Annotated in this window: 54 protein-coding genes and 1 tRNA gene (2 of these 55 only partly in view); 21 read left to right on the top strand and 34 right to left on the bottom strand. The window is 55.5% G+C overall.

Going from position 1 to position 56,666, the window contains the following annotated elements; all coding sequences use genetic code 11:
* A protein-coding gene (pepN, locus tag BMY44_RS07865; RefSeq protein ID WP_089992449.1) for an aminopeptidase N crosses the window boundary here: on the bottom strand, nt 1-1,193 show its 5' end (the start). 1,375 nt of this gene lie to the left of the window's left edge; 1,193 of the gene's 2,568 nt are visible here — the first part of the coding sequence; the start codon lies at nt 1,191-1,193; its stop codon lies beyond the left edge, outside the window.
* A gap of 68 nt (nt 1,194-1,261) precedes the next feature.
* Here pepN and BMY44_RS07860 point away from each other — a divergent pair, with 68 nt between their 5' ends.
* From BMY44_RS07860 to BMY44_RS07845, 4 genes are all read left to right on the top strand, one after another.
* A complete protein-coding gene (locus BMY44_RS07860) occupies nt 1,262-1,417 on the top strand; it encodes a DUF2256 domain-containing protein (protein WP_207510497.1) in 156 nt (51 codons plus the stop codon).
* Nucleotides 1,418-1,523: 106 nt separating this feature from the next.
* Nucleotides 1,524-3,671: a malate synthase G gene (locus tag BMY44_RS07855; RefSeq protein ID WP_089992447.1), complete on the top strand. Its 2,148-nt coding sequence runs from the start codon at nt 1,524-1,526 to the stop codon at nt 3,669-3,671.
* A 36-nt stretch (nt 3,672-3,707) separates the two neighbouring features.
* Nucleotides 3,708-4,136: a GlcG/HbpS family heme-binding protein gene (locus BMY44_RS07850; RefSeq protein ID WP_089992445.1), complete on the top strand. Its 429-nt coding sequence runs from the start codon at nt 3,708-3,710 to the stop codon at nt 4,134-4,136.
* A gap of 69 nt (nt 4,137-4,205) precedes the next feature.
* The gene (locus BMY44_RS07845) at nt 4,206-4,988 is read left to right on the top strand and encodes a gamma-glutamyl-gamma-aminobutyrate hydrolase family protein (protein ID WP_089992442.1); all 783 of its coding nucleotides are present in this window, start codon (nt 4,206-4,208) and stop codon (nt 4,986-4,988) included.
* Nucleotides 4,989-5,021: 33 nt separating this feature from the next.
* Here the strand turns inward: BMY44_RS07845 and BMY44_RS07840 are convergent, their stop codons facing one another.
* The 5 genes from BMY44_RS07840 to BMY44_RS07815 form a co-directional block, all read right to left on the bottom strand.
* Nucleotides 5,022-10,931 carry a Hint domain-containing protein gene (locus BMY44_RS07840; protein ID WP_110521942.1) on the bottom strand — a complete coding sequence of 1,970 codons (5,910 nt, stop codon included), beginning with the start codon at nt 10,929-10,931 and terminating at the stop codon, nt 5,022-5,024.
* A 65-nt stretch (nt 10,932-10,996) separates the two neighbouring features.
* A complete protein-coding gene (locus BMY44_RS07830; protein WP_089992435.1) occupies nt 10,997-14,992 on the bottom strand; it encodes a Hint domain-containing protein in 3,996 nt (1,331 codons plus the stop codon).
* A gap of 216 nt (nt 14,993-15,208) precedes the next feature.
* Nucleotides 15,209-16,384: an FAD-binding domain-containing protein gene (locus tag BMY44_RS07825; protein ID WP_089992432.1), complete on the bottom strand. Its 1,176-nt coding sequence runs from the start codon at nt 16,382-16,384 to the stop codon at nt 15,209-15,211.
* Between the two features lie 31 nt (nt 16,385-16,415).
* Nucleotides 16,416-16,829, bottom strand: coding sequence for an SRPBCC domain-containing protein (locus BMY44_RS07820; protein WP_089992430.1), 414 nt, complete (start codon nt 16,827-16,829; stop codon nt 16,416-16,418).
* Nucleotides 16,826-17,149, bottom strand: coding sequence for an ArsR/SmtB family transcription factor (locus BMY44_RS07815; protein ID WP_089992428.1), 324 nt, complete (start codon nt 17,147-17,149; stop codon nt 16,826-16,828). The genes BMY44_RS07820 and BMY44_RS07815 overlap by 4 nt, the downstream gene beginning before the upstream one ends.
* A 176-nt stretch (nt 17,150-17,325) precedes the next feature.
* On the opposite strand from BMY44_RS07815, the gene BMY44_RS07810 reads away from it, so the two are divergent.
* From BMY44_RS07810 to BMY44_RS07800, 3 genes are all read left to right on the top strand, one after another.
* On the top strand, nt 17,326-17,946 hold the full coding sequence (locus BMY44_RS07810; RefSeq protein ID WP_089994677.1) for an ATP-dependent Clp protease proteolytic subunit: 621 nt from the start codon (nt 17,326-17,328) through the stop codon (nt 17,944-17,946).
* Between the two features lie 104 nt (nt 17,947-18,050).
* The gene (gene clpX, locus BMY44_RS07805) at nt 18,051-19,316 is read left to right on the top strand and encodes an ATP-dependent Clp protease ATP-binding subunit ClpX (protein WP_089992427.1); all 1,266 of its coding nucleotides are present in this window, start codon (nt 18,051-18,053) and stop codon (nt 19,314-19,316) included.
* On the top strand, nt 19,317-19,676 hold the full coding sequence (locus tag BMY44_RS07800) for a RidA family protein (RefSeq protein WP_089992423.1): 360 nt from the start codon (nt 19,317-19,319) through the stop codon (nt 19,674-19,676).
* Here the strand turns inward: BMY44_RS07800 and BMY44_RS07795 are convergent.
* Entirely contained in the window at nt 19,673-20,050 is a 378-nt protein-coding gene (locus tag BMY44_RS07795) for a hypothetical protein (RefSeq protein WP_131801588.1), read from the bottom strand. The genes BMY44_RS07800 and BMY44_RS07795 overlap by 4 nt on opposite strands.
* Before the next feature lie 135 nt (nt 20,051-20,185).
* Between BMY44_RS07795 and BMY44_RS07790 the strand changes: the two genes are divergently transcribed.
* Genes BMY44_RS07790 through BMY44_RS07780 form a run of 3 tightly spaced genes read left to right on the top strand, consistent with a single transcriptional unit; the run spans nt 20,186 to nt 21,373 of the window.
* Entirely contained in the window at nt 20,186-20,569 is a 384-nt protein-coding gene (locus BMY44_RS07790) for an NADH:ubiquinone oxidoreductase subunit NDUFA12 (RefSeq protein ID WP_089992418.1), read from the top strand.
* Entirely contained in the window at nt 20,569-21,024 is a 456-nt protein-coding gene (gene mlaD / locus BMY44_RS07785; RefSeq protein ID WP_089992415.1) for an outer membrane lipid asymmetry maintenance protein MlaD, read from the top strand. Before BMY44_RS07790 ends, mlaD begins: the two co-directional genes overlap by 1 nt.
* Nucleotides 21,017-21,373: a DUF2155 domain-containing protein gene (locus BMY44_RS07780; protein WP_165611834.1), complete on the top strand. Its 357-nt coding sequence runs from the start codon at nt 21,017-21,019 to the stop codon at nt 21,371-21,373. The genes mlaD and BMY44_RS07780 overlap by 8 nt, the downstream gene beginning before the upstream one ends.
* Here BMY44_RS07780 and aat read toward each other — a convergent pair.
* From aat to BMY44_RS07735, 9 genes are all read right to left on the bottom strand, one after another.
* A complete protein-coding gene (gene aat, locus BMY44_RS07775; RefSeq protein ID WP_089992408.1) occupies nt 21,337-21,987 on the bottom strand; it encodes a leucyl/phenylalanyl-tRNA--protein transferase in 651 nt (216 codons plus the stop codon). The two genes, BMY44_RS07780 and aat, sit on opposite strands and share 37 nt — an antisense overlap.
* A complete protein-coding gene (gene accC / locus BMY44_RS07770) occupies nt 21,987-23,333 on the bottom strand; it encodes an acetyl-CoA carboxylase biotin carboxylase subunit (protein WP_089992404.1) in 1,347 nt (448 codons plus the stop codon). Before accC ends, aat begins: the two co-directional genes overlap by 1 nt.
* Before the next feature lie 10 nt (nt 23,334-23,343).
* Entirely contained in the window at nt 23,344-23,850 is a 507-nt protein-coding gene (gene accB / locus BMY44_RS07765; RefSeq protein WP_089992401.1) for an acetyl-CoA carboxylase biotin carboxyl carrier protein, read from the bottom strand.
* A 114-nt stretch (nt 23,851-23,964) separates the two neighbouring features.
* On the bottom strand, nt 23,965-24,285 hold the full coding sequence (locus BMY44_RS07760; RefSeq protein WP_089992398.1) for a hypothetical protein: 321 nt from the start codon (nt 24,283-24,285) through the stop codon (nt 23,965-23,967).
* Between the two features lie 110 nt (nt 24,286-24,395).
* Nucleotides 24,396-25,154, bottom strand: coding sequence for an ABC transporter ATP-binding protein (locus BMY44_RS07755; protein WP_089992396.1), 759 nt, complete (start codon nt 25,152-25,154; stop codon nt 24,396-24,398).
* 18 nt (nt 25,155-25,172) lie between these two features.
* Nucleotides 25,173-25,931 carry an ABC transporter ATP-binding protein gene (locus BMY44_RS07750; protein ID WP_089992393.1) on the bottom strand — a complete coding sequence of 253 codons (759 nt, stop codon included), beginning with the start codon at nt 25,929-25,931 and terminating at the stop codon, nt 25,173-25,175.
* Between the two features lie 12 nt (nt 25,932-25,943).
* Nucleotides 25,944-27,128: a branched-chain amino acid ABC transporter permease gene (locus tag BMY44_RS07745; RefSeq protein WP_089992390.1), complete on the bottom strand. Its 1,185-nt coding sequence runs from the start codon at nt 27,126-27,128 to the stop codon at nt 25,944-25,946.
* 3 nt (nt 27,129-27,131) lie between these two features.
* Nucleotides 27,132-28,163 (bottom strand): branched-chain amino acid ABC transporter permease, encoded by a 1,032-nt coding sequence (locus tag BMY44_RS07740; RefSeq protein ID WP_089994674.1) that lies wholly within the window; start codon nt 28,161-28,163, stop codon nt 27,132-27,134.
* A gap of 222 nt (nt 28,164-28,385) precedes the next feature.
* Complete coding sequence (locus tag BMY44_RS07735) at nt 28,386-29,735, bottom strand: substrate-binding protein (RefSeq protein ID WP_089992387.1); 1,350 nt, start codon at nt 29,733-29,735, stop codon at nt 28,386-28,388.
* 170 nt (nt 29,736-29,905) lie between these two features.
* Here BMY44_RS07735 and BMY44_RS07730 point away from each other — a divergent pair, with 170 nt between their 5' ends.
* From BMY44_RS07730 to BMY44_RS07710, 5 genes are all read left to right on the top strand, one after another.
* Nucleotides 29,906-31,234: an XRE family transcriptional regulator gene (locus BMY44_RS07730; RefSeq protein ID WP_089992384.1), complete on the top strand. Its 1,329-nt coding sequence runs from the start codon at nt 29,906-29,908 to the stop codon at nt 31,232-31,234.
* A gap of 66 nt (nt 31,235-31,300) precedes the next feature.
* On the top strand, nt 31,301-31,669 hold the full coding sequence (locus BMY44_RS07725; RefSeq protein ID WP_089992381.1) for a response regulator transcription factor: 369 nt from the start codon (nt 31,301-31,303) through the stop codon (nt 31,667-31,669).
* Nucleotides 31,666-31,920, top strand: coding sequence for a hypothetical protein (locus BMY44_RS07720; RefSeq protein WP_089992378.1), 255 nt, complete (start codon nt 31,666-31,668; stop codon nt 31,918-31,920). Before BMY44_RS07725 ends, BMY44_RS07720 begins: the two co-directional genes overlap by 4 nt.
* A complete protein-coding gene (locus tag BMY44_RS07715) occupies nt 31,917-34,607 on the top strand; it encodes an ATP-binding protein (protein ID WP_089992376.1) in 2,691 nt (896 codons plus the stop codon). The genes BMY44_RS07720 and BMY44_RS07715 overlap by 4 nt, the downstream gene beginning before the upstream one ends.
* 64 nt (nt 34,608-34,671) lie before the next feature.
* Entirely contained in the window at nt 34,672-35,643 is a 972-nt protein-coding gene (locus tag BMY44_RS07710) for a FliM/FliN family flagellar motor switch protein (protein ID WP_165611803.1), read from the top strand.
* 62 nt (nt 35,644-35,705) lie between these two features.
* Here the strand turns inward: BMY44_RS07710 and BMY44_RS07705 are convergent, their stop codons facing one another.
* From BMY44_RS07705 to BMY44_RS07690, 4 genes are read right to left on the bottom strand one after another with little or no spacing between them, the layout of a single operon-like run.
* Complete coding sequence (locus BMY44_RS07705; protein WP_089992369.1) at nt 35,706-36,137, bottom strand: protein tyrosine phosphatase family protein; 432 nt, start codon at nt 36,135-36,137, stop codon at nt 35,706-35,708.
* Between the two features lie 10 nt (nt 36,138-36,147).
* Nucleotides 36,148-36,579 (bottom strand): DUF6691 family protein, encoded by a 432-nt coding sequence (locus BMY44_RS07700; protein WP_089992366.1) that lies wholly within the window; start codon nt 36,577-36,579, stop codon nt 36,148-36,150.
* Nucleotides 36,579-37,004 carry a YeeE/YedE family protein gene (locus BMY44_RS07695; protein ID WP_242650502.1) on the bottom strand — a complete coding sequence of 142 codons (426 nt, stop codon included), beginning with the start codon at nt 37,002-37,004 and terminating at the stop codon, nt 36,579-36,581. The genes BMY44_RS07700 and BMY44_RS07695 overlap by 1 nt, the downstream gene beginning before the upstream one ends.
* A 10-nt stretch (nt 37,005-37,014) precedes the next feature.
* Nucleotides 37,015-37,878, bottom strand: coding sequence for an MBL fold metallo-hydrolase (locus BMY44_RS07690; RefSeq protein WP_089992361.1), 864 nt, complete (start codon nt 37,876-37,878; stop codon nt 37,015-37,017).
* Between the two features lie 85 nt (nt 37,879-37,963).
* On the opposite strand from BMY44_RS07690, the gene BMY44_RS07685 reads away from it, so the two are divergent.
* Nucleotides 37,964-38,275 (top strand): ArsR/SmtB family transcription factor, encoded by a 312-nt coding sequence (locus BMY44_RS07685; protein ID WP_242650501.1) that lies wholly within the window; start codon nt 37,964-37,966, stop codon nt 38,273-38,275.
* On the opposite strand, the gene BMY44_RS07680 is transcribed toward BMY44_RS07685, so the two are convergent.
* A complete protein-coding gene (locus tag BMY44_RS07680; protein WP_089992356.1) occupies nt 38,272-38,487 on the bottom strand; it encodes a hypothetical protein in 216 nt (71 codons plus the stop codon). The genes BMY44_RS07685 and BMY44_RS07680 overlap by 4 nt on opposite strands.
* 106 nt (nt 38,488-38,593) lie before the next feature.
* Here BMY44_RS07680 and BMY44_RS07675 point away from each other — a divergent pair, with 106 nt between their 5' ends.
* Nucleotides 38,594-38,863: a DUF2312 domain-containing protein gene (locus BMY44_RS07675; protein ID WP_089992354.1), complete on the top strand. Its 270-nt coding sequence runs from the start codon at nt 38,594-38,596 to the stop codon at nt 38,861-38,863.
* Nucleotide 38,864: 1 nt separating this feature from the next.
* Here BMY44_RS07675 and BMY44_RS07670 read toward each other — a convergent pair whose 3' ends face one another.
* On the bottom strand, nt 38,865-39,755 hold the full coding sequence (locus BMY44_RS07670; protein ID WP_242650500.1) for a hypothetical protein: 891 nt from the start codon (nt 39,753-39,755) through the stop codon (nt 38,865-38,867).
* A 71-nt stretch (nt 39,756-39,826) separates the two neighbouring features.
* On the opposite strand from BMY44_RS07670, the gene BMY44_RS07665 reads away from it, so the two are divergent.
* Both BMY44_RS07665 and BMY44_RS07660 read left to right on the top strand, forming a co-directional pair.
* Nucleotides 39,827-41,473: an ABC transporter permease gene (locus BMY44_RS07665; RefSeq protein WP_089992348.1), complete on the top strand. Its 1,647-nt coding sequence runs from the start codon at nt 39,827-39,829 to the stop codon at nt 41,471-41,473.
* A gap of 42 nt (nt 41,474-41,515) precedes the next feature.
* Nucleotides 41,516-41,591 (top strand) — tRNA-Thr (locus tag BMY44_RS07660).
* A gap of 188 nt (nt 41,592-41,779) precedes the next feature.
* Here the strand turns inward: BMY44_RS07660 and BMY44_RS07655 are convergent.
* From BMY44_RS07655 to BMY44_RS07625, 7 genes are all read right to left on the bottom strand, one after another.
* Nucleotides 41,780-42,343, bottom strand: coding sequence for a thermonuclease family protein (locus tag BMY44_RS07655; protein WP_089992346.1), 564 nt, complete (start codon nt 42,341-42,343; stop codon nt 41,780-41,782).
* 189 nt (nt 42,344-42,532) lie between these two features.
* Nucleotides 42,533-45,403, bottom strand: coding sequence for a cold shock domain-containing protein (locus BMY44_RS07650; RefSeq protein WP_089992343.1), 2,871 nt, complete (start codon nt 45,401-45,403; stop codon nt 42,533-42,535).
* Between the two features lie 254 nt (nt 45,404-45,657).
* Complete coding sequence (locus BMY44_RS07645) at nt 45,658-46,878, bottom strand: hypothetical protein (protein ID WP_089992341.1); 1,221 nt, start codon at nt 46,876-46,878, stop codon at nt 45,658-45,660.
* Nucleotides 46,879-47,026: 148 nt separating this feature from the next.
* Nucleotides 47,027-47,248 (bottom strand): hypothetical protein, encoded by a 222-nt coding sequence (locus BMY44_RS07640; protein ID WP_089992338.1) that lies wholly within the window; start codon nt 47,246-47,248, stop codon nt 47,027-47,029.
* A 139-nt stretch (nt 47,249-47,387) separates the two neighbouring features.
* Complete coding sequence (locus BMY44_RS07635; protein ID WP_089992335.1) at nt 47,388-47,612, bottom strand: helix-turn-helix transcriptional regulator; 225 nt, start codon at nt 47,610-47,612, stop codon at nt 47,388-47,390.
* A 127-nt stretch (nt 47,613-47,739) separates the two neighbouring features.
* Nucleotides 47,740-48,468 (bottom strand): hypothetical protein, encoded by a 729-nt coding sequence (locus BMY44_RS07630; RefSeq protein WP_131801587.1) that lies wholly within the window; start codon nt 48,466-48,468, stop codon nt 47,740-47,742.
* 38 nt (nt 48,469-48,506) lie between these two features.
* On the bottom strand, nt 48,507-49,664 hold the full coding sequence (locus BMY44_RS07625; protein ID WP_089992330.1) for a site-specific integrase: 1,158 nt from the start codon (nt 49,662-49,664) through the stop codon (nt 48,507-48,509).
* Between the two features lie 904 nt (nt 49,665-50,568).
* Between BMY44_RS07625 and BMY44_RS07620 the strand changes: the two genes are divergently transcribed.
* Together BMY44_RS07620 and BMY44_RS07615 are read left to right on the top strand one after the other, a co-directional pair.
* Entirely contained in the window at nt 50,569-51,489 is a 921-nt protein-coding gene (locus tag BMY44_RS07620) for an MBL fold metallo-hydrolase (protein WP_089994673.1), read from the top strand.
* Entirely contained in the window at nt 51,486-52,430 is a 945-nt protein-coding gene (locus BMY44_RS07615; protein ID WP_089992327.1) for an MBL fold metallo-hydrolase, read from the top strand. Before BMY44_RS07620 ends, BMY44_RS07615 begins: the two co-directional genes overlap by 4 nt.
* A gap of 2 nt (nt 52,431-52,432) precedes the next feature.
* On the opposite strand, the gene BMY44_RS07610 is transcribed toward BMY44_RS07615, so the two are convergent.
* The 5 genes from BMY44_RS07610 to BMY44_RS07590 all read right to left on the bottom strand — a co-directional run.
* Nucleotides 52,433-53,494 carry a YeeE/YedE family protein gene (locus BMY44_RS07610; protein ID WP_089992324.1) on the bottom strand — a complete coding sequence of 354 codons (1,062 nt, stop codon included), beginning with the start codon at nt 53,492-53,494 and terminating at the stop codon, nt 52,433-52,435.
* Between the two features lie 51 nt (nt 53,495-53,545).
* Entirely contained in the window at nt 53,546-54,766 is a 1,221-nt protein-coding gene (gene hemA / locus BMY44_RS07605) for a 5-aminolevulinate synthase (RefSeq protein WP_089992321.1), read from the bottom strand.
* Between the two features lie 7 nt (nt 54,767-54,773).
* A complete protein-coding gene (locus tag BMY44_RS07600) occupies nt 54,774-55,205 on the bottom strand; it encodes a DUF302 domain-containing protein (protein ID WP_089992317.1) in 432 nt (143 codons plus the stop codon).
* Nucleotides 55,206-55,281: 76 nt separating this feature from the next.
* Nucleotides 55,282-56,544, bottom strand: coding sequence for an NAD(P)/FAD-dependent oxidoreductase (locus BMY44_RS07595; RefSeq protein WP_089992314.1), 1,263 nt, complete (start codon nt 56,542-56,544; stop codon nt 55,282-55,284).
* Nucleotides 56,545-56,571: 27 nt separating this feature from the next.
* Nucleotides 56,572-56,666 carry the 3' portion of a c-type cytochrome gene (locus BMY44_RS07590; RefSeq protein WP_089992311.1) on the bottom strand. It continues 601 nt past the right edge of the window, so 95 of the gene's 696 nt are visible here — the last part of the coding sequence; its start codon lies off the right edge, out of view; its stop codon occupies nt 56,572-56,574.

Genomic DNA, 56,666 nt, shown 5'->3' with positions numbered 1-56,666 from the left:
TCGAGCGCCTCGGCGTATTTCTCATCCCCGACGAGCCGCTTGAGCATGCCGATGACCTCGGCCCCTTTTTCGTATACTGTGGCAGTATAGAAGTTGTTGATCTCGACAAAGCTTTCGGGTCGCACGGGGTGGGCGAGTGGGCCGTTGTCTTCGCGGAACTGGTAGGCACGCAGTGCGACGGCATCATCAATGCGTTTAACCGCCTTGCTTCGCATGTCGCCGGTAAACTGCTGGTCGCGGAAGACGGTCAATCCTTCTTTCAAACACAATTGGAACCAGTCGCGGCAGGTAATCCGGTTGCCTGTCCAGTTGTGGAAATACTCGTGCGCGATAACCGCTTCGATGCTTTCAAAGTTGGCATCTGTCGCGGTTTCGGGCGATGCGAGAACATAAGCAGAGTTGAAAATGTTCAACCCCTTGTTTTCCATCGCGCCTGCATTGAAGTCATCAACGGCAACGATGTTGAAAATGTCCAAGTCATATTCGCGGCCATAAACGTTTTCATCCCATGTCATTGACCGTTTCAGTGCGTCCAGCGCATAGGCGCATTTTGTTTCATCCCCTTTGCGCGCATAGATGTTCAGCGCGACGTCCTTGCCGGACGCGGTCGTAAACTGGTCTGATGTCGGGATCAGATCGCCCGCCACGAGCGCAAAAAGATAGGACGGTTTCGGCCAGGGATCGTGCCATTCGGCGAATCCGGCACCTGATACAGTTGGATTGCCGTTCGACAGCAGGACGGGCAGGTCGCTTTCGATCCTGACTGTGTAAACCGCCATGACGTCGGGCCGGTCTGGGAAATAGGTGATCTTGCGAAACCCTTCGGCTTCGCATTGCGTGCAATACATCCCGTTGGACATGTATAGTCCTTCGAGTGCGGTATTGTTGGCCGGGTCAATTTCAACCTCGGCTTCCCATGTGAACGCATTCGCAGGCACGTCGCAGGTCAGCCCTTTTTCTGTAACGTCCGGTGCGATCGACACACCGTCGATCTTGGCCCACATCAGGCGCAGGTCTTCGCCGTGCAAGAAGAATTCGGCGGATGCTGCATCGGGGTTCTTGCAAAACCGCACTCGTGAAATCACACGGGTCGTGTTCGGCGATAGCTGGAACGTCAGATGCACGTCATCGACGAGATAGGCGGGCGGTGTGTAGTCCTTGAGATAGATCGGCTGTGGTCCGGCGTCTTTCATCTGGCTTTCCCTTGCGATGCGGAACCCCGAACCTATGTTCCGGAACGAGGCAGAGCAAGGGATCGGTCATGGCGAAAATGCGCAAGAAGGGCGATCTGCCTGAAAAGGTCTGTATCACTTGTGGTCGCCCTTTCCAGTGGCGCAAGAAATGGGAAAAGGTTTGGGACGACGTCAAGTATTGTTCCGACCGGTGCCGTGCCGAAAGGTCATCTGTGAAAGACTGAATTGGTCAGAAAATCACTCCAAATCATTGCCACTGCCAAATCTTCGTTCTAAGTCCTGCGGGATAGCGGTGTGCCGTCGTATGCCGCAGCAAGGGGGACAGATCGAATGACCGACCGGATCGAAAAGCAGGGCCTGCAAGTTGCTGCTGAACTTGCGCAATTCATAGATGAGCAGGCATTGCCGGGAACCGGTGTCGAACCGGCGGCGTTCTGGGAAGGATTTTCGGCATTGCTTCACGACAAGGCGGCGCGCAATGCCGCGCTACTGGACAAGCGTGCAGCGTTGCAGGGTCAAATCGACGGCTTTCATTTGGAGAACCCCGGCCACATCCGTGACCGCGACGGATACGAGGCCTTTCTGCGCGAGATCGGCTATCTGGTCCCCGAAGGTGATGACTTTGAAATCACGACAGCGAATGTCGATCCCGAGATCGCCAAGGTCCCCGGCCCGCAGCTGGTTGTGCCGATTACCAATGCCCGCTTTGCGCTGAACGCGGCCAATGCCCGTTGGGGCAGCCTTTACGATGCGTTCTACGGCACGGATGCGATGGGGCGGATGCCGCCGAAGGGTGGCTATGACCGCGGGCATGGATCCCGCGTTGTTGCGCGCACCCGTGTGTTTCTGGATCAGGCGTTTGCAATCGCTGGCGCAAGCCATGCGGACGTGTCGCGCTATTACATCGACAAGGGCGCCTTGCTGATTGACGACATGCCGCTCGAGCAGCCCGATAAGTTTGTCGGCTATCGTGGGAACCCCAAGGCACCGGATGCTATCTTGTTGCGCAACAACGGCTTGCACGTCGAATTGGTGTTTGATCGCGCGCATCCGATCGGCAGCCGCGATCAGGCGCTTTTGGCTGATGTTCGACTGGAAAGCGCTGTGTCCGCGATCATGGATTGCGAGGATTCAGTCGCTTGTGTGGATGCTGAAGACAAGGTGCAGGCCTATGCGAACTGGCTTGGCCTGATGCAGGGTAATCTGGAAGCGTCGTTTGAAAAGGGCGGCAAGACCATGACCCGCCGTCTGAACGACGATATGGCCTACACCGCACCGGATGGGAGCACCTTCACGATGAAGGGTCGTGCCTTGTTGTGGATCCGCAATGTCGGTCACCTGATGACGAACCCGGCAATCCTTCTGAAAGACGGTTCCGAAGCCTATGAGGGCTTGATGGACGGCATGATCACGACGTTGATCGCGATGCACGACCTCAAGCGCGAAAGCGGCAATTCCGTTCACGGGTCGATTTATATCGTGAAACCCAAGATGCACGGCCCTGAAGAAGTCGCGTTCACCAATGAAATCTTCTCGCATGTTGAAGATGCGCTGGGCTTGCCGCGTGATACGATCAAGGTCGGGATTATGGACGAAGAGCGCCGCACGACCGTTAATCTCAAGGAATGCATCCGCGCTGCCAAGTCGCGCGTCGCGTTCATCAACACAGGCTTTCTGGATCGCACCGGCGATGAAATCCATACCTCGATGGAGGCGGGCCCGTTCAGCCGCAAGGACTTCATCAAGCGCAAGCAGTGGATCGGGGCATACGAAGACCAGAACGTCGATATCGGGTTGGAGTGCGGCTTTTCCGGCAAGGCCCAGATCGGCAAGGGCATGTGGGCGATGCCTGACATGATGGCCGCCATGATCGAACAGAAGATCGGTCATCCGAAATCCGGTGCGAACTGCGCATGGGTGCCAAGTCCGACGGCCGCGACATTGCACGCCCTACATTACCATCAGGTCGATGTACTGGCCGTTCAGGCGAAGCTGAAAGCTGGCGGACGACGCGCCTATGTGTCTTCAATCCTTGATATTCCGCTGGCGACCTTTCGACGCTGGTCGGATGCGCAGATTCAGAAAGAGATCGAAAACAACGCACAGGGCATTCTGGGCTATGTCGTGCGCTGGATCGATCAGGGTGTTGGTTGTTCGAAAGTGCCCGACATCAACGATGTGGGCCTGATGGAAGACCGCGCGACCTGCCGCATTTCATCACAAGCGCTTGCCAATTGGCTGCACCACGGTGTTGTTTCCGAAAAGCAGGTGATGGATACCATGCGCAAGATGGCCGAAGTCGTCGACCGTCAGAACGCGGATGACCCGGCCTATCGTCCGATGGCCCCGACATTTGACGGGATCGCCTATCAAGCGGCCTGTGATCTTGTGTTCAAAGGTCGGGAACAACCGTCCGGTTATACGGAACCGGTTCTGCATCGCCGCAGATTGGAACTTAAGGCACAGCGCAACCACTAATGTCGCCGCCGCTTGTGCGATCGAAGGAGACGAGACATGGCAGAAATCAGTACCTCTAAGGCACGCACCATCATTCGCAAGGCGATGGCGAAAGGCGAGCAAATGGGGTTCAAGCCGCTGTCTGTCGTCGTGTTGGATGCGGGCGGTCACGTCAAAGCGTTCGAACGCGCTGATGGCGCGTCTTCGGGCCGTTTTGGAATTGCCCAAGGCAAGGCTTACGGCGCTGTCATGTTGGGGATGCCGGGGTCGGCACAGATGGCGCGCGCGGAACAGCAGGCCTATTTCATGGCTGCTGTGAATGGTGTCTATGGTGGGCAAGTTGTTCCTGTGCCAGGCGGTATCCTCGTGCGCGACAAACGCGGCAATCTGATTGGGGCGGTTGGTGTGACCGGTGATACATCCGACAATGATGTTATTGCCGGTATGGCCGGAATCAACGCCGCCGGGCTGACCGGGGACGCATGATACCAAAGGGCTTTTGCGGCGGGTTTTGCTTGAATCCTGAAGCGGAGTAGTTAGTTTTGGGCCAAATCAATGAGGTTCAGACTATTGCGCCCTGTTATTGGCATCATCGGCAACCACTACCTGATCAACGATCAATACCCGGCTCACGCAGCAGGGGTCATGAATTCCGAGGCCGTCGCAGCGCTCTGTGACGCTATCCCGCTGATCATCCCGACCGACCCGCGATATGGGTCCACAGACGAATGGATGGGGATTTGTGACGGCTTTGTTCTGACTGGCGGTCGCCCAAATGTGCATCCCGAAGAATATGGCGAGACCGAGACCGAGGCCCATGGGGTTTTTGATCGCAACCGTGACTCGGTCGTTTTGCCGCTTGTGCGCGCATGTGTGGCGCATGGCTTGCCGATCCTGTCGATCTGCCGGGGGTTTCAGGAATTGAATGTCGCTATGGGCGGCTCGCTTTACCCTGAGATCCGCGATTTGCCCGGGCGCGACAATCACCGGATGCCGCCAGACGGGACGCTGGAAGAGAAATTCGCGATGCGCCACATCGTGAAGTTGACCGAGGGTGGACCTTTTCATCGTATTCTTGGCAGCACCGAAGTCCTGACCAATTCCTTGCACGGGCAGGGGATCAAACAGCCCGGAGAGCGCATCGTTATCGACGGCACCGCACCCGATGGGACGCCGGAGGCGATCTATGTCGCCGGTGCGCCCGGCTTTACATTAGGCGTGCAGTGGCATCCGGAATACGAAGCCGCCAAAGATCCGGTATCGCGGCCCTTGTTTGAGTCGTTCGGGGAGGCGGCACGCGCGTGGAAAGCTGGACGCGCATTGCGCCGCGCCGGCTGACGCCGCCAGCCTTTTTCCGCAATGTCTGCTTAATCAGGCAGAGAGCAACTGTGTTTCGTGCTTGCGCAGGCACCGCCGCGCTGTTGGTCCATAGCCGTTCGGGTTGCTGCGCAATTCGGGGAAGAGCGCAAACAGCTCCTCGCGGGCTTCATCAGAGACCGCCGTCAGGCCGACTGCGCCGGGGTGGAAGCTTTCCGAAGCGGCCCCATTGGCAAAGACGACCTCGTGCTTGTCGCACATCATGTGAATATAGGTCACGTCGCCGCCTTCGTCTTGTGTAACAAAACGTCCGTCGACAAGGTGCTTTGCTGATACCAGGACTTCGGATTCACCGAACAGAAGTTCAGCGCGATAACCTTCGAACAGCATCCTGTGCTGGGGTGACACAACCAAATCCTGCGCTTGATCTGTCAAAACACCGGGGCGAATGCGTATTGGAGCAAAGCGGTCGCAAGCAGGGACTGTGCGGCTTTGAATCCAACGGATCGGTTGGATTCCGTTGTCGCGGGTCAGGACGCGATCGCCAATTTTCAGGTCGGCAATGTCGCGAGGTCCAAAGGGCGTCGCGATCATCGTACCCGGCGTAAAGCAGATCACCGTTTCAATATCGGTGAAATTCAGAAGCGTCCCGTCTTTGAGCGTGACTGAGCCGTTGCCCAGCCCGTTCACGTTGAGCGTTGTCAGATCGGCCAAACGCCCAAGGCGCAATACGTCGCCAGCGATCGTGTTTTCGGATCCGCCGTCGATGGTGATCGTGTTGTTGCTCGTTTCGCCGTAATCGCGCAGCAGGAATTCATCATCGCCGGACCCGCCGTCGATGCTGTCACCTTCGGCAAAGAAGATCGTGTCGTCACCAGCGCCGGTATCAAATGTATCGCGGCCTTCCAAGCCGATGATCCGGTCGTCGCCAGCGCCGGTATTGACCCTGTCGTCCCCGACATCACCGAAAACCGTATCGTTGCCGGACCCCGTTTCGATTATTTCGACGTTCGTAAAGTCGATTTGATTTGTGCCGGCGCGCACAAATCCGTCTTCGTCGGCATTAAAGCGCACCGTGGCATCATCGGTCAGTGCAGAGCCGTCAATCGTGTCGCCCGATGTGAAGCCACCTTCGCCTGCATTGAACGTATCTTGCCCGAACCCGTCACTGATGACGAAGGTATCATCACCCGTGCCTGCGCTGACGCTTTCATTGCCGGTGCTGCCGATGAATGTATCGTCGCCCGATCCAGTGACGACGTTTTCGACGTTGTCGAACGCCAGCGAATTGCTGCCAGCCGTCAATGTGCCGTCTTCGTTGCCAGAAAAGTTGACGTTGATATCGCTGTTCACCTGACTTGCGTCGATGGTGTCGCCGTTTACGTCGCCGCCTTCGCCTGCATCAAAGCTGTCGTCGCCGAACCCGTCATCGATCACGAATGTGTCGTCGCCAACACCTGTGCTGACCGTTTCGTCGCGGCTGCTGCCTGACACGGTGTCGTTGCCGGTTCCGGTTTCGAAGTTCTCGAAATCGCGTAGCGACGCTGTGCTGCCGCCAGCAGAAATGCTGCCTGTGCCGTTGTTGTTCAGCTGGACCGTTGCATCGATGCTAAGACCACCCGCGTCGAGCGTATCCCCAACCATTTCACCGCCGGAACCGGCATCAAGATCATCGTTGCCGAACCCGTCGTTGATCGTGAATGTGTCATCGCCCGCGCCAGAGCTGACGGTTTCCGCGCCACTGCTGCCGATGATTGTATCATTGCCGCTGCCGGTGCTCACCGCCTCGACATCGTCAAAATCTACGCTGTCCGTCCCAGACGAGAGCGTACCTGCCTCGGCAGACGTAAAATTGACCGTCGCATCGGTGCTAAGCGCGCTGCCGTCGACGTGGTCGCTGCCACCGCCTGCTGCAATCGTGTCGTCACCGAAACCGTCGGAAACGATTAATGTGTCATCACCCTCATTCGTGACGATGGTGTCGTTGCCGCTGCTGCCTGTGATCGTATCCGCGCCACTGCCGGTTTCAATGGCTTCAATACCGTCGAAGGTCAGCGTGTTGGCACCTTGGGACAGCGTGCCTGTGCCCGTACCCGTCAAAGCCACGGTCGCCCCGGCCGTCATGGCCGATGCATCGATCCGGTCGCCCGTTGTTTCGCCCGTACTGCCGGCCTCGAAACTGTCCGTCCCGAAGTTGTCAGCGACATTGAACGTATCGTCGCCTGCGTTAGCGATGATCCTTTCATTGCCGGAACTTCCGGTGAATGTATCGTTGCCTGCGCCGGTCTCGATTTCTTCGATCTCGAAGAAAAGGGCATTGTTTGTACCAGCGGTCAGGTTGCCTTCTTCGTTACCAGAGAAAGAGATGGTCACGTCATCAGTTATTGCGCCGGCATCAATCTTGTCGCCCGTCGATTCACCACCTTCCCCACCAAGGATGGCGTCGCTTCCGAAATTTCCGGTCAGGACCAGCGTATCGTCGCCATCCTGCGCAAGGATGACATCGTCGCCGGTGCCGCCGAAGATCGTGTCGTTGCCGGAACCTGTTGCAACCCCTTCGATGTTGCTGAAAGTCAGCGTGTCCGCACCATCAACCAATGTGCCTTCGCCATCTGCGGTGAAGGTAACCGTGGTGTCCCCTGTCAGGTTGCTGCCATCGACCAGATCGCCGTCGAATTCGTTCCCCGTGCCGGCGTCGAATGTGTCATCGCCAAAACCGTTGTTGAGGATGTAGACATCATCGCCTGCACCGGATGAGACGCTGTCGTTGCCCGCCCCAGATGTGATCGTGTCATATCCTGAACCGGTCGTGACCGACTCGACCCCTGAGAAATTGAGCGTATCGCCCTGAGATGAAAGCGAGCCCTGTTCCGCGCCACTGAAGTTCAGCGTGATGTCGCTGGTCACACCGCTTGCATCAAGGCTGTCGCCGGTTGTTTCCGATGTCTCACCGGCGTCGAACTGATCATTTCCGAAATTGTTTGTAACGACGAACGTATCGTCGCCGCCATTGGTGGACACGTTGTCACCGGCGCTGCCGCTGATGATCGTATCGTTTCCAGATCCGGTTTCGACGTTTTCAAGGCCGCTGAAGGCCAGCGTGTTTGTGCCGTCCGTCGCGTTTCCAGACTCACCGGATGTGAAGGTCACCGTCAGGTCACTGGTCACGCCGGTTGCATCCAGCGTATCGCCGCCGTTGTTCTGATTGCCTTCGCCGAAATCAACGCTGTCGTTGCCAAAGCCTTCGGCAATGATAAATCTGTCGTCGCCCTGGTTCAGATCAACGGTATCGTCATCGGACGACCCGGTGGCGACGTCGTCGCCTGCGCCGGTTTCGACATTTTCCGCACCGCTGAAAGTAACGGTGCCGCTACCATCGCTCAGCGTTCCAGCGTCCCCGCCCGCAAGGTTCAGTGTCACATCGCTGGTCAGACCGGACCCATCAAGCGTGTCGCCATTGGTTTCACCGGTTTCGCCGAGATCAACGATGTCGTCGCCAAAGCCATCCAGGACGCTGAAGCTGTCGTCGCCGGCACCTGTCGCGACGCTGTCGTTTCCGGTCCCGCCTGTTACATCGTCGTCACCTGAACCTGTTTCGATCAGTTCGACGTCAGTAAAGGAAACGTTGTTGCTGCCTTGCGTCAGCGTACCGTCACCGTCACCCGTGAGTGTGACGGTCGCGTTGGCGGTCATCCCCGTAGCATCGAGCCGGTCACCCGTCGTTTCGCCGCCTTCGCCCGCATCGAAGCTGTCGGTGCCAAAGCCGTCAGTAATTATGAAAGTGTCATCGCCTGCGTTTGTGGCGACCGAATTGTCACCCGCGCCGGACGCGATCGTGTCGTTGCCAGAACCGGTTTCGATCCGTTCCACATCGTCAAAACTGATGCTGTCCGTGCCCGCACTTAACGTACCTTGCTGTGCGCCGGTGAAGCTGACGGTTGTATCATCGGTGAGGGCGGAGCCGTCGATGGTATCGCCTGTGGTTTCACCGCTCGATCCCGCAGAGAACGTGTCTGTGCCAAACCCGTTGGCGAGCGTGAAGCGATCGTCCCCGCCGTTCGTCGCGATCGTATCGTCATCATTGCTTCCGACAATCGTGTCGTTGCCTGACCCGGTTTCAAGGATTTCAAAGCCTGCGAAGGACAGTGTGTCGGTGCCATCGCTTATCGTGCCATTTTCGGCATCTGTCAGTGTGACGGTCACGCCTGCTGTCAGGGCCGAGCCATCCAACCGATCCCCTGAAGTCTCGGCAGTTTCGCCAGCATCCAGATCGTCGTTTCCAAAGCCGTCGGCAATCTGGAACGTATCGTCGCCAGCCCCGGCCGCGACTGTCTCATCTCCGGTGCTGCCGGTGATCGTGTCGTTGCCAGCACCGGTCAGAACGACTTCAACGTCCTGAAAATTCACGCCGTCGATCCCGTCGCTGAGCGTGCCGGAGCCATCGTTGTTGAACGTGACTGTCGTGTCGCCATTCAGCGCGGTTGCATCAAGCGTGTCGCCAGTGGTTTCACCACCTTCGCCAGCATCCCAGGTGTCGGTGCCGGACCCGGCGGTGACCGAGACGGTATCGTCACCCGCATTTGTCGCGAAAGTATCGTCGGATGCGCTGCCGATAACGGTATCGTTGCCCGCACCAGTTTCAAACCGTTCAAAATCAGTGAAATTGACGGTGTTCGTGCCGGACGTCAACGTGCCGTCGTCTTCGGTCGTCAGGATAAGCGTGGCGTCTGTTGTCAGCCCGGACCCATCGAGGAAGTCACCGTTGGTTTCGCCGCCAGCACCGCCGTCGACGGTGTCGTTGCCGAAGTTGTCGAGGACTGCGAATGTATCGTCGCCGTGGTTGAGGTTGACCGTGTCGTTCCCGGTGCCACCCGTGACAGTGTCGTCGCCGAAACCGGTCGAGATCTGCTCCATCTCGGAGAATGCCATCGTATCGGTGCCGTCGCTGAGCGTGCCGCCACCGTCGCTGGTAAATGCCACGGTGACAGCATCCGTCAATGCAGTGCCATCCAGCGTGTCGCCGGTTGTTTCGCCGCCTTCGCCGCCGACATAGATGTCATTGCCGAAATTGTCGCCGAAAAAGAAGACATCGTCGCCGTCGTTGGTGGCTACGCTTTCGGTGCCGCTCCCGCCATAGACTGTGTCGGCCCCGGCACCTGTTTCGGCACGTTCGACTTCTGTGAAGGTAACCGTATTGGTGCCGTCAGTCAGCGTGCCGACGCCATCGCCGGTGAACGTTACAGTCGCCGCGGCCGTTAGCGCGGACCCATCGACGAGATCGCCATCGGTTTCGCCGCCTTCGCCGCCGGTCAGCGTGTCCTGCCCGAACGCATCGGTGATCTGGAACTGGTCGTCACCCGCGCCCATGTTGACGATGTTGTCGCCGTCATCATCGATGACGGTGTCATTGCCAGAGCCGAGCACATAGGATTCAATCTCAAGGATTTCGGCGAAATTGGTGCCGGATGCGAGTGTCGCACCTTTTACAACCGTATCGCCGCCTCCATCGCCGGGTCCACCGCCGCCATCACCGCCGCCACCGGGTGGGCCGCCTCCGCCACCGGGAGGGCCACCGCCATCGCTGGCAACTGTAATATCAACGCCGAAGGTCAGTGTGGCATCCGTCGTCATGCCGGATGCATCCAGCACGTCGCCTGTGATTTCCTGGAATTCGCCGCCTGTTACACGGTCTTCACCGAAGTTGTCGTTCAGCAGGAGCGTGTCGTCGCCTTCACTGCCAAGAACTGTGTCATTGCCAACGCCGCCGTCGATCGTATCATTTCCGGATCCGCCCAGAATATTGTCGTCGCCTGCGTCACCGTTGAAGATGTCATCACTACCGGTTCCACCGCCATCAACGATGAAGTCATTGCCCGCGCCGGCATTGACCTCGTGATCGGTGTTTTCGCCTGTGGTTTCGATGATATCGTCGCCAGAGGTTCCGTTGATTGTTACGTCAGCCACTTGTGTCTAACTCTCTTTATTCAGCGGGTCGCAAGCACCGCCCCCAAAAAGGAGCGGCGCGAAAATCATGTGTTGAGCAATTTGGTTTCGTGTTTTTTCAGGCAGCGCCGGGCTGTCTGACCGTATTGGTTGGGATCGCTGCGCAGTGCCGGGAACAGCGCGAAAAGTTCTTCGCGGGCTTCATCACTGACAGCAGTGAGGCCGACCGAACCAGGGTGGAAGCTTTCGGAAGCAGCGCCGTTCGCGTACACGATCTCGTGCTGGTCGAACATCATGTGGATGTAGGTCACAAAACCGCCGGTTTCTTCAATGACGTCAATGCCGTCCACAAGATGCTTGGCCGATACAAGAACTTCCGTTTCGCCGAACAGAAGCTCTGCACGGTAGCCCTGGAACAGCATGCGGTGCTGCGGCGACACCAGCAGATCCTGTTCCTGGCCGGTCATCACGCCTGGGCGGATGCGGATTGGTGCAAAGCGGTCGAGTGCCGGGACTGTCCGGCTTTGGATCCAGCGGATAGGCTGGATGCCGTGATCGCGGGTGATCACACTGTCGCCGACTTTCAGCGTCGCAATGTCGCGTGCGCCTTGCGGTGTTGCAATCAACGTGCCCGGTGTGAAGCAGATGATCGTTTCGATGTCGGTGAACGTAAGAAGCGTTCCGTCTTTCAGCGTGACCGAACCTGTGAGACTTCCAGTGCCGTCGTCAGTGGCATTGAGCGTGTTGAGGTCTGCCAGTTCACCAAGACGCAGGACATCACCTGCGGTGCTGTTTTCGCTGCCGCCGTCGATAGTGATGGTGCCGTTGCTGGTTTCGGCCAGATCTTCGAGGATGAAGAGATCGTCGCCTGCGCCCGCGGTTGCGCTGTCGCCGTCAGCGATAGAGATCGTGTCATCGCCCGCGCCAGTGTCGACGGTGATGGCACCGACACCCCCTGTGATCGTGTCGTCGCCAGAACCGGTGAAGATGTTTTCGACGTCCGTGAACGTGACGCTGTCGCCAGCGTCGGTCAGTGTCCCGGCTTCTACACCGGTCATATTCACCGTGACGTCGCCGGTCAGCGCAGAGCCGTCCAGCGTGTCACCGATTGTTTCACCGCCTTCGACTGCGTCATAAGTGTCGGTGCCAAAGCCGTTCGTTACGACAAAGGTATCATCGCCCGCACCGGTGTTGACGCTATCGTTGCCTGCACCGCCGAAGATGCTGTCATCACCAGATCCGGTTTCGACCCGTTCAACTTCGGTAAAGCTGACCGCGTTCGCACCCTGAGTCAGCGTCCCGGCCTCGTTGCCGGTGAAAGTGACGGTCGTGTCATTTGTCAGGGCAGTTGCATCCAGCGTGTCACCGGTTGTTTCACCGGTTTCGCCGCCGATGTAGGTGTCATCGCCAAAGTCTGCAGATACGACGGCCGTATCGTCACCGGATTCGCCAAATATCGTGTCGTCGCCGACGCCGCCGTCGATGGCATCATTCCCGGAGCCGCCATAGACTTCGTCATTTCCGGTGCCGGCTAGGACAGAGTCATTGCCGCCATATGCTTCGATCAGGTCGTCGTTCCCCGTATCGCCGAGCAGGATGGCGTCATCGTTATCGACGATGTCACCGTCCGGGTCACCAAGGTAGGACCCGTCGATTATATCTGCGCCTGAGGTGCCGCTTACCGTGCCGTCGGGCAGGGGGATGCCAATGGCGTTCAGCGCGAAAGGGCTTGCCAGCTGTGCCGGTGTGATCCCTTGGAGCGTGATGCTCTCACCATTGGGGAATGTCAGGACAACGGGGCCGCCGACCGGACCGCTTACGGTCACATCATTGGTGTTGACCGGATTGTTGTTCAGGTCGTTGAGTGCGGAAACATCAAGCGTGTCGATGCCCGTAAACGTGCCATCGTTGTTGTCGATCGGAGCGTCAAAGTTTGTGACGATATCGGAACCGTCACCGTCCGAGAAGACCAGCAGGTCAGGATTGCCATCCGCAATGCCAAGGTCGATGTTATCGTCGCCCTGACCGCCTTCAATCGTGTCCGCACCGGCACCCGCGTCGATGTCGTCAGCACCAGCGCTGCCGATGATGCTGTCATCGCCATCACCGGTCGCGACAGTCACACCAGAGGTTGATCCCGATGCGTCGACTGTATCGCCGAAGTCTGTCGTTTCGATCCGCTCGATCTCGCTAAAGCTGCCGGTGCCGGTCGTTCCGGCATAATCATAGGTCCCCTGTTCAAACCCGGTGTAGGTAACGTTGACGCCTTGCGTGCTGGTCGAATTACCGAAGTTGACGCTGTCGATGTCGCCGTTGTCGCCATCTTCGCCACCGATGATCTGGTCTTGATTGTGGTTGTCGCTGATGTTGAACTGGTCGTCGCCGGTGCCGCCGTAAAGCGTATCGTCGCCGCTGGCTCCGATGATGAGGTCATCATCGGCCCCACCATAAACCGTGTCGTCGCCTTCACCGCCGTTCAGCGTGTCATTGCCGCTCCCACCGGCGATGGTGTCGTTCCCGGATTCGCCGGTGAAATTGCCGAAGACGTCGTCGCCGTCGCCAAGCGAGACATTGTCATTGCCGCTGTCGCCAAAGGCCGTGTCGCGACCGGACCCACCAGTGATGCTATCATCACCTGAACCGCCGAAAAGCGAGTCGTCATTATCACCGCCCAGCAGCGCGTCGTTTCCGGCACCACCATAAAGCGTGTCATTTCCGGTCGAGCCGGTAAGCGTATCGTTGCCGGAATCTCCGAAAAGGGAGTCAGCATCTGCGCCGCCGTCTATGACATCGTCGCCAGCGCCACCGAACACGGTATCCGTCTGTGCACCACCATTGATCGTGTCGGCTCCGTCGCCGCCATATATCGTATCGAGGCCGCCATCACCGTCGATGGTGTCGGCATCGCCACCGCCGTAGATCAGGTCGTTTCCCGCACCGCCGGAAATGCTGTCCGCGCCGTCGGGATCCACGACTGTGTCGAAATGGACGTCAGTGATCCAGAGAAACTGGTTCCCGTTGGCCACGCTGTTGGAATAGATAATTTCGATGCTGTGCACCGGACCGGCGATTTCGACATAGACAGAGCCGTTTGCGAGGTCCGGATTATCAACGCCAGACCCTTGTCCGGTGACGGTCTGTCCGTTGACCTGATCGTCGCCTTCTGCCGTCATCACGACAGTGACTGGATTGCCGTCAATGTCGTAGGCGTTGATCGTGACGACATCGACCCACTGGATCGCGTTGACATCGACGTCGTTGAGGCGGAAAGCCACATTACTGACTTCATCCGTCATCCCTGTGCCGCTTTCGGCGTTGAAGATGATCGAGACTGTCGTGTTGGGGCCACCGTCACCCTGCAGGAAGAGCGCAGAGTTGCTGTCGAAAGGTTCGCCGTTCTCGGTATATTGCTGGCGCGTCGCGACTTCCTTGTCGCCGCTGCCGGACCCGTCCGCGTTGAAGTTGACTGTCACGTTCATCGTGCCGGTGTCTTGCGTGAAACCGGCGGCAAGGTTCGTACCGTCAGCGCCTTGTGCGGACCAGTTCAACGATTCAGACTGGGATGTTACTGTCGTGGCATTGTCGCCATAGATCACATCATTGCCGGCACCGCCCGATATGCTGTCGTCGCCGCCGCTGCCGATGACACGGTCATTTCCGTCACCGGAAAAGATGGTGTCGTTTCCGGCACCACCATGCATCGTATCATTGCCGGTTCCAGTCGTGCTGGTACTGGAACCGCCATACATCACATCGTCTTCGGCCCCTGCCACGATGTTGGTGTTGTTCCCGCTGGTCCCAAATTCACGGAAGTCTGAACTGGGGGCGATTGTGGCCGACGCGCTGATGACGTCGTCGACCTGCCAGGTGGTTGGCACGAAATATACGTTTCCATCCGTGCCAAGATAGTACGTGCCGGTGTCGTTGATGTTCGAGTAAGTTGTGCCGTTTTGCCAGACCCCGGTCCAGGTCCAGGAGCCTGTACCGATGACTGACTGTTCGTTGAAACCGATCGTCGGCCCGACGATCACATCGCCAGACCCCAAACGGTCGTTTCCCAGACGAACCAGATAACCCTGCATAGTCTTCCTACTCTTCCTCGCGGAAAACGAGCGCCAGCACGCACAAGTTTCCCGGTATTCATCCAGCAAGAGATGCCAAGAAGGGTGGGCATGAGTAGGAACAGCACCGGGCAATATTGTGTTCGGTGCGATTCAATTGTGTCCAAAACGCAGACAATCAGGGGGAATGCGCGCAAAATGCCCGCTTTCTGCCATAGTTAGGGGGGAATTTTGCCCCTAACTTACCCCAGCCAGAAGTTTCGGGATCACGTCCTTGAAGCGAAAGAAACCATGTGTCGCCCGCGGCCATGCAAGGTTGTCATAGGGCCGTATTTGCACGCTGAGCGACATGCCATTTTCGGCCAATCGGCTCCTCAAGTCGCGCAATTTATCCGCTGTCGGGCCGGTGGGTGCAATCCACATTACGACACAATCAAGCCCTGCATCTGCCGCCCAAGAAAGGATGCCGTCGACATCATTAACGTGGGTGATTGGTACATCACAGCGGTCGGCGAAGTCATCGAGACATGCGCCCTTGAAGGTCACGACGTGCGATGCCGTTTGCAGCGGCCCGAACCGGGTTTGTGGCCGAAGGATCGCGCAGCAATCCGCGTTGGCGAAGGCAGGGTCCGCAGACAAGTCTTCGTCTGTTACCAGTGTTCCAATTTTCCCGTTCGTTGGTATCACATCGCCAGTTGGGACGGGTCCGGTCGGTGGCAATTCAGGCCCATCTAGCGGGACAGCGACGTCTGCCAGCCCTTCTGGCTTGAATCGACCGCCAGTATATTTTTCGATATTGTCCGGGCGGGCAAGATAGGTCTTTCCCTTCGTCTGAAGACCACCAACCCAGCGCCATGACAGCGTATTCGATGCCGGATCGCCGTCCAGCAAATGTCGCAGAAAGAAGTCCGCTCCGAGTACCCAAGGAAGCCGCAACGTGAAGATCCAGATTGAAGCAAACCACATCCGCGCGTGGTTGTGCAGATAACCGGTCTCTGCCAGTTCGTGCGCCCAGTGATCAAAACAGGCGATGCCCGTTTCGCCTTTGCATGCCGCTTCCCAGTCTGCACGTAAGCCGCCGTTCGTCTGAACAAGGTTCCATGCGGCGTTCAGGTCCGCCTGATACATCGTCCAAAGCGATGGGCGCAATTGCAAGACGCCTTTCCAATAGGTGCGCCAGCAGACTTCTGCGATGAACTTTTCGGCCTGATTTGCAGAATGCTGCTTCAGGACCGCCTTGAGCACTTCTTCCTCGGTGATGATACGGTGGCGCAGATAGGGGGACAGGCGCGACACCTCGGCATGGCCCGGCAGATCGAAGTTCCGTTTCTTTGTGTAATTGAAACCGGCTTGCGGCAAGAAGTCCTGCAGGCGTGAGAGGCCAGCGTCACGGGTTGGTTGAAATTCTGACATGTGGGGCGACGTAAATCAGCCCGTGACTAAATCAAGCGACGACGAAGACACGGTTGGCGCAGATGCAATAGCTGCCCAGAATAAGGTCAAAGCCACGCAGGTAGCTGGTGCTGACAGCATCTGTCACATCCCCAAGGATGACTTCTGACCCATGGGTCAGATCGACGCGGCACCCGTCCGACGAGGCGGAGAATACGACGGTGACAATCGTTTCATCGGCATCATCCGGTGACCATGAAAAGGCCAGAAAGCCGTCTGGATCAAAGGCGATGATGGTCCCGATGTCTTTGGTGCCATCCTTGATCTTGCCGCCTTTGCGCGGCTCCATGTGAAGGTTGCCATGTGCATGTGGCCACCATTTCCCCATACCATCGGTGAACAGCACAAAGGCGTCGGATGGGGTCAGTGGAACAAGGATGGTTTTGGTAATCAGGACAGGTGTCATTCATTGCCTTTCTGTTGCTGTGCTATCGCTTCGGCTTCGCGCTTTAATGCGGCCAGAGCATCGTCCCACAGGCTATCTAAATAGGCCCTCAAGTGATCAATGCCAGTCGGTGCAAGTTGATAAATCCGGCGATTTCCCATTACTTTGACTTCAAGCAGACCTGCGTCGGAAAGCACTTTCAGATGCTGGCTAACGGCAGGTCGGCTGATCGGTAATCCAGATGCGATCTGTACCACGGGCAAGGGGCCGTTACGCAGAACCTCAACAATCGTGCGTCGGGACGGATCGGCCAAGGCTGCTATTGCATGTTCGTAAGTCATGACTTACCGTAAGTGATAGCTAACATAGCTGTCAATGGATTTGCAGGTGTGGTTCATGGATTGTTAACCATTCACGCGCAGAGCCGCCCTTGAAGCCCCTGACTTGCACCACTAAGACTCGTGCTCAGGACAAAAGAAGTTTGGACGTGCGCGTCCCCCAATTTGAGGCATCCGATATGCAAGACCCCGTCGAAACCTACATGAACCTTGTGCCGATGGTCGTCGAACAGACGTCACGCGGTGAACGCGCATATGATATCTTCAGCCGCCTGCTGAAAGAGCGGATCATTTTTCTGAATGGCCCCGTCCATGACGGCATGAGCCAGTTGGTCGTTGCCCAGCTTCTGCACCTTGAGGCCGAAAACCCCAAGAAAGAGATCAGCATGTACATCAACTCGCCCGGCGGCGTAGTGACGTCCGGCCTGTCGATCTATGACACGATGCAGTACATCAAGCCCAAGGTCAGCACGCTGGTCATCGGGCAGGCGGCGTCCATGGGATCGCTCTTGCTGACGGCTGGTGAAACCGGAATGCGCTTTTCGCTGCCGAACTCACGGGTCATGGTTCATCAACCGTCCGGGGGCTATCAGGGTCAGGCGACTGACATTATGATTCACGCGCAGGAAACGCAGAAGCTTAAGCAGCGCCTGAACGAAATCTACGTCAAGCACACAGGCCAGACCCTGAAGAAGGTCGAATCTGCGCTGGAGCGTGACAATTTCATGTCGCCTGATGAAGCAAAAAACTGGGGTCTGATCGACGAAATCGTGACAAACCGCGACAAAACCGACGACTAAGAAACACTGCGTTCACAAGTCAATTTTGACATTGTGGACGCCGACCGCCTGTCCTAGTCTTGGGGCAGATACATTTAGAGGCCCTTGGGTCGAGGATCGCGTTTATGGCAAATTCATCCGGCAACGACAGCAAAAACACGCTTTACTGTAGTTTCTGCGGCAAGAGCCAGCATGAGGTGCGCAAACTGATCGCGGGTCCGACCGTGTTCATTTGCGACGAATGCGTCGAACTGTGCATGGATATTATTCGCGAGGAAACGAAATCCGCTGGCCTGAAGGCAGGCGAGGGTGTGCCGACGCCGACAGAGATTTGTCAGGTTCTGGATGACTATGTTATCGGCCAGATGCATGCCAAGCGCGTGCTGTCCGTGGCGGTTCACAACCACTACAAGCGCTTGAATCATGCCGAGAAATCCGACATCGAACTGGCGAAGTCCAACATCATGCTGATTGGTCCGACAGGCTGCGGTAAAACGCTACTGGCGCAGACATTGGCGCGTATTCTTGATGTACCATTTACCATGGCCGATGCAACAACGCTGACCGAAGCCGGTTACGTGGGCGAGGATGTCGAAAACATCATCCTGAAGCTATTGCAGGCCTCGGAGTACAATGTCGAACGCGCACAGCGCGGCATCGTCTACATCGATGAAGTCGACAAGATCACACGCAAGTCTGACAACCCCTCTATTACCCGCGACGTGTCGGGCGAGGGGGTGCAGCAGGCCTTGCTCAAGATCATGGAAGGCACGGTCGCTTCGGTACCGCCGCAGGGTGGGCGCAAGCATCCACAGCAGGAATTCCTGCAAGTGGATACAACGAACATTCTGTTCATCTGTGGTGGGGCCTTTGCTGGGCTGGACAAGATCATTTCGCAGCGTGGCAAGGGGTCCAGCATGGGCTTTGGCGCTGACGTGAAGGATGTGGACGAACGCGGCGTGGGCGAGGTCTTTACCGACCTTGAACCCGAAGATCTGCTGAAGTTCGGTCTGATACCGGAATTCGTTGGTCGTCTGCCAGTAATCGCAACGTTGGAAGACCTGGACGAAGACGCGTTGGTCACGATCCTTACACAACCCAAGAACGCTTTGGTCAAGCAATACCAGCGCTTGTTCGAATTGGAGAGTACCAAGCTGACCTTCACCGAAGACGCGCTAACAGCCATTGCAAAGCGGGCGATCGAGCGGAAGACCGGCGCACGTGGTCTGCGGTCGATCATGGAAGACATCCTTCTTGATACGATGTTTGACCTGCCTGGTATGGACACGGTCACAGAGGTCGTCGTGAATGAAGAAGCCGTCTTCTCGGACGCACAGCCGCTTATGATCCACGACGACGCCAAGAAAAAAGAAGCGGCGACTGCCAGCTAAATGGCAATCCGACGCATCGGTTCAGGCGGCGAATATGAACCTAAAATCGGCTATTGCCGCGCCGTTGTCGCGGGCGGCTTCATCCATGTAGCCGGCACCTGCGGCAAGGGCGATACCGTCGTCGCACAATGCAAAGACGCGCTGCGCATCATCGCCTCGGCCCTTGAAGAAGCCGGGGCAAGTTTTGCCGACGTGGTACGTGTGACCTACATGCTGCCCGATCGTGCGACCTTTCAGGACTGCTGGCCGGTTCTGCGGGAGGCATTCGGCGATAACCCGCCAGCCGCAACCATGATCGAGTGCAACCTGATCACGCCAGACGACCTGATCGAGATCGAGGTCACTGCACTGGCACCCTAATCTGCGCAGTCGACCACCAGATCGAGCGGCATCCGGACCCCTGTCAACAAGACGTGATAAGGCTGATCAATTACAAGCTGGTTTCCGTCAAAGTTTCCAATAAATCCGCCCTGAAAACCGATGTCATTGGCAAACATGCCGAAGGTCATCGTACCGCCACCGCCGGATAGTTTCATGGCAAACCCATCCCCGTCGGTGTCTTCCTGTCCGTCGCCTGCATCACGTGTTTGCACTTCTGACCAAATGCCGACATCACATGCGACCTCAGCGTCGATAGCGATACCGTCGATTGTGCCGCTGATACGACCGTCTGTTTGGGCGGTCAGGCTGGCTGGCAAAAGCAAAAGACTGATGCACATTAAGCTTTTCATCATTTGAAATTCTCCGTCTTAATGCCGCCATTCTAAATCCATCGCCCGCTTTCTCAAAGGATGGTTATCCTGACCCGTTGCATCTGGACCTTTCGGAGGATTTGAGGCATGAGTGAGCGAACCTTATCGGAGCACCCCATGGGCCTTATGAACAGCATCAACCGGTTCTTTACATGGTGGAATGGCCAGACCTACGGCACCATGCTGTGGACTTGGCGCAAAGGCCACAAAGTCGGCGAAGATGCGCAAGGCAATGTATTCTATCGCAACGCAGACGATAGCCGTCGCTGGGTCATCTACAATGGAGAGGCTGAAGCCTCTAAAGTCGCGCCCGAGTGGCATGGCTGGCTGCACCGCACGTGGGAAGAGCCACCCACTGAGTCTGATCTCAAGCACAAGCCTTGGGAAAAGCCGCATCAGGAAAACCTGACAGGCACGGCGTTGGCCTATGCGCCTGCCGGTTCGCTGCGCCGCGTTGATCCTGCCCCGCGTGCCGATTACGAGGCATGGAGCCCCGAATAATGCGCGAAAACAGCGCAGAGGTAGCTGTCGGCGCTGTCGTTTTGGCAGCGACACTTGGGTTCCTGTTCTATGTGACACAAGTTGCCGGTGTTGGCGGAATGGGTCGCACGTACGACCTTACAGCCAGTTTTCGATCTGTCGAAGGGATAAGCGCGGGAACGGATATCCGCCTTGCCGGTGTCAAGATCGGGACGGTTTCCAGAATCGACCTGAACCCGGACACGTTCCGTGGTGATGTGACCCTATCCCTTCTTGAAGGCATCGTGATTCCCGACGACAGCGCCGCCGTGATCGCGTCAGAAGGTTTACTTGGTGGAAACTTCGTTGAGATCGTGCCGGGCGGATCGCTTGGCAATTTTAGTGCAGGTGCTGAAATTGAAGATACGCAAGGTGCCGTCAGTTTGATTTCGCTCTTGCTGAAATTCGTAACCGGCGAAGGTGAAGATGATGCGTAACATCCTGATTGCATTCATGTTCTGCGCGTCAACAGCCGCTGCTGCGCAGCAAGCGACAAGTGGTCCGGGCGGCGAATTGCGCGTGCTTGATAAAGTCACGGGCATCATTACTGATCTTTCGCTGACCCGCGGGGAGTCCGGTCGTGTCGGTTCACTTGAGGTGAAGCTGATCGACTGCCGCTATCCGACGTCGAACCCGTCTGGTGATGCTTTCGCCGAGCTTACCGTGACCTATCGCGACAATCCTGAGCCCATATTCAGTGGCTGGATGATTGCGTCTGCACCTGCGCTGAACGCGATGGACCATCCGCGTTATGACGTCTGGGCGCTGCGTTGTATGACGTCCTGAGCTGACGGAAAGACTTGCGGAACCTGAAAGCGAATGGGCTGGGCCAAAGCGTGGGCGAGGGCATTCTCATATTGCTGGCGCGGAATCTCGAGCGCGCCAAGGCTGGCGAGGTGATCCGTCAGGAACTGTGTGTCAAAAAGGGTGAACCCGCTTTCGCGTAAGTGATCCGTCAAGTAGGCGAGCGCAACCTTTGACGCGTTCGTGACGGTCGAAAACATGCTTTCACCAAAGAATGCACCGCCAATTGCAACGCCGTAAACACCGCCGACCAATCGGTCTGCTTGCCAGACTTCGATCGAATGCGCATCACCGCGCAAGTGAAGCGCCACATACAGATCGAATATCGCGTCGTTGATCCACGTCTCGTCACGCGCAGCGCAACCTTTGACCACGTCTGTAAACGCAGCGTCCATGGTCAACACGAAATCGCCCCGCCGCATGGACTTTGCAAGACTTCTGGAAATGTGGAACCCGTCCAACGGCAGCACGCCGCGCAGACGGGGGCGCACCCAGAATACGTCCGGATCATCGCGCGACTCTGACATGGGAAATACACCCGACCTGTAAGCTTGCAGTAAAAGCTCTGGTGTCAGGGGGGGGGTGTCGTCGCGCATCAGTTCAGGTTGGTTTCCAGCCAGTGTTCGAGCCAGTGGATATTGTAATCACCGGACTGCACCGCCGGTTCTGCCAGAAGGGCGTGGAACAGTGGAATCGTCGTATCGACACCGTCAACGATCAATTCTCCCAATGCGCGAGCCAGTCTGGCCAAAGCTTCTGGGCGGTCGCGACCGTGGACGATCAATTTGCCGATCAGACTGTCGTAGTAGGGCGGAATGCGATAGCCGTCGTAAAGCGCCGAGTCCATGCGCACACCCAGACCACCCGGTGCATGATATTGGGTGATGGTGCCGGGGCAGGGTGCAAAGTTCGGCAGCTTCTCGGCGTTGATGCGCACTTCGATGCTGTGCCCGTTGATTTTTAGGTCGTCTTGCGTGAACGACATCGGCAATCCGGCTGCGACGCGGATCTGCTCGCGGACGAGGTCGACACCGAAAATGCCTTCGGTCACAGGATGTTCGACCTGTAAGCGAGTATTCATTTCGATGAAGTAGAATTCATCGTTTTCGAACAGGAATTCGATTGTGCCGGCGCCGATATAGTTGATCTTTGCAACAGCATCCGCACAGACCTTGCCGATCTTGGCGCGCAGTTCAGGTGTGATGCAGGGGCCGGGGGCTTCCTCGAACACTTTCTGATGGCGACGTTGGAGCGAGCAGTCCCGCTCACCAAGGTGGATGGCATTGCCTTTGCCGTCGCCAAACACCTGAATTTCGATGTGGCGCGGCGTCGTCAGGTATTTCTCGATGTAGACTTCGTCGTTTCCGAACGCGGCTTTGCCTTCTTGGCGAGCGGACAAAAACGCTTTTTCCATGTCAGCAGCAGTCTGGGCGACCTTCATGCCGCGCCCACCACCGCCGGCAGTTGCCTTGATGATAACGGGATATCCGATTTCTTCCCCGATCCGTTTGGCTTCTGCGACAGAAGGGACACCGCCGTCAGAACCGGGCACGCAGGGCACGCCAAGCGCTTTCATCGTGTCCTTCGCGGTGATCTTGTCCCCCATGATCCGGATGTGTTCTGCTGTCGGGCCAATAAACGTCAGATCATGGTCTTCGACCACCTGCACGAAACTGGCATTTTCCGAAAGGAATCCGTAGCCCGGATGAATTGCCTGCGCGCCGGAGATTTCACAGGCAGAGATAATAGCCGGAAAGCTGAGATAGCTGTTGGCTGAGGGCGGTGGGCCAATGCAGATCGCCTCATCGGCCATCCGCACATGCATGGCGTCGCTATCTGCTGTCGAATGGACAGCAACAGACTGGATGCCCATCTCGCGGCAGGCGCGCACGACGCGCAGCGCGATTTCGCCGCGGTTTGCAATCAGGATTTTATCGAACATGGCTGTGCCCCTATTCGATGATCATCAATGGGGCACCGAACTCTACAGGGCCTGCGTCTTCGACGAGGATCCGCTTGATCGTGCCAGCGCGCGGGGCTGGGATGTGGTTCATCGTCTTCATCGCTTCGATGATCAGAAGCGTGTCGCCTTCTTTCACCTGCTGTCCCACGGTTGCGAACGGTGCACCACCGGGTTCAGCGGCCATATAGACCGTGCCCACCATTGGTGATGTCACTGCACCCGGGTGGTTTGCAGGATCATCGCTATTTTGTGCTGAAACAGGGATTGATGTGGCGGGCCCGGACGACGCAGCGTTTGCTGCTGGTGCAACGGGCATTGGGGCTGGGACGGAAGTTTGCACAACCGCCTGTGTATGGCGGCTCACACGCACGTTCAGGCTGTCGTTTTCGCCGTAGTCACGCTTGACCTGCAGCTCTGTCAAATCGTTGGCGCGCAGCAGTTCTGCAAGCGCCTGGATGAAGTCGACATCGCTGTCGTGGGTGGTTTTGTTGCTCATGTCCTGCTGGCCCCTTGCCCGAGTCTTTATCCGCCCGCGACGCTACGTCACGGTCGTTCCCGCCGGTTATATGACAAGCGCGGGCAGGTGGAAAGCCAGAGTCGTGAATTTCGATTACGCCGTTTCGGGAGGCGTTTCCGCATCAGGTTGTTCACCTTCTGCCGGTGGTTCCGGCAGCATTGTTACCCCATACGGTTTGAGCACACGTTCGCCTTGGGATAGCGCGGTTGGTGCATCTTGGGCGGACAGTGCGATCTTGGCTTCGGTCACGGCGGCTGTTTGGCTGGTTTCGGACGGACGCGGCATTGTCTGCGCAACGGCCATAGCAGGCGGCGGCTTTGTCGTGACGCGCGCAGCCAGTGATTGCGCAGACGGCGGTTGGGTATGGTTGGTCGGAGGCGTTGTGCCCCCAACAAGCGTGACATCGGACTGCATTGGAACCTCCTTTAGTTCGGTGCTTATAAGGTCCCAGTCTTGCGCCAGATGCTTAAAACAAAACTAACGGCCCCGAATAATCGGAGCCGTTGGTTAATTCTCAGGATTTGTTAGATAGCGAGGTACTTCGAGCGCAGTGCTTCGTCTTCCAGCACTTCTTTGGCAGAGCCGTCGAAGACGACTGTGCCCGTGTCCAGAATGACCGCGCGGTCGGCAAGTTTGAGGGCTGCCACGGCGTTCTGTTCGACGATCACGGTCGTGATGCCCTGATCGCGGATAATTTCGAGAGTCTTGGCAATTTCCTGCACGATGACGGGGGCGAGACCTTCATAGGGCTCGTCTAGCAATAGCACCTTGATGTCGCGGGCGAGGGCCCTGGCGATTGCGAGCATCTGCTGTTCACCACCTGAAAGTGTTACACCTTCTTGCTTGCGACGCTCACCCAAGCGGGGAAAGAGTTCATAAATCCGCTCAAGCGACCAGCCCTTGGGTGGCGCAATCTGTGCAAGCTGCAGATTTTCCTCGACGGTCAGACCCGCGATGATCCGCCGGTCTTCGGGAACAAGTGCAATACCCTCACCCGCAGCCTGATAGCTTTTCATTTCGTGCAGTGGCTTGTGATCCAACCAGATCTCGCCATGCCGCAGTTCGGGGCTGTCAAGGCGCGCGATCGTGCGCAGCGTAGATGTTTTGCCAGCCCCGTTACGACCCAAGAGGGCAAGTATTTCGCCTTCGTGAATATTGAAGCTGACGTTCTGAACGATATAGCTTTCGCCATAGTAGCCTTCGATCTGCCAGACACTCAGGAAGGCGGGTGTCGTTGCAGCATTGTTGAGGCGCGTATCGAATTGTTGTTCGGTCACTGACATGTTGGATTCCTCTATGTTCTAGACCTGGGCTTCGCCAAGGTAGGCTTCGCGCACCTTGGGATGGCCTTTGATGTTTTCAGGCGTTTCTTCGACCAGCGGGGTGCCTTGGGCCAAAACCGTGATCCGCTCTGCCAGAGAGAAGACAACGTGCATATCATGTTCGATGATCGCCATCGTGATATCGCGCTTTTCCTTGATCTCTTTCAGAAGGTCGATCGTGTTGTTTGTGTCGGCCCGCGCCATACCGGCTGTGGGTTCGTCCAGCAGCAACAGTTTTGGTTCCTGAACAAGGCACATCGCCATTTCCAGACGCCGCTTGTCACCGCGCGACATCGCCGCTGCTGTCATGTTGCGCTTGTCCAGCATGTTGACATCTTCCAAGATCGTTTCTGCCTGCTCGATGATGTCGGCTTCGTGCATCATCCCTTCGATGGCGTGCATACGAAACGCACCATCCCTTTTGGCAAAACAGGGGATCATCACGTTTTCCATGACCGTGAGGTCGCTGAAAATCTCGGGCGTCTGAAACACCCGGCTGATTCCCATCTGGTTGATTTCATGTGGCGCACGCCCGAGAACGGATGTGCCGTTGAACATGACCGAACCGCTGTCGGGGATCAGTTTCCCCACAAGCACGTTCAGCAGTGTCGATTTTCCGGCACCGTTCGGTCCGATGATCGCGTGCACTGTGTTCTCGGCAACGCTGAGGTTCACGTTGCCAAGTGCCTGCAAACCACCAAAGCGCTTGTTGACGCCTTTGACTTCAAGGATTCCCATGATCGTTTCTCCTTATTCCGCAGGTGTGGTTGCGCCACTGGCGTCTTTGGATTTCTTGCGACCGAACAGACGTCCAATCCGTTGTCCACCTTCGACGACACCGCCGGGCAGGAAGATAATCACCAGCATGAACAGCAGACCGAGGGTCAGGTGCCATCCTTCGCCGACAAAGCGGGCAAAAATCCAGACAATCGGGTTTTCAAGCCAGTCCGGCATCCATTCAAACCAGCCGTGTAGGATATTCTCATTGATCTTTGAGAAGATCTTTTCGGCGTACTTGATGATGCCTGCACCCAGAACCGGGCCAAGCAACGTGCCAACGCCGCCAAGGATCACCATCAAAACGACCTCGCCCGATGCGGTCCACTGCATGCGTTCGGCCCCGGTCAGCGGGTCCATTGCGGCAAGAAGGCCACCAGCAAGCCCGGCATACATCCCGGAAATCACGAAAGCTGCGAGCATGTACGGTTTGGTGTTCAAACCGGTGTAGCTCATCCGGGTCTGGTTGGATTTGATCGCCCGCAGCATCATTCCGAAAGGCGAGCGGAAGATGCGGATCGACAGGTAGAATGACAGCAGCATGATGACAGCCGCAAAGTAATATCCGACCGGGAATGAGAAATCCCATGCGCCGACACTCATTTCATACGTCGCGCGCATTTCGAGGCCAAAGATATGTGGCACGCGCGGTTCGTTCGCGCCCAACAGGATCTGCGGGTCGTTGTTGTACACCTGCAAGCCGGTCTCACCGTTCGTGATTGGCGTGAACACCGAATAAGCAAGGTTATAGGACATCTGCGCGAAGGCGAGCGTCAGGATCGAGAAGTAGATCCCTGACCGTCGCAGCGACACATACCCGATGAACACCGAGAAGATGCCCGCAACAATCACGGCGACCGGGATGGCCCACAGGACGTTGTAGTCAAGCAATTTGAACATCCACACCGCCGAGTATGATCCCACACCCAAAAAGGCCGCGTGACCGAATGAAAGGTAGCCGGTCAGGCCAAACAGGATGTTGAACCCGATCGCGAAGATTCCGTAGATCACGAAACGCTGCATCAGGTCGGCATAGCCTGCATTGAATTGTGCAAGACCACTGCCCGTAGGAAACGGATTGAGAAGGAAGGGTGCAAGCATCGTCATCGCGATCACGATAAGGAGCAGGCGGGTATCTTTGCGGTCCAGTCCGATCATGGCTTAGTCCTCCATCACGCCCTTGCGACCCATAAGGCCACGCGGACGGGTTAGTAGAATGATGATAGCGACAAGGTAGATGATGACCTGGTCGATTCCGGGGATGATGTCCTTGACTTGCGTCATCGCTGCATAGGATTGCAGGATCCCGAGCAGGAAGCCTGACAAAACCGCGCCTGGCAGTGATCCCATACCGCCGACGACGACCACCACGAATGACAGCACAAGGAAATCCATGCCCAAAGTGTAGTAGGGTGACAGGATCGGTGCGTACATGACGCCTGCCATGCCAGCCACCGCCGCCGCGATGCCAAACATGATTGTAAAGCGCTTATCGATGTTGATCCCCAGCATGCCGACAGTTTCACGGTCTGCCATACCGGCGCGAACGACCATACCGAAGGTTGTGAACTGCAGGAAGGCGAAGACGCCGCAGATGACGGCTGCAGAAAAGAAGAAGTAGATCAAACGCCACTTTGGATAGATAACTTCGTTTGCCTGAAAGCCGAACCCCACACCAAGGTCCCATGATGTGCGCAGGTGTTCGGGGGCAGGGGTCTGGATCGGGTTGGCACCGAAGAAGTAACGCACTACTTCACCCAGAACGATAGCAAGACCGAAGGTCACCAAAATCTGGTCCGCGTGCGGGCGCTTGTAGAAATGCTTGATCAGGCCGCGTTCCATGACCCAGCCAACAAAAAGCATGACGGGAATGACGAGGACGATCGCAATCGGAACGGACCAGTTGATGATGCCGTTCCCGACATTCTCACCAAACCAGCTGATCACGTATGGCGTTTCGACCTTGAGCGGATTTCCCAAGAAGTCTGTTTGCGTTTCGTCGATCGCAATGGTGCTGACCGCCAGCAGTTTCTGGAAGGCCACGGCGCAGAAGGCACCGATCATGAACAAGGCCCCGTGCGCGAAGTTAACCACGCCGAGGGTACCGAAGATAAGCGTGAGGCCCAGCGCGATGAGCGCGTAGGCGGCACCTTTGGACAGACCGTCAAGGGTCTGCACGATCGCTTGGGGCAGGGTCACGTTAATCCATGCCATGAGCGCCACAATCGCGAGAATACCAATGCAGATGATTGCGGCGTTCATCAGCAGTTGGCGCATACGTTCATTGGACGCTGCGGCTGAAGCATCTTGGGACATGATGACCCCCTCAACAGTTGTTTGAAGTTTTGTCTGGCGAATTGGACCAATCTGGCCCGGCATGCTGGCCGCGCCCGATGCGCGCGACCAGCGAAAGGCTTATGCGCCCGGGTTACATTCACCCAGATCGCCACCGGCGAACATTGGATGGTCATCCGGATACTCGACCTGTGCACGTGGTGTGACTTCCACGATTTCAAGCGTATCGTACTGGTTTGTCGGGTTCTCTTTACCCTTCATCACAAGTACGTCCTTGAAGCACTGGTGGTCAGACCCACGGTAAGTCGTCGGGCCGTTGCCAAGACCGTCGAAGTCGAAGTCTTCGAGCGCTTCGACAACACCACATGGGTTGAATGTACCAGCGCGGGTTACGGCATCAGCATAGAGCAGTGTTTGCACGTAGCATGTATGTGCCGCACCGGATGGCGGGAAACCGTACTTCTCGCCGAAGGACTTTGTGAAAGCCTTTGTGCCTTCGTCCTGCAACTGCCAGTTCCAGTTCATCGAACCGAACACGCCTTCGATGTTGGAGCCCGCACCAGCGGCCATCAACTCGGAGTAGAGCGGAACGATGATCTTGAAGTCTTTGCCGTTAACTTGCTTGTCCTTCAGGCCGAACTGCACCGCTTGTGTCAGCGAGTTCACCATGTCCCCACCGTAGTGGTTCAGGATCAGTGTATCTGCACCGGAGTTCAGAACAGGCGCGATATAGGACGAGAAGTCACCCGCACCAACCGGTGTCAGCACGTTCTGGTTTGTTGTCCAGCCGATTGCCTCGGTTGCAGCTTGAATGGATTCCTGCTGTGTCCAGCCCCATGTGTAGTCTGCGGTCAGGTGGTAGGCGTTGCGCTCGTTGCCGTATTCTTTTTCAAGAACTGGGCCAAGTGCTGCGCCGGACATGTAACCGTTAAAGAAGTGGCGGAAGCCGTTGGCCTTGCGGTCTTTACCGGTTGTGTCGTTTGAGTGGGTGAGGCCGGCCATAAAGATGATGCCGGCTTCTTGACACAGACCCTGCACAGCAATGGCAACACCGGAGGACGAACCACCGTTCACCATGATGACGCCGTCTTTCTGGATCATCGACTGTGCCGATGCACGTGCCACGTCAGATTTTGTCTGCGTATCACCTGTGACAAATTCGACTTTCTTGCCCAGGATACCTGTACCGTCGAGGTTCTTTTCAGAGAAGGTGTTCAGCATGCCGCCGTCACCCATTCCGTTGAGATGCTCGACTGCAAGCTCTTGCGCACGCAGTTCGTCCAAGCCTTCTTCGGCATAAGGACCTGTCTGCGGCACGTTGAAACCGATTTTTACGGTCCCACTGTCGCCGGGTGCGTTGGTATAGCCAGTGTGGCCGTCAGCGCGAAGATACGTCGGCAACATAAGACCTGCACTAGCAACAGCACCTGTCTTCAGCACGCCACGACGCGAGAAGTTGGATTTGGACATTGATATCCTCCCTTTGGATTTTCCACTGTGGTTGCCTCCTCCGCCCCCACAGCGACACTTTACAGTGATGAGGAGAGTTTCGCGGGGACAGGGGCGTTTGCACAGTATGGTGTTCAAATAACTGGACAAAGTTGTAAACAAATGCACAAATATACGTGAAAGTCTGTAAAATGATCCTCTTGCAGGCGCAGAAAGCATTTGAAAAGGTTCAGGAATTGACGACTTCCGGAGACACACATGCAGGGACGCGGATCAGGGAAAGGCGCCTGGATCTTGGTCTGCGCCAAGCGGAACTGGCCAAGAAGCTTGGCATTTCACCCTCCTATCTTAATCTCATCGAACATAACCGGCGCAGAATCGCGGGAACGCTTCTCTCTGACGTGGGGCGCGCGCTTGACGTTGATCCAAGCTTGCTGACGCAAGGCGCATCGCGGGCTGTGCTGGACCAGCTTCACGCAGCAGCAGCAGGTGCGAAATTGCCGGCGGAAATCGAGCGGACCGAGGAACTTGCAGCGCGTTATCCCGGATGGGCTGCCTTGATCGCGGCCCAACACGGCCGCATTGGGATATTGGAGGCGAGGATCGCGGAATTGACAGATCGGCTGACCCACGATCCACAGCTGGCAACATCCATGCACGCCGTCATTTCCGCTGTCACATCTATTCGGTCAACCGCGTCCATTCTGACAAGCGGCGAACGATTGGATGCGGACTGGATCAGTCGGTTTCACAAGAACATCAACGATGATGCCGTGCGACTGGCTGAAAGCAGTGATGCACTTGTCCGATACTTGGACGCGCCACCGGATCAGGATACGCCTCTGTCACCGCGTGATGAGGTCACGCAGTATTTGTCGCAGCTCGACTTCCACTTACCAGCCCTGGAGCGACCGAATGGATCACCGGAAAAGGAGGCCAGGTCAGCCGGTTTATCGCCATTGGCAGAGGCAGTCCTGCAAAGCGAAATGGAGCGTTATCAACGACTGGCCCACGCGATGCCATTATCGAATATCACCAATGCCATTGCTGATTTAGGCGTTCATCCAGATCGCATCGCCGCGCAATTTAACGTTTCGTTTCAGGATGTTCTGGAACGTCTTGCATGTTTGCCGCAGTCGTCGAACCTGCCGAAATCAGGCTTTGTGACGTGTGATGGCGCGGGGGCGATCATGCTGCAGAAGTCTGTCGACGGCTTTTCATTAGCGCAAGGCGGCGTTGCTTGCCCTCTTTGGCCCGTGTTCACGGCCATCAGTCAACCGGGGCGACCGATCTGTGCAACCGTTGCATTGCCCGGCCAACAGGGTGACCGGTTCCTCTGTTATGCGGTCGCCACGCAAAGCGGTGGAGGGTTGAACATGCCACCTGTCATCAGGTCCACGATGCTTTTGCTGCCAACGCAGGATGCGCCGGAATTGAAGGTCGGCCCTGCCTGCCGCATTTGTCCGCGCAACGATTGCAAAGCGCGGCGCGAGCCGTCTGCCTTGCGCGGAGACGCCTGATACTTTGACAGCCAGTCGCTTTGTGGCAATAGTTGCCGTGGGAGAAGTGCAGGGAGGACAGACTGAATGGGCAAACGCGTCCTTCTGATCGAAGATGAACCAAACATCATCGAGGCGATCAGCTTCATTCTGTCTCGTGACGGGTTCACAGTGCATACACATGAAGACGGCCAGACGGCGTTTGCCAAAGTGACGTCAACACCGCCAGACATGATCATCCTTGATGTTATGCTGCCAGGGCGCAGCGGCTTTGATATCCTGCGCGATCTGCGTGGCGATGAACGCACGTCATCGCTGCCAGTGCTGATGTTGACAGCGCGAGGCCAGACCAAAGACCGCGACCTTGCGCACGAATTGGGTGCCAACCATTTCATGACCAAGCCATTTTCCAACACCGAAGTGCGCGATTACGTGCGCACTGTTCTGGGCGAATGAACCAGATCAAGAAAAGCCAGCTGTTCCTTGAACGCAAATCCTACCGGCAGCGCCGCCTGCGGGACGCCGTGCGGATCTTGCCAGTCTTCGGGGCGATACTTTGGTTCGTTCCATTGATGTGGAACACCGGTGATGGCACATCCACCAGCAATGCTGATGCGATGTTATATGTTTTCGGTGTCTGGATCGTGCTGATTGTAGTCTGCGCACTCATCACTCGTGGGCTAAAACCGGAAACGGAGCCGAAATGACGCTGGACTTCAGCTGGGTGATCGCCGTTGCGCTCGCCTATGTGACGTTCCTTTTCGCCGTTGCCTTCATGGCTGAAAGGCGAGCAGCAGCAGGCAACCGGGCCTGGTTGAACTCTCCGCTGATCTATACGCTTTCGCTGTCGATTTATTGCACGGCTTGGACGTTCTATGGAGCCGTTGGTTACGCCGCGCGGTCAGGGCTGGAATTCGTGACAATTTACCTTGGCCCGACGCTTGTCATGGTCGGGTGGTGGATCATCCTGCGCCGGCTGGTGCGGATTGGCAAGACACAGCGGATCACCTCGATTGCCGATCTGATTTCCAGCCGTTTTGGCAAATCGACACTTTTGGGCGTCGTCGTAACGCTGATGGCGATTGTCGCAGCGACGCCCTATATCGCGCTGCAACTGCAATCAGTTACCCTGTCATTCTCGGTCTTCGCAGAAAACAGTGGCGTGGCCTGGGACGACTCGGACCTGAATGCGAATGCGATCTGGGTGGCTGTCGGCTTGGCAGTGTTTACCGTCCTATTTGGCACCCGCAACCTAGATGCGAATGAAAGGCACAATGGCATCGTGATCGCCATCGCGGTCGAGGCCATTGTCAAGCTTGTCGCGCTGCTGGCAGTCGGCATCTTCGTTGTTTGGGGACTTGGTGGCGGGGTGGCAGCAACACTTACAGCGATAGAAACCTCACCGATTTCGGCCTGGAACCAAGGCAGCGGACGCTGGATCAGCCTGATTTTCTTATCTGCGGCGGCGTTCCTGTGTTTGCCACGTATGTTTCAGGTTCTTGTCGTGGAAAACGCAGACGAACGACACCTGCAGATCGCAAGCTGGGCTTTTCCCGCATACCTTTTCCTGATGAGCCTTTTCGTACTGCCAATTGCAGTTGTTGGCCTAAACGTCATGCCGATCACGGCGAACCCGGACCTTTTCGTTCTGACATTGCCTTTGCGACAAGGGGAGAACGGCCTTGCGGTTCTTTCGTTTCTTGGCGGTTTTTCCTCGGCGACATCCATGGTCATCGTTGCGACGATTGCACTGGCAACGATGGTATCAAACCACATCGTGCTGCCGATCTGGCTGCGCTCTGGCGGGGATGAGGGCGCGTCGCGGTCCGGCGATGTCAGGCGCGTCATTATCATTTCGCGCCGGTTGTCGATCGCTGCAATCCTGACGCTTGGCTATTTCTATTATCGCCTGTCTGGCGGGGGAACCGCGCTGGCTGCAATCGGTCTCATCTCTTTCACGGGGGCAGTGCAGGTGCTGCCTGCGATGCTGGGCGGTATATTCTGGCGCGGGGCAACACGGCTTGGTGCCGCTGCAGGATTGCTTACCGGGTTTGGCGTCTGGGTATGGGCCCTTTTTCTGCCAAGCTTTGGTCCCGGTGCGGTCATTCCTCTTGATGTTATGTCGAATGGACCCTTCGGCATGACATGGTTGCGACCCGAAGCCTTTTTCGGGATCACTGGGATCGATCCGCTTGTTCACGGCCTGTTGTGGTCGATGCTGCTGAATAGCGTGATGTTCTTTGTCGTTTCGATCCTGACGTTCCCAAGCCCACTGGAACGGTTGCAGGGTGCGCAATTCGTAAACGTGTTCGAGCATTCCGGTGCAACGCCGACCTGGTCCCAAAGTGCAGCAAACGCCGAAGACCTGTTGATCATGTCACAACGCATTATTGGTTCAGCCGAAGCGCAGACGATCTTTCAAGCGGCCGCCGCCGCGCAGGGAAAGCAGGGCTATCTGCCGGATGTCACCCCCGATTTTGTCGCGCGACTTGAGCGCGAACTGGCCGGTTCGGTCGGTGCGGCGACGGCACACGCGATGGTGGGGCGGATGACACAAGGGGCAAGCGTTTCGGTGGAAGACCTGATCGCTGTTGCTGACGAGGCGGCGCAGATCATGGAATATTCCAACAAGTTGGAGGCCAAATCGGCAGAGCAGGAACGTACCGCCCGTGCATTGCGTGATGCGAACGCCAAACTTACGGCCCTTTCCGTGCAGAAGGATGCCTTTCTGAGCCAGATCAGCCATGAATTGCGCACGCCAATGACGTCTATCCGGTCTTTTTCAGAAATTCTGCGCGATATGGATATGACAGCCGAGGAAAAGGCACGCCATGCCGGGATTATCCATGATGAATCGATGCGATTGACCCGGTTGCTTGATGATCTGCTGGACCTGTCTGTGCTCGAAAACGGACAGGTGACGTTGCACGAACAGACCTGTCGCTTGTCTGAATTGCTCGACCGTGCAGTCGGGTCTGCCGGCTTGCATGACAAAGCGTTGATCATCAAGCGCAAGACAAGCAACGAAGACATTACGCTGACCACCGATACAGACCGGCTTTGCCAGGTTTTCATTAATTTGATAGCAAACGCGTCGAAGTATTGTGACGCTGATCAGCCGACGCTGCGAATACGTGCACATCTGGTTGCCGGATCATATGTTGTTGATTTCATTGATAACGGATCGGGTATCGAAACCGAAAGCCAACAAATGATCTTTGAAAAATTCGCGCGCCTTACGGATCATGCGCGGGCAGGCGGTGCCGGGTTAGGGCTTGCGATTTGCCGTGAAGTCATGGCGCGGCTTGGTGGGCGTATCGCCTATTTGCCTGGGCAGGGGGGTGGTGCGTTTCGGGTGACCTTGCCGGCACCACAAGCTGTCGCGGCACAGTAATGATATTAGCAGATCGGTAACCGTTTTCCTGTAGACCAACCTGCGTATGTCAGAAGGCTACGGAATGACCGGCAAAAGCAACCCAGCAGTATTGCAGCGCATGATCGGGCGCACTGCCGCCACGGCGACAGAGGTCCCGGTTACCGCATCGCGCGCGATGCGTCTGGCTGTCACCCGCGCTGCTGAACGCACCGTTGGTTTGCAGCTTACCGTAGGCGGGGTCGTCGAAGAAACACTCGAACTCGACGGTGTTCAGGATACACTGCGCGATGAGCTGCTTTTGCTCAAGCTCGCGAATTCCCTAGGTGAAACAGTCGGCGTCCTCGCGCTTGATCGCGCTTTTGTCGCAGCGATCGTCGAGGTGCAAACAACGGGCCGGATCGGGGCGTCCGGACCTGACGAAAGGCCGATCACCCTTGCCGATCTTGTCCTTGCAGAGCCGATGTTGGCGGGACTGTTTGGACAGCTCGCAGATACGACGTCCAATACCGCGCTTGACGGTTGGACGACGGGTATAGTGCATACAGAACGATATGACGACGTGCGCGCGATCGGGCTTGTCCTGCCACATGTCACCTATCGGCTGATGCGATTGACGCTTGATTTGGGCGGAACAGATCGGCGCGGCGAACTGCTGCTGGCCCTTCCATGGGATGAGGTGCCGGTGAAACCGGCAAAGGTCGCGCCTCTTTCAGCGGATTGGTCAGCAGAGCTGCATGATACGGTGATGAGGGCTCCTGCAGCACTCAGCGCCATCTTGCATCGTTTCGATTTGCCGCTGCATGTGGCGAACAACCTGCAGACCGGACAAGTATTGCCGCTGCATGGGTGCACAGTCAGCTCGGTCACATTAGTTGGTCCTGATGGGGTCAAGGTGGCCAAAGCCCGACTTGGCCAATCTGGCGGACACATTGCCGTGCGGCTTGAAAACCCGATTGCACCGGCAATGACGAACCTAACGCCACGCCGTTCGACCGCAGCCTTGGAAGGCGGTCAGATGGGCATCGCGCAAGTGGCGTCGCCCGTTGCCGACTAGGTAGTAGGGATTGAAACCCGCAAGTCTTCTGTGGCTTACGTCTGCGAAGCAGGCACGGCCGATTAGCCTTTCTTCGCAGCCAGCATTTCTATCTGTGGTTTCAGGCCGCCTAGATCATAGCCAGCCTTTGCGGCTGCAGCAATAATCTCGTCCGCAGGCATCTCGCCAGCCTGCCCGAGCGCCCAGACGATGCTGGACCGTGTCCCAGACGCACAATAGGCGAGCACTGGTTTGTCCGATTGGGCGACGACTTCTGCTTGCTTTGCGATGATTTCCAGCGTCATGGTCTGATGCGTTACCGGCAGTGACAGAAAGGCAAGCCCGGCAGCAGCGGCCGCACTTGCCATCACATCGTCATGGTGTGAGGCCGGAATTTCCGCATTCGGGCGATTACAAATAATCGTTCCGAACCCCGCTTCGAAAAGCGCGGCGCAGTCTTCGGGATCAATCTGCGGTGAAACCGCGTAATCAGGGGTCAGTGTGCGAATATCCATGTCCGCCTGATTATCCCGCCTCTGCAAGCGCGTCCAGACGTGTCCGCACCGACGGCGCAAGACCCATGCCGATCAGCATGGCGGCGACAAACAGAATGCCGCCCCAACCACCAAATGACAACGAGGCGATAGACGGACCGGGGCAGAGGCCTGACAGACCCCATCCCGCCCCAAAAAGGACCGAACCGACAACAAGGTTATGACCCAGCTTGGGTTCCGGTGGGGGCGGAAAACGTCCGCCAAGCACAGGGGTGCGTCCGTTGACGAAACGCCATGCGATTGCCATCGGGATTATTGCGCCCCCCATGACAAAGGCTAGTGTCGGGTCCCAGTCCCCAAAGACGTCAAGCCAGCCCTGAACCTTTCGGGTGTCCGTCATGCCAGACAGCAATAGACCTGCACCAAAAAGACTACCGGCAAGGAAAGCGTAAACTGCCCGCATCAGATCACCCCTAACGTGTGTTTGAACAGGACGACGGTCAGGCCACCCGCACCGATGTAAAAGACTGTCGCGACCATGCCCCGCAAGGACAGCCGGCTGATACCGCAGACGCCATGTCCGCTTGTGCAGCCATTGGCGACCCGCGTTCCGATGCCGACCAGAAGACCTGCGACGATGATCACGGCCACATTTGATGTCAGGTGCGTATCTGACCCGCCCATGAGGTAGGCGAGTACTGCCGGTATGATAAAAAGTCCGGCAAGAAAGGCAGCTCGCTCGGCCCAGGCTGCTTTGGCAGATCCGTCAACGAGCCCGCCAATGATCCCTGACGCGCCCATGATGCGGCCGTTAACGAGCAGATAAAGCGCCGCAGCCGATCCAATAAGCCCGCCGCCAAGCAGGCCCCATAACCAATCCGTTTGCATGTGTTGTGTCCTAAAGCTGGTTGATCGGCACTTTGAAGTAGCTTGTGCCGTTGTCTTCGGGTTCCGGCAGTTTGCCAGCCCGCATGTTGGTCTGAATACTTGGCAGGATCAGCCGCGGCATGCCGAGCGTCGCATCACGCTGCGTGCGCATGGCAACAAAATCTTCCATCGGTTTACCCGCGCCGACATGGACATTAAGAGCCTTTTGCTCGCCCACTGTCGTTTCCCACGCATAATCGTCACGACCTGGAGCCTTGTAGTCATGACCGACGAAAATCCGTGTTTCGTCTGGGAGCGCCAGGATTTTCTGGATCGAGTTGTACAGGTCCGTGGCCGAACCACCGGGAAAGTCGCAGCGAGCGGTGCCGAAATCAGGCATGAAAAGCGTATCGCCCACGAAAGCAGCGTCACCGATCACATAAGTCAGGCAAGCTGGCGTGTGGCCGGGCGTATGCATCACATCGACACGCAGTTGACCGACATGAATGCTGTCGCCGTCCTTGAAAAGGGCGTCGAATTGCGATCCGTCCCGCTGAAACTGGGTCCCCTCATTGAAGACTTTTCCGAACGTGTCCTGCACGATTGTGATATTCGTCCCGATTCCGATCTTGCCGCCCAAGGCCTCTTGCAAGTAGGGCGCAGCAGACAAATGATCTGCGTGCACATGGCTTTCGAGTATCCACTCGGTGCGCAGACCATTTTCTTTCACGTAGGCGATGATTTCATCGGCGGAGCTTGTATCCGTCCGTCCCGATGCAGGATCGTAATCCCAAACAGAGTCGATGATCGCGCAGGCAGACCCTTCGGGTTCGGATACAACATAAGACACGGTGTTTGTCGCGTCGTCGAAGAAAGCTTTGACGTTTGGATGCATGGCGAATCTCCTTTGGTGTTACATTAGTCGTTTAAAATCACATTTCAATATTGGCATGTGTTATTTTTCCTGCTAGATGAGGTTCATGAGAGATGTATTTACTGTAGATCCTATGGATGCCGGTGCGGCTGAAGCGGCTGAAATGTTGAAGGTGCTGTCCAATCCGTCACGCCTGCGTATTTTGTGCGCGCTTGTACCTGGAGACAAAACGGTCGGAGAGCTGGAGGCGGCACTCAATGCGCCGCAATCATATGTTTCAAGCCAGCTTGCCCGGTTGCGTGGCGAAGGACTTGTCACCTTTGAACGCGAAGGACGGGTCAAGAGGTATCGGCTGTCCGATCCGCGCGTGCGCCCCGTGCTTGAGCGGCTGTACGAAGTGTTCTGCCCAGAGTCTTAGCCAAGCATCAGGCCGACGATCACCATCATCAGCCCAATCATCGACAGGAAAAGCGTGCCGAGGTTCAATGGCAGTATCTTGCCAAGCCTCGTGCGCATGTCTTCATCCGATAGGTTTGCGCGCTTTGCCATGGTCACCAGAACCATAGAATAGATGATTCCGGCCAGTCCGAGTACTGTCAGCCCTGCGCCGATCCAAATCAAAACATCCATGTCCTACCCCGCATCTCGTGTTGCTGGCCTAACGTCCGCGGGACTTGCTTGCAAGGTTTGCGTAGGGCCGCTAGGACACGACCGAGCACACCAGAGGAGAACCCAAATGACCGACGAAGCAACCAACGCGGGCAGCGAAAGCACACTCACCGTTGCGGGGCAGGAATTGCGCCAGTTTGTCGAACGGTTCGAACGTCTGGAAGCCGAAAAGAAAGATATTGCCGATGTCCAGAAAGAGGTGATGGCCGAAGCCAAAGGGCGCGGCTACGACACCAAGGTCCTGCGCAAGGTGATCGCCATCCGAAAGCGTGACGCCAATGATCTGGCAGAAGAAGAAGCCGTCTTGGACATGTACAAATCAGCTTTGGGTATGTGACTTAGGGTGTGATGAAGTGCACGTCCTCCATCTGGCTGATGAAGTTCACGTCCTGATCGTAGATTTCTGACATTTCAAAAACAAGTTCTCCGGTCATGCCGGGCAGATCGATGTCTTCTTCTATCGCGTCCTCGATCGCGTATTTGTCAAGAAACGCAGTGATGATCTTGCGCTTTTGCACTTCTGTCTTTGGCGGGTGGGCGCGCATGTAATTCAGAAACCGGTTCATGCCCTCGGGCGACATAATTGCAGTCAAAAGATCGTAACCGCCGGTAATCTTCGCGCTGGGCGCAAGCCCTGACATCGTCCGGATGAGTTCGGCCCAGATCAGAGGCGTATCCTCGTTACACCAGACCGTCAGTCGACAATCCGGCGCGGCATAGCGTACCCTTCGGATCATATCTGACCAACGTACCTGTGTCGGATGAAAACCGTGTAAGAACTCTGTCAGCGATGTCGCTTTGCTTTTCTGGAATGCATCCGGAATGAAGGTCGCAGGATTGCGGATACCAAGGTACAGATCGATCTGCGCATCCGGAAAAAGCTTGGTTAGCGCCCCGACCTTCGACTCTGTTTGTTCGTAAAAGATGCCGTTCTCGAAAATTCGGTTAGCGATGCAAATGAAATTCGCGTTGCTCATCACAAGACGCCGGGAGTTTTCGTCATCCAGTATCGCATCCAAGAGGATATTGCTCGTATCGGGGGCAGGGGGTGCGCCTTTCAGGTTCTGGATCGTTTCGCGGATCAAACGGCGGTATTTACCGGGACCAGGAACTTTGACGCCATGGTCTGCAAGCGTCTGCGTATTCTTCAGCAGGGATTTCAACAGTCGGTCGTCGTCCGTGCAATTCGCCCCGATGTGAAACGCGATTTCCAACGCTTGCTGCCCCAATTGCTTATGCTTTTTACTATCATAGGCGGATTTCTGGACAGTTAAACTTCTTTCGGCTAGTCCGTCGCATCATGTCTGAGTCTATTCGTCGGAAATATGTGGGCCTGTCAAAACTTGGTCTCAACGGCTGGGCGATTGGTGCATCCCTAATTGCGCTCATTGTTGTCGCACCTATTCTGGCAGTGTTTTATTTTGCACTCACGCCCGAGACAAACAACTGGCCGCATTTGGTCGCGACTGTCTTGCCGCGATACCTGTCAAATACGGTCATCCTGATGGTCTGTGTCGGTGCCTTGACCGCGATGGTTGGCACAGGTGCTGCCTGGCTCGTCGTCATGTACCGGTTTCCTGGCCGGCGATGGCTGCAATGGGCTTTGTTGATGCCACTGGCCGTGCCAGCTTATGTCGGGGCATACGCGCTGGTGGATTTTCTGGAATATGCGGGCCCCGTTCAGACCAGCATCCGTGACTATTTCGGCTATGCAACGTCACGCGAATACTGGTTTCCCGAAATCCGCACACGCGGTGCCGCCATCATCGTGCTAAGTGCCGCACTTTACCCTTATGTGTACATCCTTGCACGGGCAGCATTTCGCGAACAATCAGGCGCTGCATTCGAAGTGGCGCGAGCGCTCGGGGCGGGTCCATTCGCGCGGTTCTGGCGTGTCGGCCTGCCGCTGGCCCGCCCAGCTATTGCTGCGGGCGTGGCGGTCGTCATGATGGAAACCGTCAACGATTTTGGCACCGTCGACTATTTTGCTGTCCAAACGTTGACTACCGGCATTTTCACAATCTGGCGCAGTGGCGGCGATCTTGGTGGTGCAGCACAGATCGCAAGTCTGATACTTGTCCTCGTCGTGGTACTGGTCGCGCTGGAAAAGCTGAGCCGCCGCAAGAGCCGGTTTGCCGGTTCCGGACGAAATCAACGCCCTGTGGTTCCGACGGATCTGGACGGTTTTGGCGCGATGGCAGCCACGATTGCCTGCATCCTGCCGATCCTGATCGGTTTTTTTCTGCCACTCGCTGTGCTGCTCGGCCATGCATTCGATGCAGATCAATGGGCCGCCCCGGGCCTGCGGGATGCGCTGCTGCGCACACTGATTGTCTGTGGACTTGCTGCGGTACTGACTGTCGCGGGCGGGGTCTTCATGGTTTACGGCGTGCGCATGTCGCGCAGCAAACTACCGGGCAAACTGATGCCCCTGACAGGGCTGGGCTATGCCGCCCCTGGGGCAGTGCTGGCCGTCGGAATCCTGTTTCCACTGGCGACAATCGACAATGCGCTCGCTGATCTGGTCCTGTGGGTGACTGGCACTGATCCGGGGCTGATGCTTCTTGGCAGCGCGGGTGTTCTGGTGCTCGCCTATGTCGTAAGGTTCTTCGCGATCGCGCAAGGGACAGCTGATGCGGCGTTCGGACGAGTGGCGGATAGCTTGCCAATGGCGGCGCGGTCGCTGGGCCACACGGCAGGTGGGACACTGCGGGCGGTTCATGTGCCGTTGGTGCGCGCGTCGATCGCATCCGCCCTGCTCTTAGTCTTTGTCGACGCTGTAAAGGAGCTGCCTGCAACCCTTCTGTTGTCTTACGAAGAAACCCTCGCGACCCGTGTTCACGCAAAGGCTTCGCTGGAAAACCTCTCGGATGCCGCACCCGCCGCGCTGGTCATTACATTCGTCGGACTTTGCGCTGTCTTGCTTTTGGCACGGACCAATCGTTAGGGGTTGCAAGGTCAGAAATCCCACGCTAAAGACGCGCGCAGTGCCCCTATAGCTCAGCTGGTAGAGCAACTGATTTGTAATCAGTAGGTCCGCGGTTCGAGTCCGTGTGGGGGCACCATTTAATTAATAAAATCAATTACTTGAGTGGTGGGGTTTTAGTTTACCCCATTTCTAATTTGCATTCGGAAGCTTATCGGAAGCCGGTTTATCCCCATAGTTCCGTGACAGAAGAATCACATCGTGAGTTTTTGAATTTTGTTGGGTGGACGGCATCAGTTTGAGTGGCAGGCGGCTGGCGGCGTCTGATTACTTCTGGCCTGCTTCGAACTTTTCCCAAACGTGCATGCGCCCTTTTTGACGTGCATCGGCCAGCCACATTTTTTTTCGCGCGTCCGGTGTTTCCATGTCGCGGTACACACCGCCCGAAAACTTCGGCCAGTCAATTGCCAAGCCTTGTTTGACCAGCTCTGCCGACAGGTCACGACCATCAGGAAGAAAGCATTGCGCAACGGTGCGTCCGTGCGCATCTTTCTCCGTGATTTCGGCACGCACGATTTGACCTTTGCAGAGCGCAACCATCGCCAACTTGGCTTTTTTGCCATACGGGTGGTTCATTTCGGGTGCATCAATGCCAAACAATCTAATCTGTGTTTGCTTAATTTTGATTGTGTCGCCATCAACTACATAGGCGGGGCCATTGATGGTTTGAGCGACTGGCTTGGCGGTTTTCGATTGAAAGGGTTTTAGGTTTGGGTGGTTTGGCCTAGCGACCGGTTTTGGCGGCGATACACGATCTTCCTTGCCCTTAAATAACCACGCAAAAAAAATCACCGCGACTAAAAGAAAAACGAAGATCGGCAATAGTTCCATCAAGCAAAGCTAAAATAGATACGGAGGGTGCGAAAGAGAAATTTAGCTTGAAGCGAACTTTAACCTTTCCGCAGAGCAATGTGTTAAGTGTTGTAATTCGGCCCAAACCCGCCGTTGACCCAAAAATTTGAATGCTGCAGCCGCAAACCGCTTTCCTGCCGTTCACTGCTGGCCTACACTCATAGTAGGCTAGCTGATTGCAATTGCCGTGGCGACGGGGCCCTTGATCTCCATCGCGCTTTCAACGAGTAGGGTTTCACCTTCATTGATATCACTTAATCCAACGGCATTTAGAATCCGACGAGGCAGTAAGATATCGCGGCTCCCGTCGTCAGGACGTAGAAAACCAAAGCCCTTGGATGGATTGTAGAATACAACCTTGGCAAGCCTCAAGTCCGGTGCCTGCGGCAGTTCTGGCCCAGCGACTTCAACATTGTCTATTTCTGAAATCTCAGTAATTTGCGGACCACGAGAGGTTGGGATGGACTTAAAGACAATTGCCTGACCAGTCTCTAATCTGTTGAAGCCAAACTGTTCTAAAACCGTCAAGCTCAGAAACGCATCTTCTCCAGTAGAGTTAAGTGTCACGAAGCCATAACCAGCATTCACATTGAACCACTTTACTTTGCCCTTTTCACCACTAGTGACTTGCCGGGCTTCAATTTCATCCAACAGTGTCAGTTGATTTCGATAATTTTCTCTTCCTGGAGGAATCTTAACAAATACCCGATCTTCCTTGGCACAGTACTTAACAAACTTCTCGCGAATTTCTTGATCTTTTCGCTGCCGAGACCAGTCCGTCTTCTGATCGACCTCCTTTAGTAAGGCTGCCAAATCTTGATCCCTTATTGGAGTGCTCAAGGCCATTTGGGCGAAATACACGATGTCGTGAAGGGCCAACTCGACATGTAGCTCACCACTTGTGGTGATACTTACGCTTTGTCCCTCAATCACGTTACTTACTGTCGGGTTGTATGGCTCGATAAGCCTAGCCTCGAGCAGTGCTTGTAGATGCGCGCGCGTCACTTGGCCCGGCACACCCATTACATCAAAATATTGCTCAATGTCGCCGCAAACTAGAAAGCTGTCCAGCGGATCATGCTCGCTCCTTTGCTTGTCTAGAAGAAGGACAAGGATACGGAGACGCAAGAACGGTGTACTGATCAGACTTGGGTCGATAGCAAACAGATTTAGGATGAATTCGCTCTGATCTTGTCTGAAGTGGCTATGTTGACCATTTACAATTGCCATGGAGAGTTTATCGGGCCCCACCTGTAATGCACCTCGTGATAGGTAGACCTTGATAAGGTCGTCTATCCCAATATGTGGTGACGTCATTATTCGCTTCGAAAGCTGTAATGACCTCCGAATATCAAAATTGGAAAGGTACCCAATGCGACGAGATACGAATTCATTGTTTATGAAGACTTCCTCGAGAGATCGAACAAATGCGCGGAGGTCTTCCAGAGCGACCTGTATCCCGTTGGGCAGTGCGTAGCTACCCTTGCTTGCGTCGACCTTTTCGACTTCACTAGCCAAAAATTCTATTCGTTTCGCAAGTACTTCCTTCGTGCTCGGTACCGGAAGGAAAAATGATTTCGCCTCGTATGACTGGAGTGGGCCAGTTTTTGAAAGCTGCCATACAGTCTGATCTGTGATAGGAACAATCAAGAAACAAACACCAACTTGTTCATATATAGCGTTGGCATACTGAAATACGGCCTGTTGCACCTCACTCGAGAACTGATCTGTGTTGTCGAAAATTATGCAAGGCAGACGTTTTCTGGATTTGACAATATTAACTAGTTGATTTGTGCAATAGTCATGAGGTCTATCGTCAATGATCTTTTGAAGATGTTCCCCAAACTTAATCTTGAAAGCTGTCGGATCACTATCGTGTAAATGCTTATGCGGTCCTACGGCCCAACTCTGATAGGTACTATGAAAAACCCCTTGGAGCTCATCATACGAAGGAGGGGATTCACCGTACAGTTTGTCATTGATCTGACTCTGAAGCTGACGATCAAGCCATGAAGATAGCCCTCCTACGTCTCCTTCGTAGCGCTTCAGATCAATTTTCAAAACCACGCATCGACGACGCATGCTGTCAGCTAAGGTCAGTTCAAAAAACCGGTCTACAAAAGTGGATTTGCCAGAACCTTTGTTCCCGACTAAGAGAACTTTTTCCCCGCGGTTTGCTCTCGCAGCTCTCTCAATTTCAGATTCAAGTTGGCCGCCGGTCGTTGTCTGCATGGGCTCAATTTGCTCGAGGACCTCGGAAGTTATCCTTGCAAGTACCTTCTCGGCATGTTGACTTTCTTTGCTCTCTACAAAGCATTTGATCAGCAACGAATTGTCTTGGTCGCCCGCAATCGAAGAGAAAAAGGTATCGAAGACGTCTTCAAGATCGCGCGTGTGATCCGACCGACTAACTACCTTTCCCGCCCCAAGCTCGTAGGGTGAAAAGAGGGGTTCCTTTGGGAGGATTTTGAAGCCCTCTTGCTCGTCGAGGATCGCCCGATAGACCCGATTTACAAGATGCTCGCGGCTTAACAGTTCGTAAAAAAACTGAAAGTTGTCCTTGATAATGTCCAGTGTGTTGAAGACAGCAGCCTTGCCTTCAGCCGGCTTTTTTCCGTCAGTTCGGGAAGCTCTGAACGCAATCCAAGTGGTCCCATTTGTCAGAACGGCAAAGTCAACTCCCTCCTCGAAGCAGTAACTGGATGCCTGTTTAATGCCCTCACGTGCGTCGTCGAGACCAGATCCGCCGACTTTAAGGAAACTGAGCTTCCGTGACTTCGAAGTAGTCAACTTAGCGGCTGTTCTTTTTGCCTCGACTATCGCACGGGTTCTTCCATTGCTTTGGATCAGGTAGTCCGAGAACCCACTTTCATTGGGTTTCTCAGTCTGAATTTCCTTAAATTCCCACCCTAAAACTTCAGTAAGAATTCGGTTGATGAGCCTGAACCGAACATCCTCTTCGGTAATTGCACCATTTGCATCGGCCGAAAATTCGCTTGCAATCTCAGCAAAAAGTTCCGCAGCAGTATCAAGGTCCATAGAATTCCAGCCCGTCGCGTTCCATTGAAGATTGATCTACTCCACTCTAGGCGGGAAAGATGGAAACTAACAACCTGGATGCAGTGTGATCAGAGCGTTTTCTGTGCGCTCACAAATCCGTTTGCCTATGTCCGCTTTGCAGTTGGAGCCGATGTCCGTTGCAAGTGCAGCGAATGGCCGCTTCCCGCCCGACACGCAAAAGCACCTTACATACTGTAAGGCGCTTTTGACTGTCTGATTCTCCCTACGAACCGTTACGTATCGTCGGCGTCGGGCTTTTGCATAAACACATACCGTTCTTTCGCGTCCTTTAACTGCTTTGCTGTCCGCACCGCGTTGTCCTTTGCCGTTTCGTCAAAGCGCCGTCCGAGGTCTCTAAAGAACGCAGGTAGATTATCGCGTTCCTTTCCCTCCAACGCAGCAAGCGAGAGTGTTGATCCAAAGATGTTCCGATAAATCATCCCGATATGCTGTTCCCGGTGCACCTCCTTCACGCGGCATGGCTCCACATCGCTGCGCATTTCGAACAGATCGCCGTTCATCTCCGCGCATGCTAAATCCCAGATTTCGTGATTGGGCCAGCGTGCACGGTTGGTGTCGTTAGGGGCGGGTAAGGTGTAGCGGATACGCTCACACGATTGACGGCAAAGGTCACCAAAACGTGCAAACAAGTCTTTCCATGTGCGAATGTTCCAAGTGTCTTTCAGCAGCTTCTTTCCAGCGCGGAACTCAATCCGCCAAACGCGGCTTTGGCTTGCGTCGGATGAGATGAGGGTTTTGGGGATAGATTGATGTGAAACGGTATGAAAGTTCGGTAAATTTACGCATATTTCGTGATATTTACGTAAATTTGCACTCCAAATTTCCCACCAGAAAACCTTACCTTTTGCGGTAATTTCCTCCCTTTTGTCGTAAATTATCACCTGCCTATTTGTCGTGCTACCAACGGTAACAGACGTGACCCTGCCGGACTTGCCGTGCACGGATATGTCCTCAGCTGTGATAAAATCGCGGCGTTTGGTATGACTATGCATGACAAAATGTTCTGGGATCAGAGCGAAGTTAGGCGCGGGAATATCTACGCAATAATCAACACGCGCGAAGCTGATATCATCTTTCTGATAAACAATGCCAAATTGCTTTGTGACGTGTTCGGCATGCGCCTTGGCGCGGCCCAAACCGTTCAAGGCAAGGTAGCGTGATCCAAAACTAAGCCGGATGCCCCAAGGGTCTTTTGTGTTGGGTTTCTTGAATGACCATGTCGCGCCGTTATCACCTTCGCTGATCAGGAAGCAATAGCCACCGCCCCCATGTGGCCTCAGTAGGAACTGGATGCCATTGTAGACCACCAGCACGTCGCGGCGTTCTTCTTCGGCAACGGCTTTTTCTCGTTCCAGCAGGTCGTACAGTTCTGCTGGGATGGTCGCCTTGATCGACATTGCAAATGTGTCAAAGCCCCTGTGCAGAACCAACATTGGGGTGGGTGCTGTATTTCCAGAGGGGGGTGCTACTACCACCCCCCTTTGCCCGCTAACGCCTGCCTTTGGTTCTAGATCGACGGTGTTGGTGCCTCCGGCGGGGCAGCTTTTGTTTTGGGGCCGAATGGGATGCGGGTTCGTATGATTATTGAGGTGCATTGGCTTGCCCCGCAATCCAGTTTTCAGCGCGCTGTACGCACTTGGACAGGTTCAACAGATCAGCATGGCCAAAGCTGGTGGTGCTTTGCCATTGGCCTGTATGGTCCTTGTAAGAGCGTGATAAATCAACAGTATAGAAGGTGTCGTTCTTCCAGATTGTTGCAGTGATAAGCCCAAGCCGTAGCTTGCAAGCGGGATGGTTTGACATGTGGTTTCTTTCATCAGTTTGAGTTGTCGGCAGACGCAAAAAGGGGCGCGAAGCGGCGAGACCTCGCGCCCGTTTGAAAGCCTTTCGGCCCCAAAATCCTCAAAGGTGCTGCCAAGCCCTTTGAGGCAAAACTGGTGTGTTAGATGGTTTGTGAGGTGTTGCTGACGGTGCGGGCCTTGATCCAAGCGTCCAGATCAGCGCGGCGATAGCGCACAGAACGGGCCGACACTTTGACAAAGTCCGGCCCGCCGCCACGATGCCGCCAGTTCTGCAAAGCGCGGACGGAATAGCAAAGGATAGACGCGGCTTCGCGTTCGTCTACGAGGGTGGATCGTGGTGGGGTGTCGTGTGTTTCTCGCTGCATAGTGTTGTCCTCAAGTGGCTTAGAGTGTTGTTGATGAGGTCAACGTATGCGGGCGCAGCTAGCGTGAGAATTACTATAAATAGGATACGACTTTATAGTTTATGGTGATTGCATTTTTTAGTTTATGTTAGTCTTTAAGTGAATTGAATTTACTTGATAAATGCTTCCTGATGGTATTGTCGGATAGTTTCTGTGGGTTGGGCATCATGTCTGGATTATGTTCGTTTAGCCAAGCTTTGATCATTGAAAAGTGAGATGCAAAGCTGTTCCTTGGGTTGATTTTACCGGATTCTAGCAAAGCCTCAAAACATCTTAACAATTGACCGGACACAGATGGGCGACCGATCTTAACTTTTGATTTCACAACTGCGGCTTCGTCAGAAGCGATGTTCCCCATTTTCATATCTGTCAGATACGATGGGTAAATAATGCGGATATCGACAAACTTAATGCTTTGATGCGATAGGGTGGACCTGTCCCAATTTTTGGTTCCGCGCCAAAATTCTGCAGGAACTATTCTTGGTAGATCATCTAGTTTTCTTGGATGTTCAAAACCAAGGGCAATTAGTTTTTCTGACAAGAGCCATTTAACAAGGTTATCCTGCATAGCACTAGCAAGCGCCATTCGTGGACCCGTAATTTTTTGGGCTTTTTCAAGACCTTTGGTAAGCTGAGCGGCCACGGTGAGTTTGCTATTCTCGGAGCATTGTACCTCCTTCCCAAAGGCTTCAAGGGCTGAAACGCTATCTAGTCTCTGTTTTTCTAGTCGTTGGTCTTTAGGTGCATATACGACGGGACTGTTCGTCATCCATACAGCTTTTTTCCAGATGGTTTGAAGCGAGGTTGTTCCGGTCATTTCAATCCTAATTGTATTAAGTCATAGTATGTGGTTGTTTACGCCATATTTCCCAACGCGCCTGCAAGTCGATTTGCAATTTTGCCCGCTGCTTTCTGCACTGCATCATCCGACAGATGCGCATATCGCAGCGTTGTGGACAGGTTCTTATGACCTAAAATCTCTTTCAACATGAAGGGGTCAATCCCATTCATCACCGCGACAGACGCATATGTATGCCGCAGATCATGCAAACGCACGTCGTCCAGACCTGCGACGGCCCTGATCTTGCGCCACGGCTTTTGCAGATCGTTGTAGTGGCCAGACCCATGCGTTCCCAAGATCACATAGGGATTGCCCTCGCGCTGCTCTAGGCTGTCCAATAAACGCCTCGCGGGTGGGGGCAGGGGGATGCGCCGCCGTCCGGTCTTGCTGTCTGGCAATTCTAAATGGGTGCGGGTCACATAGTCCCATTTCAGTTTCTGGATTTCCCCAAGCCGACACCCTGTCAGCAACAACAGATAGAATGCAGCGAATACATATCGGCTGATTTCGCCTTGCGCCAACATATCGGCAAGGACACCGCCAAGCCGTTCTTGTTCGTCTTCGTCCAAATATCGTTTCTTTTCTTCCTCGGGGTAGCGTTTGACGCGCCGCGTGGGGTTTGTGTTCATTGGACGCAGGCCCCAATCTTCCGCCAAGTTCAGCATCTTTGACAGAACCATCACACCGCGATTTGCCTGATAGGGTGTCTCGCGACGTTTGAGGTGGAACGCTTGGATGTCCGCAAACGTGATTTCAGACGCTTTGATGCCACCAAGCACAGGGTTCACGACATTCTTCAACAGGTTGGTGTAATCGTAATGCGTGGTCGGTTTGCAATGCAGGGCAACGTGTTCGCTTAAGAACCGTTCGCCAAGTTCTTTGATCGACGGACTGCGTAAGCGCGATTTGCGTTCAGCGGACGGGTCAGCGCCACGGGCGACGTCGGCTTGGCACAGTTTGGCCTCGCGCCGTGCCTCGTCGGCTGTGACCACACCATGTTTGCCAAGGTTCTTGCGGCGTGTGCGTCCGTGTAGCTTGTATTGGACGACATAGACCTTGCGGCCCGTCGGATAGACACGCAATCCAAACCCGCTCAATTCATCATCCCAAAGGATGCGTTCTTTCGTGTTCGGTGCTATGCTTTCGACATGCCGTTTTGTCAGTTTCGCCATCGTGTCCCCACCAAATCCGGAAGCTTATCGGAAGCCTCGTGCAGCGTTTCGTGGGTTAGGTGATGCAAGCTTGGCGTAGTCAACGTCAAGAATAAACGTTTATAAACAGTTATTTATGGCTGTTTGGCGAAATTCAGAGAAATTGAGCGAATCCCCATTTTGGCCGTTTGTAATCAGTAGGTCCGCGGTTCGAGTCCGTGTGGGGGCACCATTTCATCATCTAGAACAGTTCGAAGGCCTTCTATTCGGCCTTGTTTATATCGCATCTCTCGTGATCTATCGCGCAGACCGGTTCTTTCGCATCTGGCACCGTACCCACGCGTGAGGGACATCAATTGTGCGATGAATAGCTGAAAACCTCCGTAAGGCTGCCTTGCATTGCCAGAACATCGGGACTCCAAGTCTTCAAATACGAAGAAATTCTCCTATCTGCGCGTCTTTGTAGGCTGTTTTGTATCAATGAACATGGGCAGTTCAAAGTCGTGATGGACTGATTATCACGTTGAAGGCAAAGAAACGCATGGAGCGATGGGTAATGCGTTCAGACAGGTCTGAGGAAACAAAACAATGTGCAAGAAGACATCAATCATGACACTTGGCACGTAATGAGGAGCCTGAGTTCAAAACTTAGTGAAGCATCGGGAAAACCTCACGAGAAGGGCGATTGCACCGCCTTTGTGATCAACCTCACAGCGCTCGCCGCGCGCAGCCGTTCAACGTAACGGGTGCGCAGTAGGCTTCGTTGTAATTGCAACGAATTGGAGAGCTTGCGGCCACCATGCCACCATCGTTGGTAGTAGCCTTTCCAGAAAAACCGGCTTGCCAGTAAACGCAACTGAAGGTTTCGCTTGGTGAAAGACCTTACATGTATTAATATTCATTAAATTGAATGTATGAGGGCGAAATGGCAATCGATCGAAGAGACTATCTAAGGGGAATGGGCGCTATTGGCCTTACGCTTGCGATGCCAACGCCGCTTTGGTCACAATCGAATGTCATCGCAGGTCAAGCTCGGCTGGATACGCTGAGCGACGGAAACCTTGTCCTTCCAAAAAGCTTTATTCTGGGCGAGATGTCGCCACCGGGTGCTGATGAAATTCTGACGCGATACGGTCTTGCGGGTGATACCTTGACCCCGGACTGCAATGTGACCTTGTTCCGGGATGGGACCCGTACTGTTCTGTTTGATGCAGGCGCGGGGGCCGATTTCATGCCCACAACTGGCCGGCTAATAGAGGCATTCGACACATTAGGTGTTGATCCATTTGATGTGACAGACGTTGTCTTCACGCACGCCCATCCAGACCATATTTGGGGATTGCTGGATGACTTTGGCGATCTTTCGTTTCCTGAGGCTGACTATCATATTGGCGCAGACGAGTTCGCATACTGGACGGATCCGAATACGGTTTCCACGATTGGGACGGAACGCCAGAGTTTTGCAGTCGGTGCTGCCAACCGTTTGGCTGAAATTGCGGACCGGATCATCCTTTTTGATGACGGAGCAGAAGTTTTGCCCGGTATCCACAGTCGCGCCACACCGGGGCACACGCCCGGTCACATGGCGTTTGTTGTGACTGTCGGTCGCGAGGAGATCATGGTCGTTGGGGACGCAATTGGTAATCATCATATCGCGTTCGAACGCCCTGGGTGGATTTCCGGATCAGATCAAGATGGTACGCTTGGCGCAAAGACTCGTCAGATGCTTCTTGACCAACTTGCGCATGACCAGATGCGGTTTGTGGGCTTTCATTTGCCAAACGGCGGCTTGGGCCGGGCGGAAAAACGAGATGAAGGCTTTGTCTTTGTAGGAGAGGACTCATGATCCGTTTCGCGCTAGCCGCAGTTGTCTTCGCGTCTGCAACTCATGCAAACGAGAATATTCCGGATCAATACCCTGGATCACTCCTTTATAGCGCGCCAGTTGAATTTATCCCCGGCGTCTTTTCAGCCATTGGGGCGACGGCCCCGCCGACTTATGAGAACGCGGGTCACAATAACAACCTCAGCTTTATCATGACGGATGAGGGAGTGGTGGTCATCAATGGCGGCGGGTCGTACGGCCTTGCTGCAGCGCTTCACGAAGAAATCAAAGCGCGCACTGATGCCCCTGTTGTGCTGGTCGTGAACGAGAACGGGCAGGGCCACGCGATGCTAGGCAATTCCTATTGGATCACGCAAGGCGTTCCAATTCTTGCACATGTGGACGCAGCCGCTGAATTTGAAGATCGCGGGTTCCAGATACTGGAGTCAGCAGAAAGGGTGAGCCGCGATCGCCATGAAGGAACCGTTTTGCAAGGGCCGACAGAGACGTTTGAGGATGAGTACATCCTTGAACTTGGTGATTTTCGTATTGAGGTCCGCTATCTTGGGCCGTCGCACAGCGCGGGCGATGTTGTCGTCTGGCTGCCCAATCAGAACCTTGTCATAGCGGGCGATATGGCGTTCCACGAACGGATGCTTCCCATCTTTGAAGACACATACACGCTGGACTGGCTTGAAACGTGGGACACTGAATTTGAAGCATTGAACGCGACCTATGTCATTCCCGGGCATGGGCATCCGACGAATATGGATCAGGTGCGTCGCTATACCAAAGGGTACCTGGAGTACTTGCGCGCACAGGTCGGGGCGCATCTGGATGCTGGCGGCGGGTTGTCGGACGCTTACTATGTCGATCAATCACCCTACGCGCATCTAGACACATTCGAAGAACTCGCAACCAAAAACGCGGGGCGCGTGTTCGAACAAATGGAATTTGAATAGCCTCAGGCGCTTTGCGCTCGACCTTGATACAGCGTTACGCGATGGGTCAGCATGGCGCCGATCCACATGGATGCGACAGCAACCCAAGCGGTAAGGGCGAAGATCGCGCCACCAGACATACCCGCCCCGACAGCGCAGCCGCCGGCCAGCATGCCGCCAAAGCCCATCAGGGCAGCGCCGATCAGGTAACGCTCCATCGGAGTATCTTCGCCAAAGCGCTGTATCTTTGCCTCACCCCTGATGGCGGCAGTCAGTCCCGCTCCCACAAAAACACCTGGGACAAGGCCAACACCGAAGTCGAGCGGGAGCTGGCGACTATTGACCAACCCCATCAGCGTGTCGGTCGATGGACCTGTAAACGTGACCGACGAAATTGCAATAACATCGAACGAATTGACCGCTACAAGGTAGGTGAGTTGCCAACCAAGCGCGACAGCAAGGCCGACACCAACACCAGCAAGGATGTGGTTGTAAGCCAAACCTCTACGGTGCCCAAAAAACAGCGCGGCGCACAAGGTCAAGACGGCAAAGATGGTTGCAGTGCCAGCACCAACACCAAACTGGTCCAGTATGTCGCGTGCAGATCCGCCCGGAATGGTCCAGACTTGTGCTAACGCTTCGCGGGGCGGGGCCAATGCGCCGCGCAATGCGGATTGTGCAACTAGCGTCAAAACCAAGCCAGTGACAATTGCGCGTAGGTTGCCAGTTGCGGACAGAACAAGAAGGCGGCTGGCACAGCCCCGCGCAAGGATCATCCCAACACCGAACATCAACCCACCAACGATCGCACCCGACAAGCTGCCTGTCGTAGCAAGCTGGCGGCTTTCGCTGACATCGAGCCAATTGAATGCAATCAAGCATTGGACGGCACACACCGCAGTAGTGAACGCGATCAGCCAAATTGCGAGTCTTGGGCCAAGATAACCCTCCGCGACTTCAACCGTTGCGGCGCGTAAGCAGAAACGCGATCGCTGGGCAGCGGCACCAAATAGGATACCTACAAGCGCTCCGGCACCCAGCAACAGCGGGCCTTCGCCATACGTTTCGATCAGGGATTCTAACATGCGCCAAGCTCTCGCAGCTTCGCACGACAAGCGCTTTGACTTGTGTCAATTCTACTGCGCGGCTAGCGGTAAGCGGGCCAACTGACACTTTGCCCAAAGAGTTTCCAATGCGCTGATCAGATTGTCGATGTCCTCGGCGCTGTGAACGGGAGAGGGTGTAATCCGCAACCGTTCTGTTCCCTTGGGCACCGTCGGGTAGTTGATCGGTTGAATGTAGATCCCGTGATCGGCCATCAGTACATCCGAGAGATATTTGCACTTTACCGGATCACCAACCATTACAGGGATAATATGGCTTGGGTTCGTGATGTGTGGGATGCCTATGTCGTCCAAGCGTGCACGGACTTCGGCGACTTTGTCTTTGTGCGCTCTACGCTCAGCGTTGCTCGATTTCAGATGCCGGACCGAGGCGTTCGCCCCTGCTGCGACAGCTGGCGGCAAGGCCGTGGTAAATATGAACCCGCTGGCGAATGATCTGACAAAATCACAAAGCGCAGAACTTGCCGCGATGTAGCCGCCAATAACGCCGTACGCTTTGCCCAAAGTGCCTTCGATGACGTCGATCCGGTCCATCAGCCCTTCGCGTTCGGCGATGCCGCCGCCGCGTGGCCCGTAAAGCCCGACCGCGTGAACTTCATCAAGATAGGTCATTGCGTTGTATCTGTCGGCGAGATCACAGATTTCAGCGATCGGTGCGATATCACCGTCCATTGAATAGACGCTTTCGAAAGCGATCAGTTTGGGGCGGCTTAGCGGTTGCGCGGCCAGAAGTTCTTCCAAATGAGCCAGATCGTTGTGCCGCCAAATCTTACGCTCTGCCTTGGAGTGGCGAATGCCCTCTATCATGGATGCATGGTTCAGTGCGTCAGACAGCACAAGGCAGTCGGGTATCTTTGCGGCCAATGTGCCAAGCGCAGCCCAATTGGACACATAGCCAGACGTAAATAGCAGGGCGGCTTCTTTGCGGTGCAGATCGGCAAGTTCAGCCTCAAGCATCACATGCTGATGGGTCGTACCGCTGATGTTGCGCGTGCCACCCGCACCTGCGCCGACCTGATCCAATGTGTCATGCATCGCGGCAATAACATCCGGGTGTTGGCCCATACCCAGATAGTCATTGGAACACCAAATCGTCACCTCGCGGTTTTCATCCCCCCGATTGGTTGCCTTGGGAAATGCACCACGGTGCCGTTCCAGATCGGCAAAGACGCGGTAGTTTCCTTCGTCCTTGAGGTCGCGCAGTGTGTTTTCGAAATAGTCGGTGTAGTTCATTTTTGTCCTATTCGCCGATGGCGTCTTTCACGATCTCATCCAGCAGCGCCTGAACCTTTTGCATCTCACCTTCGGGAAAGTTGCGGTAACCGATTTTTACGTCACCTTCTTTATCCGTGACGAAAATACCGTAAGGACAATGGGCAATGTTCATTGGGTCAGCCTCCATCACCTCGCGTGACAGCTTGGCCGAGCAGAACAGGAATATGTCCGCTGCCGCATAGATTTCGACGTCGCTGCCGACATCTGCGCTGGTGCGGTTCAGCATCTCGCCAGTATGGCTGACGTAGTCTATAACCAGCCCTTGATCGAGGATCGCACTCTCGACGGCAAAGGTCGCATCTTCGAAACTTCCATCAAAGGGATAGATCGTGGCCTCCTGGGCGGCGCTTGCGAGGGGCGTAAGCGTCAAGAGCGTCGTGAGTACAAACCGTTTCATGTCAATTTCTCCTTTGCTACATGGGACGCTGAGTCGGGGATGCAGGCCCTGATCTAGATCAAGGCCTGCATGCAGTTTATCCGAACATGTCGGACGTAATGCCGTCGTACCACCCGATGGATTCCTGGTAGGTCGCCGCACGCACTTCGGCCGTTTCGCCTGTTTCGCTTATGAAACCATCGACTTTTGCAATTTTCTCGTCAGTAGCTTCGTAGGTCGCACCAACCTTGACCCCGTTGTCTGTGTCGATCAGCGACCAGCACGTATTGGCGAAGCGGGCAGGGAATACGGTTGACCCCGTCAGTGCGCCACGCACCGCGTTGGCACATACCTTGGCCTGAGAATTCGCGGAGAACCCGGATTTTGGCATGTCGCCTTGGGCCGACGCGTCACCAAGCACGTGAATGTTTTCGTCCATCTTCGATGACATGTCGGCTGCGTTCACGGGGGCCCAGTTGCCTTCGGTGACGCTTGCAAGTTCTGCAATTCGGCCTGCCTTCATGGCAGGGATGACGTTGCAGACATCGACGTTGGTCACTTCGCCATCGATGTCGACAGTCATTGCATTTGGATCCACACTAGCGTTGGCACCGCCAAAGTCAGGACCAACACGTTCGATCATGCCGTTGTAATTGTTGGCCCAACCTTCTTCGAACAGGCCTTGTTTTGAGAATTTCTCCTTCGGGTCAACGATCAGGATTTTCGCTGTCGGGTTAGTATTCTTCAACAAATGGGCCACCATCGACACCCGCTCATAGGGGCCGGGGGGACAGCGGTACGGATTTGGCGGTGCGATCATCGCGAATGTGCCACCTTCTGGCATCGCCATGATCTGCGCCTTGAGCAATTCTGTTTGCGATCCAGCCTTGTAGGCGTGGGGCATAGCATTTTGCGACGACAGATCCCAACCGGCAACCGAGCCTTCCACAAAGTCGATACCTGGTGACAAGATCAGGCGGTCATAAGGAACAGCACCACCGCCAGCCAACGCAACTGTCTTCGCATCCCGATCCACACCGGTTGCCCAATCATGAACAACGTTGATTCCATATTCAGAGGCAAGCCCGCCATAGCTATGACCCAAGGAATTCATTTCGCGGAAACCGCCGATGTAGAGGTTCGAAAAGAAGCAGGTGTAATAGTGACGTGCTGGTTCGATAAGAGTGACGTCAATCGCCCCGTCGCTGTCCTTTGCGATGTAGCGGGCGGCGGTTGCACCACCCGCGCCACCGCCGACAACCACGACGCGTGGACGGCCTTGTGCCAACACCATCGGTGCAGACAATGCCGTAACGGCAGCAGAAGTGGCTGCCATAAAATGTCTTCTGTTTAATGACATAAGTCATCCTCCCTGATTGGCGTCGGTTTATTCGACGTCCTTGAAATATGCAGCCAGCGCTGCGATCTCTTCATTTGATAAGCGACCTGCCATCATCTGCATGACCGGGTGCGTGCGTACGC

The organism is Cognatiyoonia koreensis, assembly GCF_900109295.1.
Taxonomy (GTDB): Bacteria; Pseudomonadota; Alphaproteobacteria; order Rhodobacterales; family Rhodobacteraceae; genus Cognatiyoonia; species Cognatiyoonia koreensis.
The sequence above is the reverse complement of the archived record's forward strand: the minus strand, read 5'-3'. Positions and strand labels throughout refer to the sequence as shown.

Bases quoted from the DNA above. Each gene is read 5' to 3' on its own strand.
- BMY44_RS07685 (WP_242650501.1), top strand. From the start codon at position 37,964: ATGAGAGATGTATTTACTGTAGATCCTATGGATGCCGGTGCGGCTGAA.
- BMY44_RS07630 (WP_131801587.1), bottom strand. From the start codon at position 48,468: ATGACCGGAACAACCTCGCTTCAAACCATCTGGAAAAAAGCTGTATGG.
- BMY44_RS07625 (WP_089992330.1), bottom strand. From the start codon at position 49,664: ATGGCGAAACTGACAAAACGGCATGTCGAAAGCATAGCACCGAACACG.
- BMY44_RS07750 (WP_089992393.1), bottom strand. From the start codon at position 25,931: ATGGGAATCCTTGAAGTCAAAGGCGTCAACAAGCGCTTTGGTGGTTTG.
- BMY44_RS07795 (WP_131801588.1), bottom strand. From the start codon at position 20,050: ATGATGAAAAGCTTAATGTGCATCAGTCTTTTGCTTTTGCCAGCCAGC.
- BMY44_RS07760 (WP_089992398.1), bottom strand. From the start codon at position 24,285: ATGCAGTCCGATGTCACGCTTGTTGGGGGCACAACGCCTCCGACCAAC.
- accB (WP_089992401.1), bottom strand. From the start codon at position 23,850: ATGAGCAACAAAACCACCCACGACAGCGATGTCGACTTCATCCAGGCG.
- BMY44_RS07780 (WP_165611834.1), top strand. From the start codon at position 21,017: ATGCGTAACATCCTGATTGCATTCATGTTCTGCGCGTCAACAGCCGCT.
- BMY44_RS07695 (WP_242650502.1), bottom strand. From the start codon at position 37,004: ATGCAAACGGATTGGTTATGGGGCCTGCTTGGCGGCGGGCTTATTGGA.
- BMY44_RS07735 (WP_089992387.1), bottom strand. From the start codon at position 29,735: ATGTCCAAATCCAACTTCTCGCGTCGTGGCGTGCTGAAGACAGGTGCT.
- BMY44_RS07745 (WP_089992390.1), bottom strand. From the start codon at position 27,128: ATGATCGGACTGGACCGCAAAGATACCCGCCTGCTCCTTATCGTGATC.
- BMY44_RS07635 (WP_089992335.1), bottom strand. From the start codon at position 47,612: ATGCAGCGAGAAACACACGACACCCCACCACGATCCACCCTCGTAGAC.
- BMY44_RS07675 (WP_089992354.1), top strand. From the start codon at position 38,594: ATGACCGACGAAGCAACCAACGCGGGCAGCGAAAGCACACTCACCGTT.
- aat (WP_089992408.1), bottom strand. From the start codon at position 21,987: ATGCGCGACGACACCCCCCCCCTGACACCAGAGCTTTTACTGCAAGCT.
- BMY44_RS07725 (WP_089992381.1), top strand. From the start codon at position 31,301: ATGGGCAAACGCGTCCTTCTGATCGAAGATGAACCAAACATCATCGAG.
- BMY44_RS07600 (WP_089992317.1), bottom strand. From the start codon at position 55,205: ATGAAACGGTTTGTACTCACGACGCTCTTGACGCTTACGCCCCTCGCA.
- BMY44_RS07655 (WP_089992346.1), bottom strand. From the start codon at position 42,343: ATGGAACTATTGCCGATCTTCGTTTTTCTTTTAGTCGCGGTGATTTTT.
- BMY44_RS07645 (WP_089992341.1), bottom strand. From the start codon at position 46,878: ATGTTGGTTCTGCACAGGGGCTTTGACACATTTGCAATGTCGATCAAG.
- BMY44_RS07690 (WP_089992361.1), bottom strand. From the start codon at position 37,878: ATGCATCCAAACGTCAAAGCTTTCTTCGACGACGCGACAAACACCGTG.
- BMY44_RS07720 (WP_089992378.1), top strand. From the start codon at position 31,666: ATGAACCAGATCAAGAAAAGCCAGCTGTTCCTTGAACGCAAATCCTAC.
- accC (WP_089992404.1), bottom strand. From the start codon at position 23,333: ATGTTCGATAAAATCCTGATTGCAAACCGCGGCGAAATCGCGCTGCGC.
- BMY44_RS07640 (WP_089992338.1), bottom strand. From the start codon at position 47,248: ATGTCAAACCATCCCGCTTGCAAGCTACGGCTTGGGCTTATCACTGCA.
- BMY44_RS07855 (WP_089992447.1), top strand. From the start codon at position 1,524: ATGACCGACCGGATCGAAAAGCAGGGCCTGCAAGTTGCTGCTGAACTT.
- BMY44_RS07730 (WP_089992384.1), top strand. From the start codon at position 29,906: ATGATCCTCTTGCAGGCGCAGAAAGCATTTGAAAAGGTTCAGGAATTG.
- BMY44_RS07825 (WP_089992432.1), bottom strand. From the start codon at position 16,384: ATGTCAGAATTTCAACCAACCCGTGACGCTGGCCTCTCACGCCTGCAG.
- BMY44_RS07850 (WP_089992445.1), top strand. From the start codon at position 3,708: ATGGCAGAAATCAGTACCTCTAAGGCACGCACCATCATTCGCAAGGCG.
- BMY44_RS07845 (WP_089992442.1), top strand. From the start codon at position 4,206: ATGAGGTTCAGACTATTGCGCCCTGTTATTGGCATCATCGGCAACCAC.
- BMY44_RS07700 (WP_089992366.1), bottom strand. From the start codon at position 36,579: ATGCGGGCAGTTTACGCTTTCCTTGCCGGTAGTCTTTTTGGTGCAGGT.
- mlaD (WP_089992415.1), top strand. From the start codon at position 20,569: ATGCGCGAAAACAGCGCAGAGGTAGCTGTCGGCGCTGTCGTTTTGGCA.
- BMY44_RS07790 (WP_089992418.1), top strand. From the start codon at position 20,186: ATGGGCCTTATGAACAGCATCAACCGGTTCTTTACATGGTGGAATGGC.
- BMY44_RS07820 (WP_089992430.1), bottom strand. From the start codon at position 16,829: ATGACACCTGTCCTGATTACCAAAACCATCCTTGTTCCACTGACCCCA.
- BMY44_RS07610 (WP_089992324.1), bottom strand. From the start codon at position 53,494: ATGTTAGAATCCCTGATCGAAACGTATGGCGAAGGCCCGCTGTTGCTG.
- BMY44_RS07615 (WP_089992327.1), top strand. From the start codon at position 51,486: ATGATCCGTTTCGCGCTAGCCGCAGTTGTCTTCGCGTCTGCAACTCAT.
- BMY44_RS07810 (WP_089994677.1), top strand. From the start codon at position 17,326: ATGCAAGACCCCGTCGAAACCTACATGAACCTTGTGCCGATGGTCGTC.
- BMY44_RS07650 (WP_089992343.1), bottom strand. From the start codon at position 45,403: ATGGACCTTGATACTGCTGCGGAACTTTTTGCTGAGATTGCAAGCGAA.
- BMY44_RS07595 (WP_089992314.1), bottom strand. From the start codon at position 56,544: ATGTCATTAAACAGAAGACATTTTATGGCAGCCACTTCTGCTGCCGTT.
- BMY44_RS07830 (WP_089992435.1), bottom strand. From the start codon at position 14,992: ATGCAGGGTTATCTGGTTCGTCTGGGAAACGACCGTTTGGGGTCTGGC.
- BMY44_RS07800 (WP_089992423.1), top strand. From the start codon at position 19,317: ATGGCAATCCGACGCATCGGTTCAGGCGGCGAATATGAACCTAAAATC.
- hemA (WP_089992321.1), bottom strand. From the start codon at position 54,766: ATGAACTACACCGACTATTTCGAAAACACACTGCGCGACCTCAAGGAC.
- BMY44_RS07715 (WP_089992376.1), top strand. From the start codon at position 31,917: ATGACGCTGGACTTCAGCTGGGTGATCGCCGTTGCGCTCGCCTATGTG.
- BMY44_RS07710 (WP_165611803.1), top strand. From the start codon at position 34,672: ATGACCGGCAAAAGCAACCCAGCAGTATTGCAGCGCATGATCGGGCGC.
- clpX (WP_089992427.1), top strand. From the start codon at position 18,051: ATGGCAAATTCATCCGGCAACGACAGCAAAAACACGCTTTACTGTAGT.
- BMY44_RS07860 (WP_207510497.1), top strand. From the start codon at position 1,262: ATGGCGAAAATGCGCAAGAAGGGCGATCTGCCTGAAAAGGTCTGTATC.
- BMY44_RS07620 (WP_089994673.1), top strand. From the start codon at position 50,569: ATGGCAATCGATCGAAGAGACTATCTAAGGGGAATGGGCGCTATTGGC.
- BMY44_RS07705 (WP_089992369.1), bottom strand. From the start codon at position 36,137: ATGGATATTCGCACACTGACCCCTGATTACGCGGTTTCACCGCAGATT.
- BMY44_RS07680 (WP_089992356.1), bottom strand. From the start codon at position 38,487: ATGGATGTTTTGATTTGGATCGGCGCAGGGCTGACAGTACTCGGACTG.
- BMY44_RS07815 (WP_089992428.1), bottom strand. From the start codon at position 17,149: ATGACTTACGAACATGCAATAGCAGCCTTGGCCGATCCGTCCCGACGC.
- BMY44_RS07755 (WP_089992396.1), bottom strand. From the start codon at position 25,154: ATGTCAGTGACCGAACAACAATTCGATACGCGCCTCAACAATGCTGCA.
- BMY44_RS07665 (WP_089992348.1), top strand. From the start codon at position 39,827: ATGTCTGAGTCTATTCGTCGGAAATATGTGGGCCTGTCAAAACTTGGT.